Raw genomic sequence first — 57,671 nt, forward strand, 5'->3', positions numbered from 1 at the left:
TCCAGGCCAGGTTATGGGCGTCCTGGATGCCGGTATTCATGCCCTGCGCCCCGGTGGGCGGATGGATGTGCGCGGCATCGCCCGCAACGAACACCCGGCCGACGCCGTACGCGTCGACGATGCGGTGGCTGATCCGGAACACCGAGGACCAGCGCAGGTTTCGTGCGGTCGTGGGTTCGGGTGAGAGCCTGTCGAGCACCGCCTGGATGTGCTGCAGCTCCGGCGAATGACCACCCTCGAACCCGTGTTGCACTTCACCGGAGGCCTGGGTGGATAGGTCCGGGGGTACCAGCATCGACATCCGGTAGCGCCCCCGACCGGGCAACGGGATGCACACCAACAGGTCGTCGATCGTCCCGTCGGTCTGGTGCATCGCCCGGATGGCGTAGCCCGGTGGCTGCGACCAGTCGACCTCGACATCGCCGAGCATGTACTGCTCCTCGAATGCCGCGCCCTCGAAGGTCAGACCGAGGGTCTTGCGGACCACGGAATGGGCGCCGTCGGCGCCGACCAGGTACCGGGTCCGGATCGTCTGCCGCCCGTCCGCGCCGTCCAGGGTGGCGGTGACACCATCGGCGTTCTGCCCGAAGCCGGCCAACCGCACCCCGCGCTCGATCCGAACACCCCGGGTGCCCAGTTCCTCGCGCAGCACGCGCTCCGTGCTGTACTGCGGGAGCCCGATGAAGCCGAACGGCACATCCTCGGGCAGGGTGAAATCGACCTGCCCGCCACGTTCACCGTTGACGTAGATGATCTGACCGCGGAAGTGCACGGCCGCGTCGAGAATCTGTCGCACAATGCCCATGCGCTCGAAGATTTCGAGTGTACGGGGTTGCACACCAACGGCTTTGGCATACTGAGGCGGTTCGGGCAGCGGATCGATGATCCGGACGGCCACGCCGCGCCGGGCGAGCTCGATGGCGGCGGTCAACCCGACCGGGCCGGCGCCCGCGACGAGCACCTCGGTGTCGGTCACCCGAGAAGTATGCCCGAGCGTCACCGGCCGTGAGCATTTTCGCGAGCATGTTCACGCAGGTTGTCCCGCAGTTTGACGATCCCGCGCCGCATCGCCGAGAACTCCTCGGGCGACAACCCGGTCGCGGCCACCAGGTCCATCTCCAGGCCCTGTTCACGCAACGCCCGGCCGGCGTCGGTCAGGCTGATCAGCACCTGGCGCTCATCCTCGGCGGACCGCCGCCGGGTCAGGTATCCCATCGCCTCGAGCCGCTTGAGGATGGGCGTCAGGGTGTTGGACTCCAGGAACAGCTTGTCCCCCAGCCCGCCGACGGTCTGATGATCTTCCTCCCACAGTGCGACGATCGCGAGGTACTGGGTGTAGGTGATACCGATCTCGTCCAGAATCGGCTTGTAGGCCTTGCCGTAGGCCAGGTTGGCCGAGTACACGGCGAAGCACAGGAAATCGGACAGTGGGGGCACGCCAGCCTTCATGAAGCTATTATAGCGCGTCCGATTTAATCGGGAATGAAACAAAAACGGTCGCGGTTCTACCGAGCAGTCGCGCCCGACCACGGGGGCGAATGAGCGCAAGGAGCACGTCATGACCGTTCTGTACACCGCCGAGACCCACACCACCGGTGGCCGCCAAGGCGAGTCCTACAGCTCGGACGGCAACCTGGACATCCAGCTCACCCCGCCCGGCGCTGCCGGTAACGGCACCAACCCCGAACAACTCTTTGCCGCCGGCTGGTCCGCCTGCTTCATCGGCGCCATGGGTGTGGCAGCCGCGGCGCACAAGGTTAAGCTACCCACCGAGACCGCGGTCGATGCACAGGTCGACCTGTTGAACAACGACGGCGCGTTCGGGCTCGCGGCCCGGCTCAACGTCAGTGTGCCCGGTGTCGAACGCGATGTCGCGCAGGCCATTGTCGATGCCGCCCACCAGACCTGCCCCTACTCCAAGGCGACTCGCGGAAACATCGACGTGACCGTCACGCTGGTCTGAGGTGCCCCGCCGGCCTACTCCTTGAGATCCAAGGTGGGAGTGGGCCGGCGGAAGAGCCGCGTCACACCGAGCAGCCAGGCGAAACCCACCGCCAGCCAGATCAATCCGGTGACCAGCGTCATCACCGACAGGCTGGTCCACAGCCAGAGTGTCAGCGCGAACCCGATGAACGGCAGGATCAGATTGCCGATGACCTGCCCACCCGCACGCTCGCGCAGATCGACGAAGTAGTGCTTGATCACCGACAGGTTCACCACCGAGAAGGCCACCAGCGCACCAAAACTGATCAGTGACGCCAGCGTCGCGAGGTCGATCACGACAGCCAGCAGCGACACCGCCGACACCACCAGGATCGCGTAAACAGGTGTCGCGAAGCGTGGCGAGACATGCCCGAACAGCGCCCGCGGAAGGATGCCGTCACGGCCCATCGCGTAGAGAATCCGGGCCACCGACGCCTGCGAGGTGATCGCCGATCCCAGCGCACCGGCCACGTAGGCCGCGGTGAAGAAGGTCGCCAGGAAGTCACCGCCGGCGGCCACCATCACCTCCAGCGAGCCGGAGTCGACATCGGCGAACTCGTTGGAGGGGAACACCAGCTGTCCCAGATAGGACAGCAGGATGAAGATCAAACCGGACGCCACGGTGGCGATCATGATCGCCCTCGGCACGCTGTGCCTGGCGTCTTTGGCTTCCTCTGACAGCGTCGACACGGCATCGAAGCCCAGGAATGACAGGCACAGGATGGCCGCCCCCGCGAAGACCGGACCCAGGCCGCCGGCCGAACCGTCACCGGTGAACGGGGCCGCCAGATCCACGGTGCCACGTCCTGACAACGATGCGACCACCAACACCGCGAAGACCACGATGAAGATGGCCTGGATCGCGATGATGAGGGCATTGGCCCGCGCCACCGAGACGATGCCGACGATGTTGAGCACCGTGACGATCGCGATGGTGACCACGATGATCACCCAGGCCGGCAGGGCGGGAACGGCCGCTTCCAGATAGATGCCGATGACCAGGTAGTTGATCATCGGCAGGAACAGGTAGTCCAACAGCAGCGCCCACCCGGCCAGAAAGCCGGTCGGCGCGCCGAATGTCCGCTGCGTGTAGGTGTATGCCGAGCCTGCCACCGGGAACGCGGTGGCCATCCTGGCGTAGGACCGCGCGGTGAACACCATCGCGACCAGGGTCACCACATAGGCCAGTGGCAGGCGGCCGCCAGTGGTTTCGGTGACGATGCCGTAGGTGGTGAACACGGTGAGCGGCACCATATAGACGAGACCGAAGAGCACCAGGGAGGGCAGGCCGAGAACACGCTTCAACGCACCCTCGGTATCGTTGCCGGACAAGGACATCGGGTTACCCTTCCCTCATGTAGACCTGTTGACCGCGCAGGTAGGTGGCCCGGACGGTGATGGACGGCAGCTCGGCCGCCGCCGTGGCGGTGGGGTCGGCGTCCAGCCACACCAGATCGGCACTGGCCCCGGGAATCAGCCGGCCCCAGTCTGATTCAGCGAACGCCTGATGTGCGACGCCCGCCGTATAGGCGGTCAGCGCGGCCTCGATCGGCAGAATCTCCTGCGGCGTCCAGCCACCGGGGGGCGTGCCGTCCTCGGTCTGTCGCGACACCGCGACCGCAATCCCGTCCAGCGGCGCACCCGAGGACACCGGCCAGTCCGATCCGAAAGCCAATGCAGCCCCGGATTTTTCCAGAGATCGGATGCGGTACTGCTGCTCGGACCGTGCGGCGCCCAGGCGGGGCACGGTCAGCACCGTCATCAACGCATCCAGCTGCGCCCACAGCGGCTGCATGTTCGGGATGACGCCCAATTCTGCGAACCGGCCGAGATCGGCATCGTCGACCAACTGCGCGTGCGCGATGACCGGACGGCGATCGCGGGGGCCGTTGGCGCGGACCACGTGTTCGATGGCATCGAGGGCTTGGCGCACCGCGGCATCCCCGATGGCATGGATGTGGATCTGCAACCCGAGATCATCGACCCGCTGCGCGGCACGGGCCAACCCGTCGCCCTCCCACAGCTGCATGCCGTGACTGTGCAGCCCGGAACAATACGGCTGCAGCAGGGCGCCCGTCTCGTTCTCCACGACTCCGTCGGCGAAGAACTTCACCGTATTGGCCGACAGCAGCGGGGAGCCGGCGGCCCGGACCCGCTCGCGGGCATCGGCGAACCGTGTGACCTGGGTGTCGAAATGCCGGGGGTCGGCGTACAACGCCAGATTGAACCGCATCCGCAGGGCGTCGGCGGCAGCCGCCGCGATGTAGGTGTCGACATCATCGGGCTCGACCCACGCGTCCTGCACCCAGGTCACCCCACGCGCCAGGTAGTAGTCCGCCGCGGTACCGAGCGCGGCGATGCGCACGGACTCATCGCGCGCGGGCATCACCGCGGCGACCAGATCGGTGGCACCCCATTCGCGCAGCGTGCCGAGCACCGAACCGTCTGCGCGGCGCGGGATCTCGCCGAGCACCGGATCGGGGGTCTGCGCGGTGATGCCGGCACGATCCAGGGCCACCGAGTTCACCCAGAAGGTGTGGTAGTCCCAGGCCCGCAGCACCACCGGCCGGTCGGGGACCGCGGCGTCGAGCCAGCGGGCATCGAAGAGTCCGCCCTCGACCAGGCTGCCGTCGTAGGAGGCGCCGACAATCCAGTCCTGGTCCGGGTGGGCATCGGCGTATGTCTTGACCTCGGCGACGATCTCGTCGACCGAACCGCACGAGCGCACCTGGGGCCCCACCGATTCCAGCCCGCCGTAGAGCGGATGGGCGTGCCCGTCGCCGAACGAAGGCATCAGGAATCCGCCGCCGAGGTCGACGCGGTCATCGGCGTGCCCCACGCGGGCCTGTGCACCGACCGCCGCCACCACGCCGTCGGCGACCAACAGCGCATCGGTGGTGCCGGCAGCCGTCCAGATCGTGCCACCGCTGAACAGGGTGCTCACCGTGCCGCCTCCGCCGCCGACGGTTGCTGTTGGGTGATGCAATGGATACCGCCACCGCGGGCGAACAACGGGCGCGCGTCGACCGAGACGATCGTGCGACCCGGATATTGCTCGGCGAGAATGGCCGCAGCATCGGCGTCGCGGCGGTCACCGAAGCTGCAGGCGATCACCGCGCCGTTGACGACCAGGTGATTGATATAGCTGTAGTCGACGTAGCCCTCGTCGTCGGTGAGCACATCCGGGGCAGGCATCTCCACGATCTCGAAACTGTCGGCAAGCAACTCGCGTAACTGCTTGCACACCAGCGTATCCGGATGCTGATCGGCGGTCTGGGTGTGCAGCAGCAGGCGGCCCGGCGCGGTGAACGCGGCCACGATGTCGACGTGGCCGCGAGTACCGAAACGTTCCGAGTCACGGGTCAGTCCACGCGGCAGCCACACCACCTCGGCGGCTCCGATGGTGCGGGCGAGTTCTGCCTCGACGTCCGATCTGCTCAGACCCGGGTTGCGGCCCGGATCCAGCTGCACCGTGTCGGTGACCAGCACGGTGCCGCGCCCATCGACCTGGATTCCGCCACCCTCGTTGACAAGGGGTGAGGACACCAGCGGTACCCCGGCGATCTCGGCGATCAGTGCGCCGACCTTCGCGTCACGATCCCAGCGCGCCCAGTCCTGGCCTCCCCATCCGTTGAACACCCAGTCCACCGCGGCCACCGACCCGTCCGCGGCGTGCACGAACGTCGGGCCGATGTCACGCATCCAGGCATCATTGAGCGGTGCTTCCACGATCTCGATGTCCTGGGACACATAACGTTTGGCGGCGCTGAGCTCCCCGGGATCCACCAGGAGCGTCACCGGCTCGAACTCGGCGATCGCGTGCGCCACCGCCGCCCAGGTGCTGCGTGCCTCGTGCTGTTCGGCGGCGGTCCCGCCGAGTGAGTAACCCGCCGACGGGTAGGCCATCCACACCCGGTCCTGTGCCGCACCCTCGGCGGGCATCAAATAGGAGCTCACTTGACGACCGCCGTCGCCTGGTGACCTTCACCGTACGGACGCTGCGCGTCCACCGCGGCGGTCAGCCCGCCGTAGCTGTCCGGGCGCCTGGTCAGCAGGAACGGGAAGAGCTCCAGCCAGTCCCTGCGCTGATCCAAGTCCAGGTCGGCGACCAGCACCGCCTCCTCGTCCCGCGGTGCCTGCACCAGGACCCGGCCGTACGGGTCGGAGATGAACGACGAACCGTAGAACGACAGCGCCCCCTCGTTGCCGGTGCGGTTGGGGACCACCATGAACAGGCCGCTGCTGATGCCGTTGGCCACGATCACCTGCTGCCACAGCGGCTGGGTGTCCAGGTCGGGGAACACCGGTTCGGACCCGATGGCGGTCGGGTAGACCACGATCTCGGCGCCGCCCAGCGAGTAGGAGCGGGCGACCTCGGGAAACCATTCGTCCCAGCAGGTGGGCATGCCGATGCGCGCGCCCAGGCCCTCGGGGGCGTACACCGGATAGGCATCCCCGGGGGGACCCGGACGGAAGTAGGTGTCCTCGTAGTAGCCCGCCGAGATGGGGATGTGCATCTTGCGGGTACGGCCCACCAGCTCGCCGGACGGCGACACCAGGATCGCGGTGTTGAAGCCCAAACCGTCTGCCGCCGGAGCCTTCTCGTAGAGCGAGGCGTGCACGAAGATTCCGTTGGCACGGGCCGCCTCGGCCGCCAGCGCGAAGGTCGGCCCACCGGTGAGATCCTCGGCACCGGCACCCGGGTTCGGCCCGGCCGGGGTGTCCGCGGGGTAGCGCAGCAGGGTGATCTCGGGCAGGAACACCGCGGTGGCACCCTCACCCGCGGCCCGGTCGATCCCGTCGCGCAGCACCCGGGCCAACTCGGCGGCGTCCGGACGCCAGCGGTGCTGAATCAGACCCACCCGCAGCGGCGGCCGCTGCGAGGCGTGCGAACGGGACAGTGGTGCGGCGGCTCCGGCGATCAGGGTGCGCATGTCCATACTCCTAAAACGAATGCAATTCGTTTATTGTGTGACCCAACCCACGTTTGCGCAAGCGGTACAGGAGAAAAAGCATGGGACGACCGAAGGTGGCAATCCTGTCCTGCGATCTGATTGCCGGGGCCGCAATGGATCTCGTCAACTCAACGGGCGCATTCACCATTCCGGAATTGGCGCGCAGGCTGAAGGTCAGCCCCTCGTCGCTGTACAACCACGTCTCCGGGCGCGAACAGATCGTCGAACTGCTGCGCGAGAAGGCCATGAGCGAGGTACGACTCCCCGACCTCGGCGGCCCGTGGATCGACGTGGTCGCCGAGATCGCGCGGTCCTACTACCGCAGTTATGCGCGCTACCCCCGGCTGATCCCGCTGATGACCGCCTATCCGGTCGGCAGCCGTCAGGCCGTCGCGATGTACGACGCGCTGGCCGTCACGCTCACCCGGGCCGGCTTCACCGCCGAGGACACCCTGCGCATCATCACGCTCATCGACAGCTTCGTCCTCGGCTCCGCCCTCGATGCCGCCGCACCCGCGGAACCATGGGGCAACGCTGCCGACGCCGGGCCGGAGCTGGCCGCCGCGCTGGCAACCGGGACCGCCAGGGCGGATCGCGCCGAGGACGCCTTCGAGTTCGGCCTTGCGGTGCTGCTACGTGGCCTGAGCCGGCTCTGACACTGCCGCTGCGATGCGATCAGCGGTTACGCTCACGGCGTGCCGACAACCTGGTCCCGGCGTAGTTTCCTCTTGGCGCTTGCCGCCGGCTCCGCGGCCGCGGTGACCGCCTGCCGATCGGAACCGCCCGGCGCCATCGCCGAGGACGGCTCCGTCACCGTGGATCACGCCTTCGGTCAGACCAGGGTTCCCGCGCCGCCCACCCGGGTGATCAGCGCGGGCCTGACCGGACAGGATTGTCTGCTTGCCGTGGGTGTGGTCCCGATCGCGGTCACCGAGTGGTTCGGCGGCCAGCCGTTCGCGGTGTGGCCGTGGGCCCTTCCAGCTCTCGGCACCGCGCAGCCCGCGGTGTTGAACCTCGACGGCGGCATCGACGTCGAGGCCATCGCCGCGCTGGACCCGGATCTGATCATCGCCACCAACGCCGGGCTCGATCAGGACACCTACACCCGGTTGTCCGATATCGCGCCGACCATCGCGCAGGCCGGCCAGGACGCGTTCTTCGAGCCGTGGAAGGACCAGGCCACCGCAATCGGGGCGGCGGTGTTCAAGCACGACCAGATGCAGCAGCTCATCGCCGATATCGACGCCCGGTTCACCACGCTGGGCACCGAGACCCCGGCCTTCAAGGGCAAGCGGGCGTTGCTGCTGCAGGGCAGCCTGGACGACGGCGAGCTGGTGACCACCCCGGCGGGCTGGCGCACCGAGTTCCTCACCCAGCTCGGTTTCGAGATACCGGAGGTCGACGCGACGGTGCCGCGCGACCGGATGGCCGAGGTACTGGGCGGTGCGGATGTGCTGATCTGGGCCGCCGACGACGCGGAGACCGCGATACTGGCCGCCGACCCGGTCATCGCCGAGCAGGGCGCGCGCAATGTGTTCACCGGCCGCGACCTGGCGGCCGCCATCGCGTTCTACTCGCCACTGTCGCTACCGCTGGTGGCCGATCAGCTGCCGGCGATGCTGAGCACCGCACTGGCCTGACAAGATGTCCGGGTGAGTAGCCCGACCCAGACCCCGCAGCACCCGTCCTATGCGCAGGTCGGTTCGGCCTACTATCCGATCTTCGTGGCGGTCTTCACCGCACTGGTCATCATCTCCAACGTCACCGCCACCAAGGGCGTCGAGTTCGGACCGATCATCACCGACGGCGGCTTCATCGTCTTCCCGCTGACCTATGTGATCGGCGATGTGCTCTCCGAGGTCTACGGGTTCAAGGCCGCGCGGCGCGCCATCTTCACCGGTTTCGCGATGAATGCTCTTGCCGCCGCCGCATTCTGGGCAACCGTCTACCTGCCCGCCGCCGACTTCTACCCCAACCAGGAACACCTGGAGAACATCGTCGGCGCCTACACGGGCCTGATCATCGCCGGGATGGCCGGGTTCCTGGTCGGACAGACACTGAACGCCTGGTCGCTGGTGCTGATCAAGGAACGCACCAAGGAGAAGCATCTGTGGGCGCGCCTGGTCGGGTCGACGTTCGTCGGGCAGCTGGGTGACACCGTGGTGTTCTGCGCGATCGCCGCCAGCGTCATCGGGATCACCTCGTTCAGCGACTTCCTGATCTACACAGCCCAGGGCTGGTTCTACAAGACCATCGTCGAGGTGGTCCTGCTGCCGGTGACCTACCGGGTGATCGCGGCGGTCAAGCGTCGCGAGCCCACCTATCAACCCGCTGTGTGAGACGCCCTTAAGGCTCCTCTGGCAAAGCTCACAGAGCTATCGATAAACAACTTACCCGGCGGTAGCTTCGGTAGATGAGCGTGACAACGGAAACCAAAGCGCCCGGGACACTGGGCGCCGTTCGTGACTATGGCGATCAGGCGCTGCTGCTCGAGTTCGACAGCACCGCGGACGTATTGGCCTGGACCGACACCGTGACCCGGGCCGGCATGCCGGGCGTTCTCGATATCGTGCCGGCTTCGCGCACCGTCCTGCTGAAACTTGCCGGGCCGCGCTATCTCGCACCGACCCGGCAACGGCTCTCGAAGCTGGCCCCGGAACACACTCCGACCGCCGTCGTCGGGACCGACCGACCCGACGTGGTCATCGAGGTGACCTACGACGGCGCCGACCTCGACACGGTCGCGGAGTTGACCGGCCTGAGCGCCACCGAGGTGATCGCCGCCCACACCGGCAGCCGGTGGCGGGTCGGATTCGGCGGTTTCGCACCGGGATTCGCATACCTCGTCGGCGGGGACCCGCGGCTGCAGGTGCCCCGCCGCGACGAGCCGCGCACCCGGGTGCCGGCCGGATCGGTGGCTCTGGCCGGCGAGTTCAGCGGTGTCTACCCACGCGAGTCCCCCGGCGGTTGGCAGCTGATCGGACGCACCGACGCCGTGCTCTTCGACGTCACCCGGGACAAACCGGCCCTGCTGACGCCGGGTATGACCGTCGCGTTCCGGGAGGTCTGATCCTGATGAGTATCACGCTGGAAGTCCTGCGCACCGGACCGCTGGCGCTTGTCGAAGATCTCGGCCGTCCGGGCATGGCCCACATGGGCGTGACACGTTCCGGGGCGGCCGACCGCCGCGCCCACACGCTGGCCAATCGGCTGGTCGCCAATCCTGGGGAGCGGGCCACCGTCGAGGTGACCTTCGGCGGGTTCTCGGCACGGGTGCACGGCGGCGGAAAAGAAGGCGTCGCCATTGCCGTGACCGGCGCCGACACGGATCCCTCGGTGAACGGTGTTCCCTTCGGCACCAACAGTATTCACTACGCACATGATGGAGAGGTCATCTCGCTGGGCGCCCCGCATTCGGGCTTGCGCAGCTACCTCGCGGTGCGTGGCGGCATCGACGTGGGGCCGGTGCTCGGGTCGCGGAGCTATGACGTGATGTCGAGTATCGGACCGGCGCCGCTGCGCGCCGGCGATGTGCTGCCGGTCGGCGAGCACACCGCCGATTTCCCCGAACTGGACCAGGCCCCGGTCGGCACCATCGAACCCGACATCCTCGAGCTGGCCGTGGTGCCGGGCCCGCGGGACGACTGGTTCGTGGACCCCGACATCCTGATCCGCACCAACTGGCTGGTGACCAACCGCAGCGACCGGGTCGGGATGCGGCTGGTCGGCATGCCGCTGGAATACCGCTGGCCCGACCGGCAGCTGCCCAGCGAGGGCGCCACCCGCGGGGCGATACAGATTCCGCCCAACGGGTTCCCGGTGATCCTGGGGCCGGATCACCCGGTCACCGGCGGATACCCGGTGATCGGTGTGGTGACCGAGGAGGACATCGACAAGCTCGGCCAGACCCGACCCGGTCAGACAGTGCGGTTGCACTGGTCGCGGCCCCGCCGGCCGCTCTGATTTGGTGGTAGAAACGCTGTGTGCGCAGTCACAGCCACAGTCAGGGCGCGGTCCGGGAGGTTCACACCGCCCGGCTGATCCACACCGCCGATCTGGACGCCGAGACGCGCGAAGATGCCCGCCGGATGGTGGTCGACGCCTTCGGGACAGACGACGACGGTGACCCCGGCGCCGCGTTCGGCGATGCCGACTGGGAGCACGCGCTGGGCGGCATGCACGCGTTGATCTGCCGGCACGGCGCCATCATCGCCCACGGCGCGGTGGTGCAGCGCCGGCTCCTCTACCGCGGCAAGGCACTGCGCTGCGGCTACATCGAGGCCGTTGCGGTGCGCGCGGACTGGCGCGGCCAGGGGCTGGCCACCGCCGTCATGGACGCCCTCGAACAGGTGCTGCGCGGCGCCTATCAGCTCGGTGCGCTGAGCGCCTCGGAGGCCGGGCTGGCGCTGTACCTGCCGCGCGGCTGGCAGCAGTGGAACGGCCCGACCTCGGTGCTGGCGCCGACCGGCATCCGCCGCACGCCCGAGGATGACGGCGGCGTGCACGTACTACCGATCAGCGTCGAGCTGGACACCTCCACCGAGCTCACCTGCGACTGGCGCGACGGTGACGTCTGGTAGCTGGGCACCTCACAGCCCGGCGCCGTCGGCGGTGAGCGGAAGTTCACTGCCGGGTTATCGCGAGCAGCGATTGTGCAACATTGCCCTCCTAGCCTGTGACCCCATGCACCACGCGCTCCAGCCCAGTGCGACACCGCCATGCAATCGCCAGGTAACACCCGAGAAACATGCACTGAATACACAGGACAGATGACCGAACCTGATTGGGCGCCGCTCACCGGGTTCCGGGTCGCCGTGACCTCGGCCCGGCGCGCCGAGGAGCTCAGCGCCCTGCTGACCCGGCGCGGCGCGGCCGTGACCAGCGCAGCCGCCATCACCATGGTGCCGCTGCCCGACGACGACGAACTGCGGGTGAACACCGAGGCCCTGATCGCGGCGCCGCCGGACATCGTCATCGCCACCACCGGCATCGGGCTGCGCGGCTGGATCGCCGCGGCCGACGGCTGGGGACTGGCCCACGAACTGACCGCGGCGCTGGGCAACGCCCGCATCGTCTCCCGTGGCCCCAAGGCGACCGGGGCACTGCGCGCCGCCGGGCTGCCCGAGGAGTGGTCCCCGGAGTCGGAGTCCTCCCGCGAGTTACTGCACTACCTGCTGGAGGGCGGGATCGTCGGGATGCGGGTGGCCGTCCAGCTGCACGGCACCAATGACGATTGGGACCCGTTCCCGGAGTTTCTCGACGAACTGCGGGCCGCCGGCGCCGACGTGGTGCCGATCCGGGTGTACCGGTGGAATCCGGCACCCCGCAACGGCCCGTTCGACCAGTTGGTCCTCGGCATCGCCGAACAGCGTTTCGACGCCGTCAGCTTCACCTCCGCGCCGGCCGTCGCGGCCCTGCTGCTGCGCGCCCGCGACCTCGACGTGGAGGACGCCGTCCTCACCGCACTGCGCACCAACGTGCACGCCATGTGCGTCGGTCCGATCACCGCCCGCCCGCTGGTGCGCCTCGGCGTGCCGACCTCGGCGCCGGAGCGGATGCGCCTGGGCGCGTTGGCCCGGCACATCACCGACGAGCTGCCGTTGCTGCAGTCCCGCCGGATGCGGGTCGCCGGACACCTGCTGGAGATTCGCGGCACGTGCGTGATGGTCGACGAGGTGGTCAAGGAGCTGCCACCGGCCGGGATGGCGACCATCAGGGCATTGGCCCACCGCCCTGGCGCGGTGGTGTCGCGCTCCGATCTGCTGAGCGCACTACCGGGCAGCGGGACCGACACCCACGCCGTCGAGACTGCGGTGCTGCGTCTGCGAACAGCACTGGGCGACAAGAACATCGTGTCCACCGTCGTCAAGCGGGGGTACCGGCTGGCCGTCGACGAGTTCCCGGCCGGTGCGGCATGAACCGGCACACGGCCGCCGTGCTGGTGGCACACGGCACCCGTAAACCGGGCGGTGTCGCCATGGTGGAGGAACTCGCCCGGCGCGTCGGCCACCTGCTCGACCGCACGGTGCAGGTCGCGTTCGTCGACGTGCTCGGCCCGACCCCGACCGACGTGCTCTCTGGCCTTCCCCAGCACCAGCCGGCCGTGCTGGTGCCCGCGTTCCTGGCCGGCGGCTTCCACGTCCGCGTCGATGTGCCCGCCCATGTGCAGGCCAGTGCCCACCCGGACGTCACGGTGACCAGACCGTTGGGGCCGTGCGCCGGGACGGTCCGGGTACTCGCCGACCGTCTCTACGAATCAGGTTGGCGCCCTGGCGATTCTGTTGTCTTGGCCGCGGCCGGGACATCGGATCGCAGTGCGCAGTCCGATCTCCGGCAGACCGCGGCGATGCTGTCCGCACTGATCGGCGACCGGGTGGAACTCGGCTACGCCGCCACCGGCGCCCCGACGGTCGCCGACGCGGTCGCGACCGCGCGCGCCCGCAGCGACGGGGCGAGGATCGCGGTGGCGTCCTACCTGCTCGCCGACGGACTGTTCCAGGATCGGCTGCGCGCGTCCGGCGCCGACATCGTGAGCGAGCCGCTGGGCATTCATCCCGGCATGATCCGGCTGATCGCGAGCCGGTTCCGGCGCGCGCACGCGGCGCACCTGCCGCTGGCCGCATGAGCTGAGCTGGCGATTCGGGGACGCCATGTTCCTGGGCTAATATCGCACAAATGGTTTCGCTGGGGGGAGGTGAGCAGCTGCGTGCGCAGCTGCTCGCGATATTGCAGGACGCCGACCGCCCCTTGACGACCTCGGAGCTGCGCGACCATCTGCACGCGCACTGCGCGTCGCAGGTGGTGATAGAGACCGTGTACCGCAATCTGACGGTGCTCCAGCGTCGCGACGAAGTGGAGCGGCGGCCGGGTGCCGGCCGCGACGCCTGCTGGGGCCCGACCGAGGCTACACAGCGATCTGCACGTAACCGTCCGGCGTGATGCGGGTCCGGTAGACCTGCACCGAGGCTTCCGGATCATCCAGGCAGACACCATCATCGAATGCGAATGCCTGCTTCTTGATCGGCGACTGCACGCAGGCGCGGCCGGCGCGGTCCCCGACGAGGCCCCGCGACATCACTGCGGCGCCCGAGAACGGGTCGATATTGCTCACCGCGTGCAGGGCACCGTCATCGAGCCGGAACAGCGCGACCTGCACATCGTCGGGCAGCAGCACCGCGACACCGCGACACGGCAGCAGCCGGTCATAGGCACATGCCAGCGTCCACTCCGAATCACCCTGAGCGTCCATGGTTTTGCGGTCGTCGAGCAGGGTCATGAGGTCTCCTGTACTGGTCGCATCTTCGGCATCCCGATGGGCACCTTGCGGCCGAACGACTCGGTGAACTCGATGGTCGGGTCGGCGACGTCGGGGGCGTTGACGAACGACACGAACCGCGACAGCTTCTCCGGGTCCTCCAGCACGCCCTTCCACTCGCACGCGTAGCCGTCGACGTGGCGCGCCATGGCGGCCTCGAATTCCGCTGCCAGGCCCAGCGAATCGTTGCAGACCACATCACGCAGGTGGTCGATACCGCCTTCGAGCGCGTCCAGCCACGGCGCGGTGCGCTGCAGGCGGTCCGCGGTGCGGATGTAGAACATCAGATAGCGGTCGATGTAACGGATCAGCGTCTCGTCGTCGAGGTCGCCGGCCAGTAACTGGGCGTGCTTGGGGGTCATCCCGCCGTTACCGGATACATAGAGGTTCCAACCGGTTTCGGTGGCGATGACACCGACGTCCTTACCGCGGGCCTCCGCGCACTCGCGTGCACATCCCGATACGCCCATCTTGATCTTGTGCGGTGCACGCAGCCCGCGGTAACGAAGTTCCAGGTTGATCGCCATCTGGACCGAGTCCTGCTGGCCGTACCGGCACCAGTCACTACCCACACAGCTCTTCACGGTGCGCAGCGACTTGCCATAGGCCTGGCCGGATTCCATCCCGCCCTCGACCAGGCGGCGCCAGATCTCGGGCAGTTGATCGACACGGGCACCGAACATGTCGATGCGCTGCCCACCGGTGATCTTGGTGTAGAGGTCGAAATCCCGGGCGATCTCCCCGATCAGGATCAGCTGCTCGGGGGTGATGTCACCGCCGGGCACCCGCGGCACCACCGAGTAGCTGCCGTTCTTCTGGATATTGGCCAGGAAGTGATCATTGGAGTCCTGCAGTGAGGCTTGCTCACCACCGAGCACATGGTCCGAGCTGGTGGAGGCCAGGATCGAGGCGACCGTGGGTTTGCAGATATCGCAACCCTTTCCGGTGCCGAACTTCTCGATCAGGCCGGAGAACGTCCGGATCTCGGTTGCGGTGATGATCTCGAACAGTTCGGCGCGCGACTGGCTGAAGTGCTCACACAGTGATTTCGATTGCTCGACGCCCTCGGACTCCAGCAACTGCTTGAGCAGCGGGACACAGGATCCGCACGAGGTCCCGGCCAATGTGCACTTCTTCAGTCCGGGAACATCGGTGCAGCCGCCGCAGATGGCTTCCTTCAGATCACCTTTGGTGACGTTGTTGCAGGAGCAGATCTGCGCGATATCGGGCAGCGCGCCGACGCCGAGCGCTCCCGCACCGTCCCCATTGCCGACCGGCGCGATGAGCGAGAGCGGATCTCCCGGCAGCTCGCTGGCCACCATCGGGCGCAGCACACCGTAGGCGGACGCGTCGCCGACCAGGATTCCGCCGAGCAGCGTCTTGGCGTCATCGGAAAGCACCAGTTTGGCGTAGGTCTGTTTGACCGGATCGTTGACCACGACGTCAAGGCTGTTGGGGGTGTGTCCCTTGGCGTCACCGAAACTGGCCACATCCACACCGAGCAACTTCAGCTTGGTGGACATGTCGGCCTCACCGAATTCGGCTCCGCCACCGAGCAGCCGGTCGGCGACGACCTCGGCACTGGTGTAGCCCGGGCCCACCAGCCCGTAGCAGCGGCCCTCGATGGCAGCCACCTCGCCGACCGCGTAGATGTCGGGATCGCTTGTCACACAGGTGAGATCGGTCATGACGCCACCGCGCTGGGCGAGCTCCAGGCCGGCCTCGCGGGCCAGTTCGTCGCGGGGACGCACACCGGCGGCGAAGATGACGACACCAGCCTCGATGCTGGTTCCGTCGTTGAGCGTCACCCGCACCGCGTCGCTGGACTGAGACTTGCGCAGCGGCTGGTTCTTCTGCGCGGGCGCGATGGTCTCGGTGCTCACGCCGGTGTGGACCTCGATGCCCAGCCCCCGGATCATCCTGGTCAGCACGGCGCCGCCGGCCTCGTCCAGCTGGGCCGCCATCAGATGCGGGGACATCTCCAGCACATGGGTGTCCAGGCCGAAGGTGCGCAGGGCGTTGGCGGCTTCCAGGCCGAGCAGGCCGCCACCGATCACGACCCCGACCGGCGTCTTGGTCGCCAGTGCCGCCTGCGCGCCGTCCCGGATGGCATCCAGGTCGTCGAGGGTGCGGTACACGTGGCACTGCGGCAGATCGCGCCCCGGAACCGGCGGCACGAAGGCGTACGACCCGGTGGCCAGCACCAGGGCGTCGTACTCCAGGCAGCTGCCGTCGGCCAGCGTGATGGTCTTGGCGGCCCGGTCGATTCCCCGGGCCGCCAAGCCCAGATGCAGGACGACACCGTTGTCGCCTGCATAGTCATTTCCGGGAAGCGCCAGCCGGGCGCGTTCCCAGTGCTCGGTGTAGCCGGTCAGACCCACCCGGTCATAGGCCGCGTCGGCTTCCTCGGACAACACCGTGACCCGCCAGGCGCCGTCGGTGTCACGGGCCCGCAACGCCTCGACGAAGCGGTGCCCGACCATGCCGTGTCCGACGACGACCACATGCTTAGGGGCCACCTGCTTGGCTGATTGCATACCGCGACGGTAGGGAGCCGATATTGCCGCAATGTCGCCTCGTGTGAATCGGCCGTCACGGTGTCCTCACATACCGGCGCGGCGTCCTGTGAGTGCTTCGCCGAGAGCGAACACCCTGTTGGAACTTAAGCGTGGTCGACTCAAGTTCTAAGGGTATCGGACCGGCGCAGGGCTGGTCACCGTACGCAAGGAGCTAGACATGACCAACACCGCCGTGCGCACCCGACCCACCTCTCCGGTCGATTTCTGGCTGCGCGACTTCTTCGGCACCCCCGCCCCGGTCGCGGCGGAATTCAATCCAGCGGCCGAGGTGGTCCGCGACGGCGACGACGCCGTCGTCCGCCTGGAGCTGCCCGGCGTCGACGTCGAGCAGGATGTGACCGTCGAACTCGACCGTGGTCAGCTGGTCATCCGCGGGGAGCGCCGCGATGAACACAGCGAGGGTCGCACCCTCTCGGAGGTCCACTACGGCACGTTCCGTCGCTCGTTCAAGGTGCCCGCTCAGGTGTCCGGCGAGGCGGTATCGGCGTCCTACGATGCCGGGGTGCTCACCGTCCGGGTCGCCGGGGTCTACGCCGGCACCGAACCGCAGCGCATCGCCATCACCACCAAGGCATAGGCCCGAAAGGACCCCGGTCGAACCCGACACCCTCAACGGGGGTGCCATGCAACGAGGCCCCGCGCGATGCCGCGGGGCCTCGTCGTCGGGGAGTTCGACCGGACCGAAAATCATTCGAACGGCGTACTGCCCCGGTGGATGTCCTCGGCTAGCGTTGCACTGCTGCGCAATAGCTGAATAGGAAGTCAGACCGCCGATGCCCCACCGGGATACCCCTTACGCACGTCAGATCGGCAGAGTCGGGGCACTCGCGGTCGCCCTCGGAGTCGGCTTCGCGATCGGCTCGCCGATCGCCTGGGCGAAACCGGAACCCAACGAAGCATCGGCGTCCTCCGACGGCGCCGGTTCAGCTACCCCCGATGCGGCCGAGAGCGCTTCCGGCACCCCCACATCCGGCACCAAAGACGACCCGAACCCAGCGGCCGACCCGGCCGAACCCAAGGCGATCCCGCAAACCGCGGAAACCGAAACCGGGTTGTCCGAGCCGACCTCCATGTCGAGCAGCACGCGGGCCGGTAAACGGGGCATCCGGACCGCGGCCGAGCCGAAGGTCCGGGCGGCCCTCGCCGAAGAGGACACCGAGGCCGAACCGGAGCCGCCAGCCATCGAAGTCCAGGATCGGCCACCGACCAGAGTCGAGCCCGCCGCGCCGGCCCTCGCCCCGGTAGCGACGCTGCCGGAACCCGAACTGAAGGCTGCCGAGGCGGACCTGGTCGCCACCGACACCGCCGCGATCATGGCCTCCCCGCTGTCGGCACTCGACACCGGACAGACGAACCCCGTCGAGGATCCGATGATCTGGGTGCTCGCCGCAGCGGCACGCCGTGAGGTCGGCGCCAACGCCGGCGGAGCGAATCTGGCCCCGATCATCGGCACCCCGGTCATCGGCACCCCCGACCCGACCAGCGGAGCCGTGACCGGGCTCCTGGTCGCCACCGACCCGGAGAACAAGAAACTCACCTACACGGTGACCTCCGCACCGGCGGGGCTGATCTTCAACACCAAGACCGCGGCGTTCAGCTACACCCCGACCGCGGCCCAGCGCGTCCAGGCCGCCCTGACACCGCAAGCCGACACGGTGGCCCTGGCCGTCACCGTGTCCGACGGCACCAATACGGTGCCGGCCACGATCAACGTCCCGATCGCTGCGGCACCGGTGTTCAATCTCGGCCAGGTCGAGGTGGGGTCCGGCGCCAGCGGGGTCGCGGTGACTGACACCCGCGCGTACGTGACCAATCGCAACGACGGCACCGTCACCGTGATCAACACCCTCGATCGCACCGTGGTGGCCACCATCGCGGTCGGGTCGCTGCCGATGAATGTCGCCGTCACCCCGGACGGCAGCAAGGTGTACGTCTCGAATTCCGGCTCCGACACGGTCTCGGTGATCGACTCGGCGACCAACACCGTCGTCGCCACCGTCGCGGTGGGTGATCATCCGTACGGAATCACCCTGAGCCCCAACGGAAAAACTCTATACGTCGCCAACGCGAACGACGGCACCGTCACCAAGATCGACACCGTGACCAACAAGGTCTCCGGCACGGTACGCAACGCCGGTGAAATTCCCTACAACATCGTCGTCAGCCCCGACGGCAAGAAGGTGTTCGTGGTCAACTCCGCCGCGGACTACGTGACGGTGTTCACCGCATCGGGGTCAACGGCCACCCGGATACCGGTGGAGACCGGCCGGTTGTCCTACGCGGTCGCGGTCAGTCCCGACGGTACCCGGCTATACGTCGCCGGATTCAGCGACGGCAAGGTGACGGTATTCGACACCGCCAGATACGCGGTGATCGACACCTTCACGGTCAACGGCAAGCCGACCGGTATCTCCTTCAACAAGGACGGATCGCTGCTACTGGTCACCACCAACGACGGCAACGTCCAGGTGCGCGACACCACGACGAGCACCGTCCTGACCACCCTGACGATCAGTCCCGCCGCGATGGGCACCGAGGGCTCGATGCCGCATATCGCCGTCAGCCCAGACGGCATGCAGGCCTACATCACCGATTCGAATTCAGCTCTGCTGCGGGTGGTCTCACTGGTGCCGGCCAATGCGAAACCCACTGCCAGCATCGGCGCACTGAGTGCTCCCGATTCCGTGACCGGTACGGTGCGCGGCAGTGTCGGCGCCGCTGACGCCGACCACGACACCTTGCGGCTCACCGCAAGCACCCCGGCCAAGGGCAGGGTCGTCCTGACCGCCGACGGCAGCTTCGCCTACACCCCGACCGCCGCCGCCCGCCACGCCGCATCCGTTCCGGGCGCAGACACCACGGACAGCTTCGCCATCACGGTCTCCGATGGACGCCGCGGCGTGACGACGGTATGGGTGACCGTGAACATCCTGCCGGCGAACTCCGTTCCCTCCGCGAAACTCACTACAGGTAAACCGAACTCGTCGACCGGTCTGGTCACCGGCACGGTGAAAGGCACCGACAGCGACAAAGACGCGTTGTCCTACAGCGTCACGTCCGGCACGGACAAGGGCACCGTGAGCGTCGACGCCAGGGGCAAGTTCACCTTCACTCCCACCGCGGCAGCCCGCCACGCCGCCGCAGCAACGGCCGCAACGTCGGCGGACCGTGAGACCACCCTCACCATCACGGTGTCCGACGGACACGGCGGTGAGGTCGAGGTGCCAGTGAAAGTCGCCATCGGCCCCGCCAACCAAAAGCCCACTGCGGTCACGACTTCTGCGCAACCCGCGCACGCGGTCACCGGCGTGGTGACCGGTGCGCTCACCGCCACCGATGCCGACGGTGACGGTCTGACCTTCAGCGCGCCGGTCACCACCAAGAAGGGATCGGTACTCGTCAACGCCGACGGCACCTTCACCTACACCCCGAGTGCGGCCGCACTCGCCGCGGCACAGGCGCCGAAGGCGAGCCTGGCCACCAAGACCGACAGTTTCAAGGTGACCGTCGCCGACAGTCACGGCGGCGCCACCACCGCGATCGTATCGGTGCGGATGGTGCCCAACCGCGCGCCGGTGATCAATGCGCCCGCCGTCGGAAATCCGAACGGCGCCGGCGTGCTGACCGGCCGGATCACCGCCACCGACCCGGACGGCGACAAGCTGACCTACTCCGGCAGCACCACCACCGCCAAGGGCACCGTCACGGTGAGGACCGACGGCACCTTCACCTACACACCGACGGCCACCGCACGTTTGAACGCGGCGACGGCCAGCGGCCCCGTCACCGACACGTTCATGGTGTCCGTCAGCGATGCGTTCGGCGGCAGCGCGACCGTCGCGGTGACCACCACGGTAGATCCGGCCAAGACCATCCTCGCCGGCTCCGTGACCGTCGGCAACGGAGCCAGCACCGTGGCCCTCAAACCCGACGGCACCCGCGCGTACGTCGCGAACTACCACGACGGCACCATCACGGTGGTCAACACCGCGACGAACAAGACGGTGGGCTCGGCCATCAAAATCGGTGCCCTGCCCCAAGCCCTCGCGGTCAGCGCCGACGGAACACGTCTGTACGTCGCCGGTATCGACACCGCCTCCAACACAGGCAAGGTCACCGTCATCAACACCGTGACCAACAAGGTGTTCGGACCCGCGGTCACCATCGGCAGCTATCCCACCGGCATCGTCGTCAGCCCAGACGGATCCCGGATCTACGTGACCGACGGCCCCAGCAACACCGTCACGGTCGTCGACACCGCGACGCGCACCATGCTCGGCACAGCCATCACCGTCGGTTCCTTCCCGACCGGTATCGCACTGTCCCCGAACGGCACTCGCGCCTACGTCAGCAACGGCGGCAGCAACACCGTTACCGTCATCGATACCCGATCCGGGGCGGTGGTCGGTACACCGATCGCCGTCGGCACATTGCCGTCCGCCATCGCCGTCAACGCGACCGGCACGCGTGCTTACGTGACGAACGCCAGCTCGAAAACGGTGACGGTGATCGACACCCTGACCAACGCCGTGGTCGGCAGCCCAATCACCGTGAACATCAATCCGTTGTCGATCACCGTCACTCCGGACGGAGCCTTCCTGCACATCGGCGGCAACGACGGCTCGCTCGTCACCGTCAGCACCGCAACCGGTCTGATCATCGGAACTCCGCTGCAGGCCGGATCGTCCTTGCTGTCACATTCCGTAAGTCCGGATGGCACAAAGATATACGCGCCCGACGGATTGAGTTCCCTGACGGTGATTGCACTGTCCTCCACGGTCGGCGCACCCGTCGCACCCACCGCGCCCCCGCCCGGCACGACCGGAACAAATGGAGCGGTCACGGGCACACTCGGGGTGACCGATACCGGCAAGCTGACCTTCACGGTGGCGCAGAAGCCGGCACTCGGCACGGTCACCGTCAAGGCGGACGGGACCTACGTATACACACCCACGGCGGCGGCCCGCCGGTACGCGGCCACCGCCCCGGTCACCGACACCTTCACCGTGAACGCCACCAATACCCGCGGCGTCACCACGTCGTCGACCGTGACGGTGAACGTGGCTCCGGCCGCCCAGGCCCCCGTTCCGCCGACGCTGGAAGCCACGGTCTCGGGTTACTCCACACCCTATGACGTACATAACCCGTACTACACGATCACCAACCCGAGCAGCTATTACGCCTACACGCTCAACGCCAACCGGACGCTATCCGGTTCCTCCTATCTGTCACTGTCAGTACTCGACACCAGATACAACACGTTGGTCGGCACACCATTGCAGATCAGCTTCGACGTCGGCGGCGCCGCACTGATCCCCAACGGCCGCTACCTGTACATCTCGGACAACAACGACGCCGTGCGGGTGGTCGATACTGCGAACAACTCGGTGGTCGCCACCATCCCGGTCGCCCTCGGACCGCGCGATGTGGTCGCCAGCCCGGACAGCACCCGGGTCTATGTGGCCCACTACTACGGCTACGGTGGATATGAACTCAAGAGCGTCTCGGTGCTGGACGCCAATGCCAAAACCGTTATCGGATCCCCGATTCCAGTGTCCATCGTGCCCCGCCAACTCGTCGTCAGCCCGGACAGCCGACGACTGTACGTCCTCGACGGGCTGAGCGGGTACGTGTCCGTCATCGACACCTTCTCGCGCACGGTCACCGGCACGATCTCGGTGGGCGCCTTCGACGAGGTCCAGATCAGCTCGGACGGCTCGCGGATGTATCTGGGCAGCATCACGAGTACCAAGGTGCAGGTGCTGGATACCACCGCGACCGTTCCGTCCGTGCTGGCCCCGATCTCCGTGCCCGGCAACAACTACGCCGCCGAGATGGCCTTGAGCCCGGACGGCCGGCGGCTGTACGTCGCCATGGCCACCGGACGTCTGAGCGTCATCGATACCGCCACCAGAACCGTTGTCGCCAATGCAGATTACGGCGGCAATCCGACCCTGATGACCATCACCCCCGACGGCAGCCGGATCTTCGTCGTCAGCACCGTGGTCGACGCCAAGGGCAGCCATTCGTTGCTCTCCACCTACGATGCCGGATCAAACACGTTGATCAGGGCGTCGATAGACGTCGGCTTCCTGCCCACCAGCATGACGCTGAGCACCGACGGCAGCCGACTGTACGTCGCCGACCCGGCCACCAACAACCTCTACGTCATCGACACCGGCAAGCCCGGGATCGCCGCGCAGGCACCGGCGTCGACCGCCGACCTGTATGCCGAACTGCGCCGCCTCACCGACTGGCCCTGGAGCAAGACCGGGGTGGCGACGCAGGTCGTCAACAGCAATGTCGACCAGAAGTCGAAGCTGATCGTCTATCTGGGCGGCACCCACTTCGACCCCACCGGAGACCGCTATTGGACGCGCAACATCGCGCAGTACATCGGTCTGACCGACAGCAAGGTCGTCGCTGAGATCAAGGACAAACTGGCCAACCTGCCGCCGGACACCGAGGTGATGTTGGTCGGCTACAGCCAGGGCGGCTTGGACGCGCAGAATCTGGCGGCCGACTGGGCGACGAAGGGGTTGGCAGGCAAGGTCACCACTGTGGTTGCCTTCGGCTCGCCGATCAATACGGCTCCGACACCCAATCCGAACGCCTATCACTCGATCTTCATCCGGGCCCATGGTGATCCGGTACCCGAGTTCGACGCCTTCAACGAGTATTTGCATCGCATTGCCCATGACGCCCTCGGGCATATCTACCTCACCGATGCCGACACCGGCAAGGGAGGTGCCGACCTCCATGCCGATCCGCAGACCTATATCAACATCGGAAAGAAGTTCGATTCGGCGTCGGTCAACACCCCGTGGTTCCTGTTGATCAAGTCCGACCTCGCCAAGTTCCGCGGAACACTCGTCCTCTAGACCGGCCGAAGTACCGCCCCCACGCAGCCATCATCTCCAGGGGGTGACCAGCGCGGTGATGTGCTCGGTCAGCGCGGCCTGCAGGAACGGCCCGAAGCTGATCCGGCCGACGCCCAGCGGGCCGAACCGTGCCGGGTCGTCCTGGCCGGGCAACGCGATGGCGTTGATCGGCAGCGGAAGTTCCTCGGCCAGCCGTCGATAGGTGTCGTCATCGTGGCGACCGACGGGGTAGAGGCTGTCCGCCCCGGCCGCAGCGGCCAGCTTCAGCTTGTGCACCGCCCGGTCGAACCGGTCGGACTCGTCGCCCACCTGGCGTAGGAACAGATCGGTGCGCGCGTTGATGACCACGTGGACGCCGGCCGCGTCGGCGGCCTTGCGGAGCTCACCCACCAGTGCGGCGTGATCCTCGTCGGAGCGGATACGGCCGCCCTCGGAGTGCACGGTGTCCTCGATGTTGAGCCCGACCGCCCCGGCCGACAGCAGTCCGCCGATCAGCCGGGAAGCCGACTCGCCGTATCCGGACTCGATGTCGACCGAGATCGGCACGTCGACCGCCGCGGTGATCTGCGCGACCCGGGTCATCAGATCGTCGTAGCTCATCCCCTCGCCGTCAGGCTTGCCCACCGAGTCGGCCACCGGGTGACTCCCCACCGTCAGCGCGGCAAAACCGGCGTCTACCACCACTTTCGCAGACCAGGCGTCCCATACCGTGGGCAGCACCACCGGGTCTCCCGGACGGTGCAGGGCGAGTAGCGCGGCGGCCTTGCGCTGAAGATCTTCGTTGGACATCGGGATCCCTTTCCTGGGTGATTTCCTGACCGAGACGTGATCTGTCTCACTCTCAACTCCGGTGTTGTGGCTAACATCGAATGCGTAATGTGATCCCTGACACCCTTCAGCCCAAGGAGGTCACCTTGTCCACCACGACCGAACTTGCCGAACTGCACGAACTGATCGGCAACCTTCGCCGCTGCGTCACATCGCTGCGGGCCCGCTACGGCGACTCCCCGGCGATGCGCCGCATCGTCAACGACGCCGAACGCATGCTCAACGATATCGACCGGCTGGACATCGATGCCGCGGAACTGGAGACGCGTGGAGCCCCCGCGCACTCCCGCCCCACCGAGAAGGTCTCCATCCCCGACACCGACTACACCAGAGACTTCTGGCAGGGAGTCGATGACGAGGGTCTCGGCGGCAGCCGCTAGACCGCCCGGGGTTCACCACCCCGACACAACAGAAGAAGAGGGAACCACGTGAGCGCACCGACCTCGAATCCTCAAGGCACCGGCGTCTTCTCACCCACCAGAGCGCGGATCAAGCAGCGCACACTACGTACCGATGCGTGGTGGAAATCGCCGCTTATCACCGACCTCGGCTTCGCCGCGTTCGTCATCTACGCGACGGTGCGCGCGTTCCTGCAGAACAACTACTGGGTCGCCGACTACCACTATCTGACGCCGTTCTACTCCCCGTGCGTCGTGAAGTGGAACGCGGCGACCCAGTCCGGTTGCATCCCGGAAGCCAGCCACTTCGGGCAATACCTGCCCGATGTGTGGTGGCTGCCCTACGCGGCGTTCTCGCTGCCGTTCCTGTTGTTGTTCCGGCTGACCTGCTACTACTACCGCGGCGCCTACTACCGGACGGTCTGGCAGTCCCCGACGGCCTGTGCGGTGGCCGAACCGCACGCCAAGTACACCGGCGAGACCCGCTTCCCGCTGATCATCCAGAACACCCATCGGTACTTCTTCTACATCGCGGCCGTCATCTCCGTGATCAACACCTACGACGCCATCCTGGCGTTCCGTTCGCCGACCGGCTTCGGGTTCGGCCTGGGCAACATCGTCCTGCTCGTCAACGTCGTGATGCTCTGGGTGTACACCTTGTCCTGCCACTCCTGCCGGCACGTCGCGGGCGGCCGCCTCAAACACTTCTCCAAGCACCCGGTCCGGTACTGGATGTGGACCCAGATCAGCAAGCTGAACACCCGGCACAAGCTGTACGCCTGGATCACCCTGGGCACCTTGATGTTCACTGACTTCTACATCATGGCTCTGGCCGCGGGCTGGTTCAGCGACCTGAGATTCATTGGCTGACAATTTGTTTGACGAAATAGTGAGGATTTCTTGATGGGTGACCTGGAACGGCACACCTACGACGTCGTCGTGATCGGTGCCGGCGGGGCCGGACTGCGCGCGGTGATCGAGGCCCGCGAACGCGGCCTGCGGGTGGCGGTGGTGACCAAATCGCTGTTCGGCAAGGCGCACACCGTGATGGCCGAGGGGGGCTGCGCGGCGGCCATGCGCAATGTCAACACCAAGGACAGCTGGCAGGTGCACTTCGGTGACACCATGCGCGGCGGCAAGTTCCTGAACAACTGGCGGATGGCCGAACTACACGCCCAGGAGGCTCCCGACCGGGTATGGGAGCTGGAAACCTATGGGGCGCTGTTCGACCGCACCAAGGACGGCCGCATCAGCCAGCGCAACTTCGGCGGGCACACCTACCCACGATTGGCGCACGTCGGTGACCGCACCGGCCTGGAGATCATCCGCACCCTGCAACAGAAGATCGTGTCCCTGCAGCAGGAGGACAAGCGCGAGCTCGGCGACTACGAGGCCCGCATCAAGGTGTTCCACGAATGCTCGATCACCGAGCTGATCCTGGACAACGGGGCCGTCGCGGGCGCATTCGGCTACTGGCGCGAGACCGGGGAGTTCATCCTGTTCGAGGCGCCGGCCGTGGTGCTCGCCACCGGTGGCATCGGCAAATCGTTCAAGGTGTCGTCGAACTCGTGGGAGTACACCGGTGACGGCCACGCCCTGGCGCTGCGCGCAGGGTCGGGCCTGATCAACATGGAGTTCATCCAGTTCCATCCCACCGGGATGGTCTGGCCGCTGTCGGTGAAGGGCATCCTGGTCACCGAGGGCGTGCGCGGCGATGGCGGAGTGCTGAAGAACTCCGAGGGCAAGCGGTTCATGTTCGACTACATCCCCGACGTGTTCAAGGGCCAGTACGCCGAGTCCGAGGAAGAGGCCGATCAGTGGCTCAAGGACAACGACTCCGCGCGCCGCACCCCTGACCTGCTGCCCCGCGACGAGGTGGCCCGTGCCATCAACGAAGAGGTCAAGGCCGGCCGCGGATCCCCGCACGGCGGCGTCTACCTCGACATCGCCTCCCGGATGCCGGCCGAGGAGATCAAGCGGCGGTTGCCCTCGATGTATCACCAGTTCATCGAGCTGGCCGAGGTCGATATCACCAAGGACGAGATGGAGGTCGGTCCGACCTGCCACTACGTGATGGGCGGTATCGAGGTCGACCCCGACAGCGGCGGGGCGGCCACCCCGGGCCTGTTCGCCGCCGGGGAATGCTCGGGCGGCATGCACGGCTCCAACCGGCTCGGCGGCAACTCGCTGTCCGACCTGCTGGTGTTCGGCCGCCGCGCCGGGCTCGGCGCCGCCGACTATGTGCGGGGGCTCGCGGAACGCCCCGCGGTCACCCAGGACGCGCTCACGGCGGCCACCCAGCTGGCGCTGGATCCGTTCACCCCCAAGGCCAACGCGGAGAACCCGTACACGTTGCACGCCGAGCTGCAGCAGTCGATGAACGACCTGGCCGGGATCATCCGCAAGGAGGGTGAGCTGCAGGAGGCGCTGGTCAAGATCGATGAGCTCAAGGCCCGCTACGCCAACGTCGTCGTCGAGGGCGGCCGCGTCTTCAACCCGGGTTGGCACCTGGCCATCGACATGCGCAACATGCTGCTGGTCAGCGAGTGTGTGGCCAAGGCCGCGCTGGCGCGCACCGAGAGCCGCGGCGGGCACACCCGCGACGATTTCCCGCAGATGGATTCGCACTGGCGCAACAAGCTGCTGGTCTGCCGGGCGGTCCCGGGCGACACCCAGGTGGTCCCGGACATCACCGTCGAGGCCGAACAGCAGCCGGTGATGCGCCCCGATCTGCTGGCCACCTTCGAGCTCTCCGAGCTGGAGAAGTACTACACCGACGATCAACTGGCCGAGCACCCCGAGCGGAAGGGCTGACACATGGCTGCTTACGACGCAAATCTGCGGGTCTGGCGCGGCGATACCGAAGGCGGTGACCTGCAGGACTACACCGTCGAGGTCAATGACGGCGAAGTGGTGCTCGACATCATCCACCGGCTGCAGGCCACCCAGGCCGGTGATCTGGCGGTGCGCTGGAACTGCAAGGCCGGCAAGTGCGGCTCCTGCTCGGCGGAGATCAACGGCCGCCCCCGGCTGATGTGTATGACACGGATGTCCACGTTCGACGAGAACGAGACGGTCACCATCACGCCGCTGCGAACCTTCCCGGTGATGCGCGATCTGGTGACCGACGTGTCCTTCAACTATGAGAAGGCACGCCAGATCCCGTCGTTCACCCCACCCAAGGACCTGCAGCCGGGCGAGTACCGGATGCAGCAGGAGGATGTGAACCGCAGCCAGGAGTTCCGCAAGTGCATCGAGTGCTTCCTGTGCCAGAACGTGTGCCACGTGGTGCGTGACCACGAGGAGAACAAGGCGAACTTCGCGGGCCCGCGCTTCCACATGCGGATCGCCGAGCTGGACATGCACCCGCTGGACACCGTGGACCGCAAGGACATGGCCCAGGAGGAACACGGGCTGGGCTACTGCAACATCACCAAATGCTGCACCGAGGTCTGCCCGGAGCACATCAAGATCACCGACAACGCGCTGATCCCGATGAAAGAGCGGGTTGCCGACCGCAAGTACGACCCGATCGTGTGGCTGGGTAACAAGCTTTTCCGACGCTAGGGGCGTTGACTTCTGCGCCCATGGCGCAGAAGTACGAGTAACTCGCGCCCAGAGCGCAGAGTCAATGCCTGTGCGTGGCGCGGGATCGCGCGTACGGTTGTGACAGCGGCCAATCAACCCTGAAGAGGCACAGCATGTCACAACGAGAAACGATCAGCGTCAACGATATTCGCACCGCGATCCGGGAGCTCACGGCCCGTGCGGAACTGGCTCGCAAAGAGGGCAGACCAGCGGACGCCGCCGAACTGGAGCAGCGGATCGCGAGATACCGCGACGAGCTGGGGTCACGGCCGTAGGCGCACGCCGATCTCGCAGTGGGGTAGCAGCTGCGCCGAGAAGTGCAGCTCAGCCCCCCAGTTTGCGGAACGTGCTGCGGTGAAACACGATCGGTGGCACATCGTGCACGACGATCTCGCTGACCTCTAGCACCACGATGGTGTGATCGCCCGCGGGAACTTCCTGGGTGATCTTGCTTTCCAGCCACACGCTGGTGCCGTGCACGAACACCGCGCCGCTGTCGCGGGACTGGGTCTGCAGACCGGCGAAACGGTCACCGGTCTTCGCGGCGAGGGTGCGTGCCGCGGCGTCGTGCGCTTCGCCCAGGACACTGATCCCCAACGAGGGCAGATTCTTGAGCTTGGGCCACGTCTCCGATGAGTTCTGTACGCAGAACGACACCAGCGGCGGGTCCAGCGACACCGGCACGAAGGTGCTGGCCGCCAGACCGACCCGGACGCCGTCCACCTCGGCCGCGATGGCGATGACTCCGGTGGGGAAATGCCCGAATGCCTCGCGCAGCGAAGCCGGGCTCAGTTCTGTGTCGCTCATAACACTTCCATCTTCACATGTAATGGTGGGCAGTGGCGACGTCGGGGGGCGCGCGTACCCGACTCTTCCACGTACTGCGGCCGTGTGCCGGGTAGATCCGGATCTGCGGGCAGCACGGTTTGCACAGAGGCCACCCGTCCATCGTGCCCCCAGAAGGGCGGGGCGGCCATGCTCGCGCTCGGCCTGAACACAACCTTGAGTAGCCTGACCCCCATGCCCAACGCGTCCATCCTCACCGTGCTGCGGGACCGCGCTGGCGATACACCCGATGAGCTCGCCTTCACCTACACCGACTACGACCGGGATCCCGACGGCATCGTCGAAACCCTGACCTGGGCGCAGCTGTACCGGCGCACGCTGAACATGGCCGAGCAGGCCGGCCAGTACGGCGCACCGGGTGATCGAGCGCTGATCATCGCACCCCAGGGACTGCCCTACATCGTGGCATTCCTGGGCGCCATGCAGGCCGGGTTCATCGCCGTTCCGCTGTCGGCACCGGTCCCCGGCTCCCACGACGAACGCATCAGCGCCGTGGTGGCCGACACCTCGCCGGCGGTGGTGCTCACCACGGCGGCGCTGTTCGACGTCGCCGCCCGATACGTGGACGACGGTGCCGCCATGACCGCGGTGATCTCGGTGGACACCCTCGACCTGGACACGCCGGAACCGGTCCCGGCCGAGGTGTCCGAAGGCCCGGACATCGCCTATCTGCAATACACCTCGGGGTCGACCCGGGCGCCGGCCGGCGTGATGATCAGCCACCGCAACCTGGTCGCGAACTTCGACCAGCTGATGCCCGACTACCTGCGGCGGTACGGCGGGGTGTTCCCCGAGGGCGGCGCGCTGGTGTCGTGGCTGCCGTTCTACCACGATATGGGCCTGATGCTGGGGGTCGCGGCACCCATCCTGGCCGGGACACCCGCCGACCTGATGAGTCCGCTGGCGTTTCTCACCCACCCGCCGCGCTGGCTGCAGACCATGGCCCGGCACCGCGTGGTGGTCTCCGGCGGACCTAACTTCGCCCTCGATCTCGCCGCCCGGCGCACCAGCGACGAGGACCTCGCCGGGCTCGACCTGAGCGTCATCGACAGCATCATCTGCGGCGCTGAACGGGTGCAGCCGCCCACCGTCGCACGATTCCTCGACCGGTTCGCCCCGTTCGGTTTCCGGCCCGAGGCGCTCATGCCGTCCTACGGCCTGGCCGAGGCGACGGTCTTCGTGGCCAGCGGCGGCCTCGGACGCGTTCCCGAGGTGGTCGAATTCGCCGTCGACGAGCTCACCCAGGGCACCGCGATACGCCGGCCGGGCGGCACGCCGCTGGTCCGCTACGGGGTGGCCCAGTCGCCGCTGCTGTTGATCGTCGACGCAGAGACCGGCCGGCCGTGCCCGGACGGTACCGTCGGCGAAATCTGGACGCACGGCGAGAACGTGTCGGCCGGCTACTGGCGCAAACCCGACCTGACCGGTACCGGCTTCGGCGCCACACTCGTCGACAGGCCCGCGGATCTTCCGTCGACCGACTGGCTGCGCACCGGGGACCGCGGATTCATCTCCGACGGGGACCTCTTCATCGTCGGGCGGATCAAGGACATGCTGATCGTGCGCGGTCGCAACCACTACTCCGAGGACATCGAGGAGACGGTGCGCGGGATCACCCGCGGACGGGTGGCCGCGATCGCCGTTTCCGACGAGCACGACGAAAAGCTGGTGACCATCATCGAGTTCAAGAAGCGCGATGAAACCCAGGAACTGGCAGAGGTGAAAAGCGAGGTGACCGCCGCGATCTCGCGGGCGCACGGACTGCAGGTCGCCGATATCGTGCTGGTGGAACCCGGGACGATCCCCACCACCACCAGCGGAAAGATCCGTCGCTCGGCGTGTGTCGAACAACATCGCCAAGGGCAATTCGTGAGACTGGACGGGTAGCCGGCGCCCACGATGTGGATCACGCTGCTGGTCATGGCTGTCGCCGTCAGCCTTGAACCGTTCCGCATCGGGATGTCGGTGCTGATGCTCAACCGTCCGCGCCCGCTGCTGCAACTCGGCGCCTTCCTGTGCGGCGGCTTCCTGATGGGGCTGACGGTCGGCGCGGCGGTGCTGTTTCTGCTCGAATCACGGCTGGAATCAGCACATTTCACGCTGCCTCGGGTTCAGATCGCCATCGGCGCACTGGCCCTGCTGACCGCCGCGGTACTGGCCGTCACCAAGGGGCGCCCCCGCACACCGCCGGCCTGGCTGCGCCGACTGCTCGACGGCCAGTCGCTGTGGGTCGCGGGGTCGGCCGGGCTGGGTATCGCATTGCCCTCGGTCGACTACCTGGCTGCGCTGGCCGTCATCGGCACCGCCGACGTGAGCTCCGCGACCCGGCTGGCAGCGCTGCTGATCTTCAACGTGGTGGCCTTCGCCCTCGTCGAAATCCCGCTCCTGGCATATCTTGTCGCACCCGAGCGCACCCGCGCGCGGCTCGCCGCGCTCAACGACTGGTTACACGCGCGCGGCCGCCGCGGGGTGGCCGCGCTGGTCGCGGTGGTCGGCGTGGTACTGCTCGCGGTGGGGCTCGCCGGCCTGTAGCCGCTATCTGGGCGGGTTGTTCAGCACGTACTGCAGACCGGCCATCAGCTGCGATACCGGATCCGCACCGCCGCCGAACGCGGCCTGGGTGGCCGGCGCGGTGACCTCGGCGGGGTCGTAACCGTTCACCGGGTCGACCGTGATGGGGGCGGTCAGCGGGTCGTCGTTACGCGTATACCCGGCATCCACATAGGGTTTGAGCACCGCGTCGAGATCGTTGAGGGTCTTCTTGTCCACACCCAGATACTTGAACGGCAGCACCAGCGGCAGGTGCTCCTCGGGGATCATGTACGTCGTGGTGCGCGCACCCCGGGAGTTGACGGTGGTCCGGATGTTCTGCGGCGGAACCATCTTCGGGTTGGTGAACGCGACGGCGGTGTGCCCGGTTGCCAGGCCGACGATCGCGTTGGCGACCGAGATCCAGTTGTCCGAGCGTTGCGGCCAGTCCGCGATGCTGTCGTAGGCGGAGACGAACAGATGGGTGTCGTACTGGCTCTCCACCGGCGCGGGCATCCGGTAGTCCAGCGACGGCACGACGCTGCCCACCGGGAACGTCTGGCTCAGGAAGCTCTCGCCGAACGCGTGCTTGCCGACCGGATTGCCGTACGTCGCGAAGCTGAGCTGATCCGGTGGCGGGGCGGTCGGATCGTTGGCCAGCCGCGCCTTCACGTCATCGAGCACCGAGGCGCCTTCGGACAGCCCGATGGCCATGCCCGGGCCGCCCGCCTTGATCGCCGCCAGCAGGTTCGGCCCGCCGACGTCGATCGACTCGCCGTAGCTGGGGCCGTCGATCCCCAGGCCCGGGAAATTGTCGTCGAGACGTCCGATCCCCGGGAACAGCCGTTCCAGCGTGTGTCCCTGAACCTGTCCGGCCGGGTAGTCGACGATCTGCCGGTTCAGATCCGGGAACCACTCCGCGCCGGTGCGCATGATGTATTCGTCGTACGGGATGCCGAGCACGTGTGCACCGCCGAGCGCATAGCCGCGGCCCTCGATGGTGCGTGCGGCGCCGGGACCTGCCGGGCCCGGCACGGCCGGGCCGGGCGGCGGCTCGTCGGCGGTGGCGATACCCGCACCCAGCGGGCCGGTGACGCCGATGGTCAGCAGGGCGGTGGCCGCCGCGAATAGCTTCTTCATGCCCTACTGCTCCCCCGCGCTGTGAGTCGAGACGGCCACCAGTTCGCCTTTCCGACCAGCGTAACCATGGCAGGCACGGTGACCGTCCGGACCAGGAAGGTGTCCAGCAAGATGCCGATGCCGATGACGAACCCGCCTTGCACCACCGTACCGATGCTGGAGAACAGCAGGCCCCACATCGAGGCGGCGAAGATCAGACCCGCCGCCGTGATGACCCCGCCGGTCGAACTCAGCGTCCGGATGATGCCGAATCGGCCCAGCGGGGCCTCATCACGCATGCGCGACACCAGCAGCAGGTTGTAGTCGGCGCCGACCGCGACGAGCACCACGAAGGCCAGGGGCGGGACCGACCAGTGCAACTGCTGGTCGAGCAGGACCTGGAACACCAGGACACCGATACCGAGTGCGGCGAAGTACGAGATCACCACCGAACCCACCAGGTACAGCGGGGCGATCACGGCTCGTAGCAGCAGCATCAGGATCAGCAGCACCACGATGATCGTCACGATGACGATGAACCGGATGTCGTTCTCGTAGTAGTCGCGGGTGTCGGCCAGTGCCACCGGATAGCCACCCATCGACACCGAGGCATCCGAGAGTTCGGTGTTCGGCAGCGCACTGCGGGCGGCGTCCTCGATGGCGCTCACCTGGTCCATGGCGGCCGGACCGAAGGGATCGAGCTTGGTGAACACCAGATACCGCGCCGAGTGCCCGTCGGGTGAGACATAGGCCTTGGTGGCCGCCTTGAAATCGTCGAGGGCCAGGATCTCGGGCGGGATGTTGAATCCGGCCATGGCCGGCGAGCCCGCGTTCTCGGCCATGGTCAGCAGGAAGGCCGCGGCCTGATCGAGCCCGGTGCGCATCACCTTGATCTGCTCGACGATCTGATCCACCCCGTCGGCCACCTGGCGGCTGCCGCTGGCGGAGCGTTCGGCGCCCTGCTGAAGCTGGGCCAGCGTCGCCTCGGCACCGGCCGGACTGTCCAATCCCATGGCCTGCATCGCCTTGGTGAGCCGGGTGAACGCGGTGCCCACCTGTTGCAGCGCGGCGTTGAGGGATTGGCGGTCCTGCAACGACTCCAGCTGTCCGGCCAGGTCCTCGATCTCGGCGAGGGTGCCGTCATTGCGGGCCGCGGCGAGCCGGGACAGGTGGATCCGGGTCTGACTGCAGGAGGGGTCCAGATCGCAGACCACGTTGCCGTGCAGGGCCGCGAGCACCGGGGGCACCCAGGCGAACATGTCCCTGGTCGCCATCAGGTTCACACCCATGGAGTTGCCGAGCCGGTTGATGGCGGCCACCAGTTTGGCCGCGACGTCGACGTTGCGGACGAGTTTGTCGCCGCCGTACTGACCGCGCAGTGCCGCGAACGCGTCGACCATCTGCTGCAGGCTGCCCGCGATATCGGTGACCTGACCGCGCACATCGCGCAGGCTGCCGGCCAGCGTGTTGGCGCCCGAGGACAACCGGTTCATATCGGCGGTGCCGTCGCTGATCATCTTCGCGCCGTCGGCGAGCCGGGTGCCGACGATGCCGGCCTGATAGGTGGCCCGGAACTCGGGCGGCACCGAGCCCAGCGGCCGGGTGATACCGCTGACCATCTGGATATCGGGCAGTTGGGCGATGCGTTCGGCCAACTGTTCCAGGTCCGCCAGCGCCTCGGGATTACGCAGATCCTTCGCCGATCGGATCAGCACGTAGGACGGGATGGACTGGTTGATGTCGAAGTGCTTCTCCAGCGCCGCGTAACCCAGCGAGCTGGGTTCGGAGTCCGCGACGGCCTTGCGGTCGTCGTAGTTGAACGTCGCGAAACCGGCGAGACCCGCCAGCAGGAACAGCACCAGCAGGCTGCCCACCAGATGCGCCCATGGCCGGCGCACGATCCGCACACCGGAACGGCGCCACAGCCGGGAGGTGACCTCCTTGCGGGGATTGATCCATCCGCGCGGCCCGACCACCGACAGCAGCGCGGGCAGCAGTGTCATCGCCGCCAGGTACGCGACCCCGACACCGACCGCCGAGGACACCCCGACGGTGGAGAACACGCCCATCTTGGCGAAGCTGATCCCGACGAAGGTCACCCCGACGGTCGCCGCCGAGGCGGTGATCACCTTGCCCACTGAGCCCAGTGCCTTACGGACCGCGTCATGCGGGTCCTCGCCCGTGCGCACGTAATCGTGATAGCGGCTGATCAGGAAGACCGCATAGTCGGTCCCGGCCCCGAAGATGATCGCGCTGAGCAGGATCATCGCCTGATTGGAGACGCCCAGACCGGTGAGCTCCGACAGCGCGGCCACCAAGGACTGCGCAATGACCAACGACATGCCGATACCGGCCAAGGGCAGCAGCATGGTCACCGGGTTGCGGTAGACCACCAGCAACACCAGCAGCACCAGCACCGCGATGGCGATCTCGATCGGCAGGCGGTCGTTCTCGCCCGCGACGGTGAGGTCGGCGACGGTGGCGGCCGGGCCGGCCAGGTGCACCTCCAGCGGTCCGCCGGCGGTGGTCCGCTCGATGAGCTCGGAGACCTGGTTGAACGCGGTGTAGGACTGCGGTGTGCCCAGCGCGCCGGCCAGACCGACCGGCAGCACCCAGGACTTGTTGTCCGCACTCGTCAGGGTCGAGCGCAGCGCCGGTGTACCGATGAACTCCTGCAACATGACGACATTGCGTTGGTCGTCGCGCAGCGCGTCCACCAGCTTGGCGTAGGCGGCCTCGTGTTCGGGGCCCAGCCCGTCCTCGTCGGTGAGCACGACCAGCAGCAGATCGTCGGTGCCGGGTTCGGAGAACGCCTCCTCCATCTGGCGGGCCGCGACGCTGGACGGCGCGTCGTCGGGCAGCATCGACAACGGGTGCTTCTGGGCCATCTCGTTGAGGCTGGGCACCGTCAGCGGCAGTGCCACCGCCAGCGCGATCCAGATCCCGATCACGGCCAGCGGCCACCGCACCACCAAGTCGGCTAACCGACGCACGACATACCCCCTGGCCGTTCCGACCGGGAGACATCCGCCGGCACAGCCCGCCACTCAGGCAAAACGGCCCCAGTCCCCGCTGTCGGCGACCTGCTCGATCACGGATTTCATGGTGGCGATATAACGGGCGACCGATTTGTGGGCCACCTCGTTGTCCGGGAACATCACCGCCATTGCTGTGCCCGCCTCGTAGCGGAATACATAGATGGTGAGCTGATAGGAGAATCGACCGTCGGAGTAAATACCGATGTTGTTCGAGTAGCCCATCTCGGCTGCGGCCAGGACCGCATTCAACGGCGCGGCGCCGCCGTGCAGAAAATTGGAGACCGGAAAGTTGGGCCCGGGCTTTTCCAGCCACGGCGCCAATTCCAGAACGCGGTAATAGGGAACCCGGGCCAGATTGAGCCCGGAGTCGAATGACGTCTGCGCCGACCAGGCGGCCTCGGCGAATGTGGTGGCGGCGATCGGCACGGTGATCGGCACCAAACCGGTGAACCAGCCCTGGGTCATGAAATTGTCCGAGGTGCGGCGAGTATCCCGCGGTGTCAGGCCGTAATAGGTTGTCGCACCGGTCAACTCGTGCTCGACCATGGCGGTGCAGGCGTACAGACCGCCGACGAATCGGGTACCGGCCGCCGTGCACGCCGCCTCGAACCGCGCCGTCTGGTCCGCATCGAGCAGCATTTCCCCGACCATGTCGGCGACGGTCGGTTCCAGGGGGTCGCCGAGCGGTAGCGGAAATTCGGGCATGCTGCCGTTGTTGTTCTCGGCAAACTCGATCCAGGCCTGGACCTCCGGGGACTCCAACGTCAATTCCGCCGTGGACGCGCGCTCCTGAAGACAGAAATCATCGAATCGGCCGGCGTCGGGCAATGGCATCGGTTCGCCGGTGGACAGCAGCGAGGTGTACATGCCGTGCGCTTCGAGCATCGTGATGCCGATCAGTGCCGCATCCCCGTGCACATGGTCGATGGCGGCATAGAAATCGAAATGATCTTCGCTCTGCACGATCCCGAACGAAAAGCAGCCCCATTCCATCGGGGTCGGGATGTCGACAATGTGTTTACGCGCATCCTCGGACGTGATCTCGCCGTGGTTGACGGGTTCGAATTCGATATCGTCCGGGTCGACGATGCTGCGCCGGACGATGTCACCGGAACCGGAGTATTCGAACCAGCTGCGGTAGGTGTCATGGCGGCGCAGGTAGTGGTTGAGCGCGTGGTTCATCGCCGAGATATCGCAGGTACCGGGCACCTCGCAGGTGGCGATGATCTGCCGCGAATAGTCCAGGCCCTTGGCGGCCTGCTCGTAGACACCGCGAATGTGCTGACCCTGCATGTAGCTGACCGGGACGGCACTGACCGGGGCCTGCCGGGCCTTCGCCATGGCCGCGCTGGTGGGGTGCCAGGAGGTCACCACACCGGGGGCCGGCGTCCAGTCGTCGATGGTGCCGATCGTGATCTTCCCGATTTGCAAGCTGTCCCTCCCGGGTCTGAACGGCGGCGGTCCGGCAACACCGACGGCGACTTCACGATAGCGGCTGCCCGGCATAGCGGGCGCCGGGCCACATCGGGCTCAGCGGCAGATATGAAACCGCGTGCGGTAGCAACCTACATGCAATACTGACCGGCGAGTAAGGTACCGGCCGTTGCTGTCGGCAGATTGCGGGCCGTGGCCGTTCACCAGACGTTCCTGGCCAGTGCGCGGCCTTCATCGATGGCACCGAAAATCTCATCATCGGCAGTTCATCGGATCGACGCGGGGGAGTTCAGCTCATGGCAGCAACCCAACATGCCCAGTCAGCTGCGGAAGGCGCGGGCCACGAGGCCGACGCCGAGCCGACCCGTTTCGCCATCATCGGCTATGCCGCACGACTTCCCGGTGCCGCCGACGCCGACGAGTACTGGGATGTGTTGCGTGACGGCCGCGACGCCGTCTCCGAGATCCCGCAGGACCGGTGGGACGTCGAGGAGTTCTTCAACCAGGATGCCGGTGCTCCCGGCAAGATCGTCACCCGGCGGGCCGGTTTCGTCGACGACGCCACCGGGTTCGACGCGCCGTTCTTCGGCGTGTCCGCGCGCGAGGCCCGGCTGATGGACCCCCAGCACCGGCTGCTGCTGGAAACGTCCTGGCGCGCCGTCGAGCATTCCGGCACCGCGCCAACCGCTTTGGCCAACACCCAGACCGGCGTCTTCGTCGGGCTGTCCACCCACGACTACCTGGGCATGGCGTCCTCGGAGTTGACCTACCCGGAGATCGAGGCCTACCTGGCCATCGGCACCTCGGGTGCCGCCGGCGCCGGCCGGATCAGCTACCGGCTGGGACTGCACGGGCCGGCGGTCACCGTCGACACCGCGTGCAGCTCGTCGCTGGTCGCCATCCATCAGGCCTGCCAGGCGCTGCAGCTCGGGGAATGCGACCTGGCCCTGGCCGGCGGCGCCAATGTGCTGCTGAGCCCGGCCACCATGATCACCTTCTCGCAGTCCCGGATGCTCTCCCCGGACGGGAAATGCAAGACGTTCGACGCCGCGGCCGACGGCTACGTCCGCGGTGAGGGCTGTGGTGTCGTCGTCATCAAGCGCCTCGACGACGCCATCCGCGACGGTGACCGGATCCGGGCGGTCATCCGCGGCAGCGCGGTCAACCAGGACGGCGCGTCGGGTGGCCTGACGGTGCCCAATGGCGTGGCACAGCAGCGGGTCATCACCGAGGCGCTGGAACGGGCCGGTCTGACCGCCGGCGATATCGACTACCTGGAGGCACACGGCACCGGAACCTCGCTGGGCGATCCGATCGAGGTCCAGGCCGCCGCCGCGGTCCTCGGGAAGGGCCGCGCGGCGGACAAGCCGCTGCTCATCGGGTCGGCGAAGACCAATATCGGCCATCTGGAAGCCGCTGCCGGCGTCGCCGGGGTGCTCAAGGTCGTCCTTGCCCTGGAGCACCAGGAACTGCCCAAACACCTGAACTTCCGCAATCCCTCACCGCATATCCCGTGGGATCGCATCCCGGTCCGGGTGGTCGACGAGTCCGCCGCCTGGGAGCGCAGCGAGCGTCCCCGCGTCGCGGGCGTCAGCTCGTTCGGCTTTTCCGGCACGAACGCGCACGTCATCCTGGAGGAGGCACCGACGGTGGCGCCGGCCGCCGCCGAGGACGTCGCCGACACCCGGCGCTTCATGGTGCTGCCGCTGTCCGCACGCACCCCCGCCGCGCTGATCAAAACCGCCGAGCACTACCGCAGCTGGCTGACCGATCACCCGGACGCCGAGTTGGCCGACGTGTGCCTGACCGCCGGTGACGGGCGCGCCCATCTCGAGCACCGGGCCGCACTGGTGGTGAACTCGACCGAATCCGCGCGTGAGCTGCTCGGCGCGCTCGCCGACGACCGCCCGGCTCCCGGCCTGGTCCGCGGGCACTGCGCCGACGCCCCCAAGACGGCCTGGCTGTTCCCCGGACAGGGCAGCCAGTACGCCGGGATGGCCCGGGAACTGTTCGAGACCGAGCCGGTGTTCGCCGAAACCGTCAGGCGGTGCGCCGACGCCGTCGCCGGCATTCTCGAGCAGCCGCTGCTGGAGGTCATCTACGACTCGGTCGACGGCGAGGAGACGCTGCGCCAGACCCGCCACACCCAGCCGGCGATCTTCGCGGTGGAGATGGGCCTGGCCCGGCTCTGGGAGTCCTGGGGCTACGAACCGGATGTGGTCGTCGGCCACAGCGTCGGCCAGTACTCGGCGGCCTGTGTCGCCGGGGTGTTCAGCCTCCAGGACGGTGCGCGCCTGCTGGCCGAGCGGGGCCGACTGTTCGGCGACTTGCCCGCCGGCGGGCGGATGGCCGCGATCTTCGCCGCCGCCGACCGCGTCGAACGGCTCACCGACGAATACCCCAGCCTGTCGGTGGCGGCCTACAACGGCGCCAACACGGTGCTCTCCGGCCCCGGTGCGGACCTGGAGCGGGCGGTGGCCGGACTGACCGCCGACGGCGTGCGCTGCGACTGGCTGGACACCAGCCACGCCTTCCACTCCGCGCTGCTGGACCCGGCCCTGGACGCCTTCGAGGCCTTTGCCGACCAATTCGACTTCGCGGCACCACAGCGGATCCTGGTGTGCAACCGGACCGGTGCGGCCCTGGGCCGCACCGCCAAACTGGACGGCGCCTACTGGCGCCGGCACGCACGCCAGCCCGTCGAGTTCGCCAAGAGCGTGGCCACCCTGGCCGATCTCGGCTGCACGATGCTGCTGGAGGTCGGCCCGCAGCCGGTGCTGACCGCCGCCGCCATGCGCGCCTGGCCCGACCCGGCCAACGCTCCGCGCGCCGTTGCGTCGATGCGGCGCAACGGTTCTGATCACCGCCACATCGCCGAGGCGGTGGCCAACACCTACGTGGCCGGACACCTGCCCGACTTCGCCGCGCTGCTGGCACGCCCCGCGCGCAAGCTGGACCTGCCCACCTACCCGTTCGAGCACCGGCAGTACTGGTTCCGCGACAAGCAGACGCAGCCGGCCAAGAACGACGCCGTCCGCACCGATGCCGTCCGGTTTCTCGAGGACGGCCGCATCGAGGAACTCGCGGCCCTGCTCGACACCTCGGGTACCAGCCTGACCACCGCTGATGTTCTCAACAAGCTTGCCGCCCAACACAATCGGCAGCGCGACGCCCAGTCCATCGCGGACGCGCGCTACGAGATCCGCTGGCTGGTGTCGGCACCGGCATCCGCCGCACCCACGGGTGAGGGCTGCGCCTGGCTGGTCATCGGCGATGACGCCGACACCGTCGCACCGGTTCTCGACGCGCTGACCGCGCAGGGCCACCGGCACCGGACGCTGCGCCTGCCGGCATCCGACGCCGACGAGCAACGCCTTTCCGCCGATCTGCGCGCCGCGGTGGAAGACGAACCGACACTGCGCATCCTGCATGTCGCGGCCCTGGAAAAGGAGATCGCTCCCTCGATGCGGTCACTGCTGCGGATGCAGCACCGGGTCCTGGACGGCACCCAGCGGCTGTTCCGCGCCGCCGCGGCGGCCGATCTGCGCGCCCCGATCTGGGTCGTCACCCACGGTGCGCAACGGGTGCTCGACACCGACCCGGTGGCACCCGAGCAGAGCAGTCTGTGGGGCTTCTGCCGCGCGGCTGCCCTGGAATACCCCCAGATCTGGGGCGGCCTGGCCGACGTTTCCGGGATCGCCGAGGAGTGGTCGCGGCTGATCACCCAGATCGTCGGCGCCGCACCGGGTGAGGACCAGATCGCACTGCGCGGCCAGGTCGTCCATGTGCCCCGGCTCAGCAGGCGCACCGGGCAGCCGAACCCCACGACCCTCGAACTGCGCTCCGACGCCACGTATCTGGTCACCGGCGGCCTGGGCTCACTCGGACTGGAGATCGCGGGCTACCTGGCCGCGCACGGCGCCCGCCACCTGGTACTGACCAGCCGTCGGGCCCCAGGCAGCGCTGCGGAGCAACGCATGGACGCGCTGCGCCAGCAGTACGGCTGCGAGGTTCGGGCCGTCGCCTCCGATATCGCCAACCCGCACGATATCGCGCATCTGATGGCCACCATCGCCGCCGAACTGCCACCGCTGGCCGGCATCGTGCATGCCGCCGGCGAGAACAGCACCACCGCGTTGAGCACCCTGGATCCCGCGGAACTGGATCGGGTGTTCTCCGGAAAGGTCTGGGGTGCCTGGTATCTCAGTGAGGCCATCACCGATCTGAAACTGGACTTCTTCCTGTCCACATCGTCGATCTCGTCGGTGTGGGGTAGCTACGGCCAGACCGCCTACAGCGCGGCCAACGCGTTCCTGGACGGGCTGACCTGGCGGTTGCGCGAACAGGGCGTACCGGCCTGCAGCGTCAACTTCGGGCCGTGGTCGGCGGGAATGGCCGACGGCGAAGCCCGCACCCAGCTGGACCGGCGCGGTGTGCGCACACTCTCCCCGGCCGACGCGCTGGCCGGAATGGCCGACGTCATGGTCGGCGCAGCGACGGGGACACCGTCGGCGGTGGTCGCCAAGATGGACTGGTCCCGCTTCCTGCCCATCTATCTGCAGGCCGGGCCGCGCTCCCTGCTGGCCGAGGTGGCCGGCGAGGTGCCCGAATCGAGCTCTGCGACCGCAGGTCCGGCCGGCACGACCCGGCTGGTCGAGCGGCTCACCTCGGCTCCGGTCCAGCAGCGCAAGAAGCTCGTGCTGGAGGAACTGCGCGACGCCGTCGCCGAGGTCACCCAGATCGACGCCGCCGAGATCCGGGAAGAGACGGGGCTTTTCGACCTCGGACTGGATTCGCTGATGGCCGTCGAACTGCGCCGTCGGCTGGAGCAGTCCGTCGGCGCCGAACTGCCCGCGACCTTGGCGATGGACCATCCGCGGCTGACCGATATGGCCGACTACCTGCTCGGCGACGTGCTCAAGCTCAACGAGCGGGGCGCCAAGAAGACCGCCGCGGCGCCGGTGTCCCTGGCGACCAGCGCCGCCGACGAACCCATCGCGATCATCGCGGTGGCCTGCCGCTTCCCCGGCTCACCCGACCCGGACGCCTACTGGGATCTGCTGGCCGGCGGTGTGGATGCCATCCGGGAGATCCCGGAGGACCGTTTCGACATCGACGAGTTCTACGACCCGGATCAGCAGATGCCGGGCAAGATCTACACCCGCAGCGGCGGATACCTGGACAGCGTCGACGGATTCGATCCGGAGTTCTTCGGCATCTCCCCGCGCGAAGCGGTGTGGATCGACCCGCAGCAGCGCCTCATGCTCGAACTGTCCTGGGAAGGCCTGGAGCGGGCCGGCTATTCCGCTGCGTCCCTGCGCGGCAGTCGCACCGGGGTATTCGTCGGTGTCGGCGCCAATGAGTACTCACACCTGCTGTCCAACGATTCGCTGGACAACCTGCAGCCCCACTTCATCACCGGCAACGCCCTCAACGCGATCGCCGGCCGGGTCTCCTTCACCCTCGGACTCGAGGGCCCCGCGATGGCGGTGGACACCGCGTGCAGCTCCTCGCTGGTCGCCGTGCATCAGGCCAGCCAGGCGCTGCATTCCGGGGACTGCGATATGGCCATCGCCGGTGGGGTGAACGTCTTGTTGAGCCCGGCCTCGGTGGTCGCGGCCTCACGGGCCCGGATGCTCTCACCGGACGGCCGGTGCAAGACGTTCGACGCCGCGGCCGACGGCTACGTGCGCAGCGAGGGCTGCGGCGTGCTGGTGCTCAAGCGGCTGTCCGACGCCCAGCGCGACGGTGACCGGATCAGCGCGGTCATCCGCGCCAGCGCGGTCAATCAGGACGGCGCCTCCAGCGGTCTGACGGTGCCCAACGGCGGTGCACAGCAACGGCTCATCAGCTCTGCGCTGGCCCGGGCGGGCCTGGCCGGCGATGACGTCGACTACCTGGAAGCGCACGGCACCGGCACCCCGCTGGGCGATCCGATCGAGGTGCAGGCGGCCGCCGCCGTGTACGGCGCGGGCCGCGACCCGGGCCGTCCGTTGCTGATCGGTACCGCGAAAACCAATGTGGGCCATCTGGAGTCGGCGGCCGGGGTGGCCGGCCTGGTCAAGGTCGTGCTGTCACTGCAGCACGACCTGCTGCCGCAGACCCTGCACTTCCACAATCCCTCACCGCACATCCCATGGGACAGCCTGCCGGTCCAGGTGGTCGACAAGCCCACGCCGTGGCTTGCCAACGGCCGTCCGCGACGGGCCGGCGTCAGCGCCTTCGGGTTCACCGGCACCAACGCGCACGTGCTCATCGAAGAGGCGCCGCAACCGATCTCGGATCCGGCTGCCGATGACACCCCGGCCGAACCCGCCGACGCGGCGACGGCCCCGCGGGAACCGCTGAGCGTGTTGCCGCTGTCCGCGCGCTCCGCGCAGGGCCTGACGGCGTTGGCGCAGCGGTACTCGTCCTGGCTGGACGACCACCCGGATGCCTCGGTCGCCGATGTGGCGTTCACCGCGGGGGCGGGGCGCTCACACTTCGAGCACCGGGCGGCCGTGGTCGCCAACACCGTTCCCGAGGCCAAGATGCTGCTCGACGATCTGGTGGCCAACCGGCTACGTCCCGGGGTGGTGCGCGGCGAGTGCACCGATCCCCCGACCACAGCCTGGTTCTTCCCCGGGCAGGGCAGCCAGTACCCGGGGATGGCGCGCGAACTGTTCGACTCCGAGCCGGTGTTCGCCGAGACGGTGCGCCAGTGCGCACAAGCCGTCGACGGCATGCTGCCCCGCCCGCTGCTCGACGCGATCTTCGACCCCGGCCGCGAGGCCACCGAGACGCTGCGACACACCTCGTTCGCCCAGCCGGCGATCTTCGCCGTCGAGATGGGCCTGGCCCGGCTGTGGCAATCCTGGGGAATCGAACCCGATGTGGTGTTGGGGCACAGTGTCGGCCAGTACGCGGCGGCCTGCGTGGCCGGTGTGTTCAGCCTCCAGGACGGTGCGCGGCTGATCGCCGAACGGGGCCGGCTCTTCGGCAGCCTGCCCGCCGGCGGCCGCATGGTCGCGGTGTTCGCCGACCCCGAGTACGTCGAGAGCGCCGCCGAGGCGTTCGGCCGGGTGTCGGTCGGCGCCTACAACGGTCGCAACACCGTGCTGTCCGGGCCGGGCGAGGATCTCGAACAGATCGTCGCCAACTGCAGCTCGGACGGCGCGCGGTGCACCTGGCTGGAGACCAGCCACGCCTTCCACTCCGAACTGCTGGACCCGGTGCTCGACGAATTCGAGTCCTTCGCCGGACAATTCGAGTACGCCGTGCCGGCCCGGCCGCTGGTCTGCAACCGGACCGGGGCGGTGCTGACGGCCGAGACGCCGATCAACGCGCAGTACTGGCGGCGGCATTCGCGTCAGCCGGTGCAGTTCACCGAGAGCGTGCGCACGGTGGCGGGGCTGGGATGTTCGGTGTTGATGGAGATCGGCCCGCAGCCGATCCTGACCGCCGCGGCGCTGCAGAGCTGGCCCGAGTCCTCGGCCACCCCGCGGACCATCGTGTCGCTGCGCAAGGGCGCCAACGCACAGCGTCAGATCACCGAAGCACTGGCCACCGCCTATATCTGCGGGCACCGACCGGATTTCGCCGCCAAACATCACGGGGCACAGCATCGGCTCGAGCTGCCCACCTATCCGTTCCAGCGCCGCCGCTTCTGGCCCAAGACGTCGGTCGTCGGCATGGGCTCCGGGGGTGGGGTCTCGACATCGAGCATCCTGGGCAGCGCCAAGGACCTGGCCTCCGGTGACACGATCTACAGCAACGTGCTGTCGGTGAAGACCCAGCCGTGGCTGGCACATCACGTCATCTACGGCACCGTCGTGGTACCGGGCGCCACGTATGCGGCGATGGCGCTGGCCGCCGCACAGGCACCTGCGCACGTCAAGGACGTGTACTTCTACGAGCCGATCATCCTGCCCGACAAGGCGTCCCGTGAGGTGCAGTTGACACTGCATCCGCAGGACGACGGTTGGAAGTTCCAGGTGCACAGCCGCCCCTACGGTGTTCGCGAGGCCGAGTGGTCGTTGAATGCGGACGGCACGCTGGGCTCCGGCACGGATCCCGCGACACCGGCGCAGGAGGCGCCGGCGCTGCACCCCGACGAGGCGATCGAGCACATGAACCGCACTCGCCCGCAGGAACTCTTCGAGATCTTCCACGATCTGGAACTGGCCTGGGGACCGACCTGGTCGACGTCGTTGAAGTCGCTGTGGGTCGGTGACGGTGAGGCGATCGGCGATGTGTCCGTCGGTGACGAGCTCGCCGAGCATCTGGGCAGCGAGCCGATCCACCCCGTCCTGCTCGATCTGTGTACCGGTGTCGCCTTCCCGGCCTTCCCGGCGGCGCTGGCCGCCGAGCAGGGCATACACGACCTGTTCCTGCCGCTGCGGTACGGACGGGTGCAACTGCTGGAGAAGATGCCTAATCGGTTCTACTGCCGGGCGCGCTGGCACGAGGGCCCGCTGAACAGCGAAACCCTGGTCTTCGACATCGATTTCGTACACCGCGACGGCAGGCTGCTGGGCGGGATCGAGGAGTTCACCGTGAAGCGCGCACCGCGGGAGGCGCTGCTGCGCGGGCTCGGCGGTGACTCGACCCGATTGCTGTACACCGTGGGCTGGCACGAGGCTGCCGCACCCGGAACCCTCGACGCCGAGGACTCCACCACCAAGACCGCACATGGCACCTGGCTGGTCGCCGGGCTCGACAGCCTGGCCGAGGCCGTGCCCGGCGCGGTCACCGTCGCCGAACCGGCGAATCCGGATGCCTGGAAACGGGCCTTCGCCGACGCCGCCGAGCGGGGCACCCCGGTCAGCGGAATCGTCTACCGCAGTGCGGGCCGCCCCGGACTCGACGGTCCCACCGCGGACCTCGCGAACCGGTTGGAGGCCGAGGTGGCCGCCCTGCTCGGCGCCACCCAGACCGCGCTGGCCGGCCAGACGAGCGGCCTGTCCGGCGGGCTGTGGATCATCACCGAGGGCGCGGTGGCCACCGAGCCCGGTGAGCCGGTGGACCCGGCGCAGGCCGCGCTGTGGGGATTCGGGCGCACCCTGATCGCCGAGCAACCGACACTGCGCTGCCGACTGCTCGACGCCGACGGCTCCGACGAGTCGCTGAGCTGGCTTGCCGGCGCACTCGGCACACCGGTCGCCGAACCCGAAATGGCCGTGCGACAGGGACGTTTCCTGGTGTCGCGGCTGCTGCACTGGGCGCGCACCGGTCACCTGCCGATGCCCCGGTCGGATGATTACGCGCTGGCGCCGACCGAGCGCGGTGCCATCGACAACCTGCGACTGACCGAGGTGGAGGTGACGCCGCCGGAGGCCAACGAGGTGCAGGTGCGGATCGAGGCCGCCGGCCTGAACTTCCGCGATGTGCTCAATGTGCTGGGCCTGTATCCGGGCGATCCCGGCCCAATCGGCGGCGACCTCTGCGGTGTCGTCACCGAAATCGGTTCCGAGGTCAGTGGCTTCCAGGTCGGCCAGCGGGTCTTCGGGTCCATGCAGGGTGCGTTTGCCAGCCGGCTCAATGTGCCCGCACCGCTGCTGGCCGGTGTCCCCGACGGCATCAGCGCGGTGGACGCCGCGACCATTCCCGCCGCGGCGCTGACGGTCCGGCTCGCCTTCGACTGGGCGCAGCTGCGCCCAGGCGACAAGGTGCTCATCCACGCCGCCAGCGGCGGTGTGGGTCTGGCCGCGGTACAGATGGCGCGCCAGCACGGCGCGACCGTCTTCGCCACGGCCAGCACCTACAAACGCGCGACGCTGCGCGCGATGGGTGTCGAGTACGTGTACGACTCGCGGACCACCGATTTCGCCGATCAGATTCTCGCCGACACCGACGGCGCGGGTGTGGACGTGGTACTCAACAGCCTGACCAATGAGGGCTTCATCGAAGCCACCGTGCGGGCGACCGCCCAGGGTGGCCGGTTCGCCGAGATCGCCAAGCGCGATATCTGGACCGCCGCGCAGATGGCCGCGGTACGCCCCGATATCGACTATGAGATCGTCGCGCTGGACGTGACGATGATGAGCGATCCGGACCACATCCAGCGTCTGATGTCCGAGGTGTCCGACGGGCTGGCCGAGGGCGTGTGGGCACCGGTGCCCGCCGAGGTTTATCCGTTGACGGAGGCCAGGACGGCGTTCCGCCGCATGCAGCAGGCCCGCCACATCGGCAAGATCGTCGTGCAGATGCCGAAACCTCTTCAGCCACACGGTGATCGGAGCTATCTAGTCACCGGCGGCCTGGGTGCGCTCGGCCTGCACACGGCCGCCTATCTGGCCCAGCTCGGCGCCGGGGACATCGTGCTGACCAGCCGCCGGGCACCCGATGCCGAGACGCAGCAGGCCATCGACGCCATCACCGAGCGCTACCACTGCCGGGTCCACGTGTTCTCCGCCGATATCGGCAACGCGTCCGAGGTGGCCACGCTGCTGGAGAAGATCCGTGCGGATCTACCTCCGCTGGCCGGTGTGGCACACCTGGCGGGTGTTCTCGATGACGCCCTGCTGCCGCAGCAGAGCCTGCAGCGATTCCAGGCAGCGTTGGGGCCCAAGGCATATGGCGCGCACTACCTGCATCAACTGACCATGTCCGATGATCTCGACTTCTTCATCGTCTATTCGTCGGCTTCGGCGGTGCTGGGCTCGCCCTCACAGGCCAACTACGCCACCGCCAACGCCATGCTCGACGGGCTCGTCGCACAGCGCCGGGCTCAGGGACTGCCGGCGACCGCGGTCAACTTCGGCCCATGGGGCAGCGGCGGGATGGCCAGCTCGCAGGCCGCGCTGGCCAACCTCAGCGCCCAGGGCATGATGCCGCTGGAGCCGTCGGCGGCGCTGGCAGCTCTCGGCGAGGCGGTCCGGCACGGAACCGCGCAGGCGACCGTGCTGAAGGCGAATTGGCAACGGACGGCGAAGATGTTGGGCGGTATCCGTCCGCCACTGCTGGATCAGGTGCTGCCCAGCGGCGACGCAGCGGCCGGCGGGGACAGCGAGTTGCTGCGGCAACTGCAGGAACTGCCGGTGGCGGCGCGAGCCGGTTTCATCACCGAGTTCCTGCAGCGCGAGGTGCAGGGCTTCCTGCGGCTGGCGCAGCCGCCGGCGGCAACCAGCCGGTTCCTGGACCTGGGCACCGACTCGCTGATGGCGGTCGAACTGCGCAACAGGTTGTTCGGACAGTTCGGTGGCAAGTTCGATATCAGCCCGACCGCGGTGTTCGACTACCCGACCATCGGTGAGCTTGCCGAGCACCTGGTGTCGCAGTTGCCCGATGCGGAATCGCCTGCGGCCGAGCCCGAGTCACCTGCGGAGCAGGCGAACTAGGAACCCCTCGCCGAGATTCACATCAGGGACGTAGCACACGCCGGATCGGTCCCTGGTGTGAATCTCGTTGGGAGTGCTGGGCCTAGGCCCAGCGCGTCGCTTCCACCTCGGGAGGCAACGCCGAGCGCAGCGGCACATCGAGCCCGTCGTAGATCCCGGCGGGCTGGGTGGCCAGCCAGTCGATGGCACCGAGCAGTCGGTTGGCGGCGGTGGTGTTCCCGCCGTCGGCCCGGGTGCCGCCGGGTACGTCGGCGCGGGTGGTGATGGTCAGCTGCGGGTCACCGTCGACGATCACGCGATGATCACCGACGCCCTCGTCGGGCTGCGGCCAGTCCGGGGCGCAGCCGGGGTGGATACGGGTGATGTGCTCGATGATCACCCGTTGCCGCCCGCCGGACCAGCCGATCACCTTGAGGAAGAACGCGCCCTGGGTGCCCTTCTCGAACGGTCCCATCACCGTGTCGACGGTCTCCTCCAGCGGTAGCCGCTCGACCTCCTCGGTGATCTCCTCGATCTCGATGCCCAGGCCGCGCCCGATCAGCCGGACGTTGCCGCCCCACACCATGGTGGGGATGGACGGCAACAACATCATCGGCGTCTCGGCCATCGACGCACCGAACCCACACGACACCTTCACCGCGAACGGTTGGTTGTAGGTCGAGTAGTCGAAGATCTCCTGGCAGGTGATCGTCTTGATGCGGGTGCACAGGCTGGCTGCCGTCACCGCCAGCGCGTCATTGCCCCAGCCGGGGTCGACGCCGGACACCAACAGGCTCGCGCCGCCGGCGCGGGCGGCGGCGGTGAGCCGCTGCACCCACTCCGGGGGCGCCGAACGCGGATCGTAGAGCGAGTACAGCGATGGGGTGACCACGTGGCAACCGGCCCGCAGGGCGCGTTCGATATCGGTGATCGCCTCGTCGGGCCGGATGTCCCCGGAGGCCATGTAGGCAACGGCGTCGCCGGCGGTGAGGGCGGCGTCCACCGCGGCGGGATCGCTCACCGCGAGCACCCCGGTGTCGGTGTCCAGTCCGGCGAAGGTGGCGGCGTCCCGGCCGGTTTTCTCGGCCGAGGACGTGATCAGCCCGCTCAGGCTCAGACCCGGGAACCCCACCGTCGACCGGATGGCGGTCGCACCCATATTGCCGGTTCCCCATACCACCACACGCCTCATCCGCCTCACTCTAGAGGGCGCGGCGGCGTCAGCGTGGCAAGCATCACATCGCGACGAAAAGCTCAGCTCAGCGCCCATTTAGCGGGCCGGTACAACGCCCAATCAACCACCGGGTTGGTACGCCGGCGACAATTTGCTCCCAACCACTTTGCGCGGGGGTTACTCGGCGGTATAGTTCACGGCAGTTACTGGTGGGTAACTTAGTGCAGTCCAGCCGCAAGTACCCAACCGCCACACGTACCACCTGCTTCAGACCCAATCTCATTGAGGAGACACTGTGAGTCACTACAAGAGCAACGTCCGCGACCAGGTATTCGCCTTGTTCGATGTGCTCGGTCTCGACAAGGCGCTCGGCGCCGGCAGCTTTGCCGATCTGGATGCCGACACCGCCCGCGAGATGATCAACGAGATGGCGCGTCTGGCCGAGGGGCCGATCGCCGAGTCGTTCGCCGACGGCGACCGCAACCCGCCGGTCTTCGACCCGGCCACCCACACCGTCAAACTGCCCGAGTCCTTCAAGAAGTCGGTCAACGCGACCATCGAAGGTGGCTGGAACAAGGTCGCCCTCGACGAGGAGCTCGGCGGCATGCCCGCCCCCAAGGCGCTGCTGTGGGCCATCAACGAGCACATCCTCGGCGCCAATCCCGCCGTCTGGATGTACGCCGGCGGCGCCGGATTCGCGCAGATCTTCGCGCACAACGGCACCGATGAGCAGAAGAAGTGGGCGGCCATCGCCGCGGAGAACAACTGGGGCGCCACCATGGTGCTGACCGAGCCGGACGCCGGCTCCGACGTCGGCGCCGGGCGCACCAAGGCGGTCCAGCAGCCCGACGGCACCTGGCACATCGACGGCGTGAAGCGCTTCATCACCTCCGCCGACGCCGACGATCTCTTCCCGAACATCGCCCACCTGGTACTGGCCCGCCCCGAGGGCGCCGGCCCCGGCACCAAGGGTCTGTCGCTGTTCTTCGTGCCGAAGTTCCACTTCGACAAGGAGACCGGTGAGCTCGGCGAGCGCAACGGCGTCTTCGTCACCAACGTCGAGCACAAGATGGGCCTGAAGGTCTCGGCCACCTGTGAGCTGACCTTCGGCCAGCACGGTGTCCCGGCCGTCGGCTGGCTCGTCGGCGAGGTGCACAACGGCATCGCGCAGATGTTCGATGTCATCGAACAGGCCCGGATGATGGTGGGCACCAAGGCCATCGCCACCTTGTCGACCGGCTACCTGAACGCCCTGGAGTACGCCAAGGAGCGCGTGCAGGGTGCCGATCTGACCCAGATGACCGACAAGACCGCGCCGCGCGTGACCATCACCCACCACCCCGATGTGCGTCGCTCGCTGATGACCCAGAAGGCCTACGCCGAGGGCATGCGCGCGCTGTACATGTACACCGCGACCTTCCAGGACGCCGAGGTGGCCAAGGCGCTGCACGATGTGGACGCCGACCTGGCGGTGCGGGTCAACGACCTGCTGCTGCCGGTGGTCAAGGGCTTCGGCTCCGAAACCGCCTATGCCAAGCTCACCGAGAGCCTGCAGACCCTGGGTGGTTCGGGCTTCCTGCAGGACTACCCGATCGAGCAGTACATCCGCGACGCCAAGATCGACTCGCTCTACGAGGGCACCACCGCGATCCAGGCGCAGGACTTCTTCTTCCGCAAGATCATCCGCGACAAGGGCCAGGCGCTGGCCTACCTCTCCGGCGAGATCGACACCTTCGTGAAGAACGCGACCGGTAACGGCCGCCTGAAGGCCGAGCGCGCACTGCTGGCGACCGCCCTGGAAGATGTGCAGGGCATGGCCGCCACCCTGACCGGCTACCTGATGGCCTCGCAGGAGGATCCCGCCGCCATCTACAAGGTGGGCCTGGGTTCGGTGCGTTTCCTCATGAGCGTCGGCGATCTGGTCATCGGCTGGCTGCTGCAGCGTGAAGCCGCCGTGGCGATCGAGAAGCTCGACGCCGGTGCCACCGGTGCGGACAAGGCGTTCTACGAGGGCAAGATCGGCGCCGCGTCGTTCTTCGCCAAGAACTTCCTGCCGCTGCTGACCAGCACCCGCACAGTGGTCGAAGCGATCGACAACGAAGTGATGGAGCTCGACGAAGCAGCGTTCTGAGTTCCTGAGTTCTCAAAGACCAAGGACCCCCGGCGATCCCGGGGGTCCTTGCGTTTCCTCCCCCGCCGTTCTGCTCACAGCAGCACCGCGGGCGCGACGGGCATCCGTTGCGGCACAGTCGAGCCATGACCGAGAAACCACCACTGTTCGGCCGGAAGCTACGCGAAGACCTGTACCGCAAGCGGGTGCTGGTGCTCGACGGCGCACTCGACGATGACAACGGCACCGTCCTCGTCGCGCAACTGCTCACGCTCGCCGCCGATTCCGATGACGATATCGCCCTGTGGATTCACTCCCCCGGCGGTTCCGTGCCCGCCATGCTCGCGATCCGCGATGTGATGCGACTCATCCCGGCCGACGTGTGCACCGTGGCGCTCGGACTCGCCTGCAGCGCAGGGCAATTCCTGCTCTCGGCCGGCACCCCGGGTAAGCGTCTGGCGCTGCCGCACGCACGCATCCTGATGCACCAGGGCTCGGCGGGCATCGCCGGTTCGGCGGTCGAGGTCGAAGTGCAGGCCGACGATCTGCGGCACACCCGCGACACCGTGCTGGGGATCATCGCCGCCGACACCGGCCAGCACGTCGAGCGCATCTTCACCGACTCGCTGCACGATCGCTGGTTCACCGCCGAGCAGGCACGCGACTACGGATTCATCGACCACATCGTCGGCGACTTCACCCAGGTGGCGCCGAATCGCAAGCAGCAGTTGGGAATACACGCATGACCAGCTATACGATCCCCAATGTCATCGCTCGCAGCGCGTCGGGTGAGCGCATCATGGACGTCTACTCGCATCTGCTCACCGAACGCATCGTCTATCTGGGCACCGCCATCGATGCCGGTGTCGCCAATGTGCTCATCGCCCAGTTGTTGCATCTGGAGGCCGACAACCCGGAGCAGGAGATCGGGCTGTACATCAACTCCGAGGGCGGCGATCTGTCGGCGATGCTCGCCGTCTACGACACCATGCGCTTCATCAAGGCACCGGTGGCCACGACGTGCATCGGCCAGGCGGTGGCCACCGGGGCAGTATTGCTGGCCGCCGGCGAGCCGGGTCGGCGTGCGGTCCTGCCGCATTCCCGGGTGGTGTTGCATCAGCCGGCGGCGCAGGGCCGGGGCACCATCCCGGATCTGATCCTGCAGGCCGACGAGGTGGTCCGGACCCGAAACCAGCTGGAGGCCATCCTGGCCCGGCACACCGGGCGCAGCGTCGAGCAGTTGCGGCACGACACCGACCGGGACCGGGTGTTCGACGCCGACGGCGCGGTGGACTACGGGCTGGCCGACCGGGTGCTGGATCAGCGGGCTTAGGCGGCCAGCAGGGTGGGGCCGCCGGCTCTGGTCTGCTGGCGCCGGGTCAGATCCGCCGAGATGCCGCCGAGCAGCCGCCCGAGGTCGATGTTCAGCGCACCGCACACCGCCGCGATCATCTCGCTCGACGGTTCCTTGCGGCCGCGCTCGATCTCGGAGAGGTACTGCGGCGACACCCCGGCACGAGCCGCGACGTCGACCAGCCGGGCGCCGCGGCGCCGGCGGGTGTCGCGCAACCGGCGGCCGAGTACCTCACGCCAGAGCGGTTCGGGCTCGCGCGCGGGCCGGCGGTCCGGGTGGATAGCGATGATGTCGCCCATCCCAGCATCTTGGCCGCTCGCGCCCGGCTGTCCTCGGTTGTTCGCCAGCGGCAGAAAAAGGGCGGGTTCGGGAGGACGGTCTTTCGACCTTGAGGGCGTCCTCACATACCTTTCGGTATCTCGCGCGGCCGGAGTTTCACCTCGTTCCGGCTCTTTGGATCTGTCACTCCCGAACCCGTCGTGCGGTCGACTGTACGCCTGTGACGACAATCACACCAGGCCTAATTTCCGGGGGTGTCCAGCGCCCGCAACAACGCCCGCGTACGGTCTCTGACCTCGGGCGATCGGTCGTAGACCACGCCGACGTACTCGTCGACGCCGGCGGCGCGCAGGCCCTCGATCCTGGAGGTCACCGTCTCCTCGTCACCGATGAGAACGGCGTCGGCGGGCCCGGCGTAGCCCTCCCGGTCGAGCATGGCCCGGTAGGACGGCAGCTGACCGTACATCGCGAACTGCTCGGCGGCCTGCGCCCGCGCGCCGTCCACGTCATCGGTCACACTGACCGGCAGCGCGGCCACCACCCGGACGGGGCGGCCGTGGGCGGCGGCCCGCAGCCCCGGGCCCACGTGCTCGGCGAGGGTCTTCGGCCCGGTCATCCAGGTCACCGTGCCCGCGGTACGCCGGCCGGCGATCTTGAGCAGCTGCGGGCCCAACGCCGCGACGTAGACCGGGGGCTGCGGCGCACCGGCGATCTGCAACGCGCCACGCGTGGTGTAGATCTCGCCCGGCGCATCGGCCGCCTCGCCCGCAAGCAGCGGCAAGAGTCCGTCCAGGTACTCGTTGAGCCGCCGTACCGACCGATCCCAGGGAATGCCCCACATGCCCTCGGTGACCGCTGCATGGGTCATCCCCAGCCCGAGGATGAATCGGCCGCCCGCGATCAGGTTCAGGGTCAGCGCGCGCTGCGCCAACTGCATCGGATGCTGGTTCTGGATCGGCACCACGCCGGTGCCGACCTCGATGGTGTCGACCTCGCGCATGGCCACCGCGAGCACGGTCAGCAGGTCCGGCTCGTACGGCATCTGGGTCATCCAGACCCGGCGGAAACCCTCATCACGCAGCTTGGCGAATTCCGACACGACACCGTCGATGAGGGTCGTGCCGCCCGATCCGGACAATGATCCGAGGATGCTGATCTGCATGCCTCCCATGATGCCCGCCGCGCGATGAACGAAACGGAGACCCGGCTGGGGAATTTCGGCCCGAACTGGTTCTCGTCGGTGATGGGGACAGGGATCCTCGTCGTCGCCGGGGCGACGCTGCCGGTACAGCCGCCCGGTCTGCGGGTGTTCACCGAGATTGTCTGGGTGTGCGCGGCCGCACTGCTGGTGGCGCTCGTCGTCGCGGTCAGCGTGCAGTGGTTCCGCCACCCGACCGTCGCCCGCGGGCATGCGCGCAATCCCCAGATGGCGCATTTCTACGGCGCCGCGCCCATGGCCCTACTGACCGTGGGGACGGGCACCATGCTGGTGGGCAAGGACCTGATCGGCGAGAGCCTGGCCGTCGACGTCAACTGGGTGCTGTGGTCGGCGGGCACCATCGGCGGGCTGTACACCGCGGTGTCCATCCCGTATCTGATGTTCACTCAGCTCAACGTGGGGCCCGACGCCGCGTTCGGCGGGTGGTTGATGCCGGTGGTGCCGCCGATGGTGTCGGCCGCGGGCGGGGCGATGCTGATCCCGCATATGGCACCGGGCACCGGGCGGACCACGATGTTCTACGGCTGCCTGGCGATGTTCGGGTTGTCGCTGATCGCCGCGCTCATCATCATCACGATGATCTGGAGCCGGCTGGCGCTGTACGGCACCTCCGGCACGGCGCGGGTGCCGACGTTGTGGATCGTGCTCGGCCCGTTGGGCCAGTCGGTGACGGTGGCGGGCCTGCTGGCGACGCAGGCGCATCTGGCAGTCGCCCCGGAACTCGCCGCCGGGATGGGGATCTTCTCGATCCTGTTCGGGGTGCCGGTGTGGGGATTCTCGGTGTTGTGGATCGCGCTGGCGACCGCGCTGACAGTCCGCACGCTGCGACGCGGGATGCCGTTCGCGCTGACCTGGTGGAGCCTGACGTTCCCGGTGGGCACATTCGTCACCGGCACCACCCAGCTCGCCCTGCACACCGGCCTGCCGGCGTTCAAGGTGGCCGCCGTGGCTGCCTACGCCGGCCTGTTGTGTACCTGGGCGTTGGTCGCGGTCCGCACGGCACGCGGCAGTGTGGCGGGCAGCCTGTTCGCACCGCCCGGCTCCGGACCGGTCACCGCGTCCAAGGACCCGTGACGCACGGCGGGAAAAGAAAGAGCCCCGTGTTGCCGTCGGGTCGGGGGGTCAGACGGCAACACGGAGCTATCCCATGTATCGACGGTGCTCCGGCGAGCGTTACAGCTCGGCGGAAACTTTTTTTCGCACACTTCTGAGCCGGGCCGAAACAGCATTCCAGCAGGAAAAACGCGAGTGGGCCCCGTCCGGAATGCTGTTTCGGCGGTCGGGCCTAGGCCTCCAGGATGGCCGTCACGCCCTGCCCACCCGCGGCGCAGACCGAGATGAGGCCGCGCACCGGCTTGCCGGTCTCCTTCTTCTTCTCGGCCAGCTGCTTGGCCAACTGCGCGACGATGCGCCCGCCGGTGGCGGCGAACGGGTGCCCGGCGGCCAGCGAGGATCCGTTGACGTTGAGCTTGCTGCGGTCGATGGCGCCCAGCGGCGCGTCCAGCCCGAGCCGGCCCTTGCAGTAGTCCGGTGACTCCCAGGCCGCCAGGGTGGCCAGCACCACCGAGGCGAACGCCTCGTGGATCTCGTAGAAGTCGAAATCCTGCAGCGTCAGACCGTTGCGGGCGAGCAGTCGCGGCACCGCGTAGGTCGGGGCCATCAGCAGCCCGTCGGGACCGTTGACGTAGTCGACCGCGGCGGTCTCGCCGTCGACGAAGTAGGCCAGCACCGGGACGTCGTGTTCGGCGGCCCACTCCTCGGATGCCAGCAGCGCCACCGACGCGCCATCGGTCAGCGGCGTGGAGTTGCCCGCGGTCATCGTCGCGTCACCATTGCGGACGCCGAAGACGGGTTTGAGTTTGGCCAGCTTTTCCGCCGACGAGTCGGCGCGCAGATTGTTGTCGCGGTAGACGCCGAGGAACGGGGTGACCAGGTCGTCGAAGAAACCGCGGTCATAGGCGGCCGCCATGTTGCGGTGGCTGGCCGCGGCCAGTTCGTCCTGGTCGACCCGCTTGATGCCCATTTCCTTGGCGGTGATGGCCGCATGTTCGCCCATCGACAGTCCGGTGCGGGGCTCGCCGTTGGTGGGGATCTCGACACCGAGGGCGGCAGGCAACTTGCCGACGAGCTTGAGCCGGTCGAGGTTGGACTTGGCCCGACGCACGCTCAGCAGCACACCGCGCAGATCGTCACCGAAGGCGATCGGCGCATCGGAGGTGGTGTCCACGCCGCCGGCGGCGGCCACCCGGTACCGGCCGCGGGCGATACCGTCGGCGGCGACGATCGCCGCCTGCAGACCGGTGCCGCAGGCCTGCTGCAGGTCGAAGGCCGGGGTGTACGGCGACAGCGAGCTGCCCAGCACACACTCGCGCATCAGATTGAAGTCGCGGCTGTGCTTGAGCACCGCACCGCCGATGACCGCGTCGAGCTTCTCGCCGCGCAGACCGAACCGGTCGGCGAGACCGTCGAGGACGGCGGTGAACATGTCCTGGTTGGAGGCGTTCGCGTAGGCGCCGTCGGAGCGGACGAAAGGGATCCGGTTTCCACCGAGCACGGCGACGCGGCGGTCATTGGTTTGTGAAGGCATGACCCAAGGTTACCCGCAAACCTTACTCTGGAGTAAGTTAGTCCCCATGGCTTCCGACGTGTTCTCCCAAGTCGTCAATTCCGGGCCCGGATCGTTCCTGGCCAAACAACTCGGCGTCCCGCAGCCCGAAGAGCTGCGCCGCTATCGCCCCGGCCAGC

General features: G+C 67.8%; 42 protein-coding genes (2 of these 42 running past the window's edge). 25 read left to right on the top strand and 17 right to left on the bottom strand.

Annotation, left to right across the window (positions count from 1 at the left end):
• Both A7U43_RS00830 and A7U43_RS00835 read right to left on the bottom strand, forming a co-directional pair.
• A protein-coding gene (locus A7U43_RS00830) for an FAD-dependent monooxygenase (protein ID WP_067989995.1) crosses the window boundary here: on the bottom strand, positions 1-976 show its 5' portion. The gene continues 599 nt to the left of window position 1, outside the view; only the first 976 of its 1,575 coding nucleotides appear in the window; its start codon is at positions 974-976; the stop codon falls past the left edge of the window.
• Positions 977-996: 20 nt separating this feature from the next.
• Positions 997-1,449, bottom strand: coding sequence for a MarR family winged helix-turn-helix transcriptional regulator (locus A7U43_RS00835; protein WP_067989999.1), 453 nt, complete (start codon positions 1,447-1,449; stop codon positions 997-999).
• Positions 1,450-1,558: 109 nt separating this feature from the next.
• Here A7U43_RS00835 and A7U43_RS00840 point away from each other — a divergent pair, with 109 nt between their 5' ends.
• Complete coding sequence (locus A7U43_RS00840; RefSeq protein WP_067990002.1) at positions 1,559-1,963, top strand: organic hydroperoxide resistance protein; 405 nt, start codon at positions 1,559-1,561, stop codon at positions 1,961-1,963.
• Between the two features lie 14 nt (positions 1,964-1,977).
• On the opposite strand, the gene A7U43_RS00845 is transcribed toward A7U43_RS00840, so the two are convergent.
• Genes A7U43_RS00845 through A7U43_RS00860 form a run of 4 tightly spaced genes read right to left on the bottom strand, consistent with a single transcriptional unit; the run spans position 1,978 to position 6,917 of the window.
• Positions 1,978-3,321, bottom strand: a complete 1,344-nt coding sequence (locus A7U43_RS00845) for an APC family permease (RefSeq protein ID WP_067990005.1) — start codon at positions 3,319-3,321, stop codon at positions 1,978-1,980.
• A gap of 4 nt (positions 3,322-3,325) precedes the next feature.
• Positions 3,326-4,927, bottom strand: a complete 1,602-nt coding sequence (locus tag A7U43_RS00850) for an amidohydrolase (RefSeq protein WP_067990008.1) — start codon at positions 4,925-4,927, stop codon at positions 3,326-3,328.
• The gene (locus tag A7U43_RS00855; protein WP_197500010.1) at positions 4,924-5,925 is read right to left on the bottom strand and encodes an agmatine deiminase family protein; all 1,002 of its coding nucleotides are present in this window, start codon (positions 5,923-5,925) and stop codon (positions 4,924-4,926) included. The genes A7U43_RS00850 and A7U43_RS00855 overlap by 4 nt, the downstream gene beginning before the upstream one ends.
• 11 nt (positions 5,926-5,936) lie before the next feature.
• Positions 5,937-6,917: a nitrilase-related carbon-nitrogen hydrolase gene (locus tag A7U43_RS00860; RefSeq protein WP_068001653.1), complete on the bottom strand. Its 981-nt coding sequence runs from the start codon at positions 6,915-6,917 to the stop codon at positions 5,937-5,939.
• 80 nt (positions 6,918-6,997) lie between these two features.
• Between A7U43_RS00860 and A7U43_RS00865 the strand changes: the two genes are divergently transcribed.
• From A7U43_RS00865 to A7U43_RS00905, 9 genes are all read left to right on the top strand, one after another.
• Positions 6,998-7,594 (top strand): TetR/AcrR family transcriptional regulator C-terminal domain-containing protein, encoded by a 597-nt coding sequence (locus A7U43_RS00865; protein WP_067990014.1) that lies wholly within the window; start codon positions 6,998-7,000, stop codon positions 7,592-7,594.
• A gap of 39 nt (positions 7,595-7,633) precedes the next feature.
• Positions 7,634-8,578, top strand: a complete 945-nt coding sequence (locus A7U43_RS00870; RefSeq protein WP_067990017.1) for an ABC transporter substrate-binding protein — start codon at positions 7,634-7,636, stop codon at positions 8,576-8,578.
• A gap of 12 nt (positions 8,579-8,590) precedes the next feature.
• On the top strand, positions 8,591-9,277 hold the full coding sequence (locus tag A7U43_RS00875; protein ID WP_067990020.1) for a queuosine precursor transporter: 687 nt from the start codon (positions 8,591-8,593) through the stop codon (positions 9,275-9,277).
• Between the two features lie 74 nt (positions 9,278-9,351).
• On the top strand, positions 9,352-10,008 hold the full coding sequence (locus tag A7U43_RS00880; protein ID WP_067990022.1) for a 5-oxoprolinase subunit B family protein: 657 nt from the start codon (positions 9,352-9,354) through the stop codon (positions 10,006-10,008).
• Between the two features lie 5 nt (positions 10,009-10,013).
• Complete coding sequence (locus tag A7U43_RS00885; RefSeq protein WP_067990023.1) at positions 10,014-10,901, top strand: 5-oxoprolinase/urea amidolyase family protein; 888 nt, start codon at positions 10,014-10,016, stop codon at positions 10,899-10,901.
• 20 nt (positions 10,902-10,921) lie between these two features.
• Positions 10,922-11,518: a GNAT family N-acetyltransferase gene (locus tag A7U43_RS00890; protein ID WP_067990025.1), complete on the top strand. Its 597-nt coding sequence runs from the start codon at positions 10,922-10,924 to the stop codon at positions 11,516-11,518.
• Positions 11,519-11,707: 189 nt separating this feature from the next.
• Positions 11,708-12,856, top strand: a complete 1,149-nt coding sequence (locus A7U43_RS00895) for a uroporphyrinogen-III synthase (RefSeq protein WP_067990028.1) — start codon at positions 11,708-11,710, stop codon at positions 12,854-12,856.
• Entirely contained in the window at positions 12,853-13,563 is a 711-nt protein-coding gene (locus A7U43_RS00900; protein ID WP_067990031.1) for a sirohydrochlorin chelatase, read from the top strand. Before A7U43_RS00895 ends, A7U43_RS00900 begins: the two co-directional genes overlap by 4 nt.
• A gap of 50 nt (positions 13,564-13,613) precedes the next feature.
• A complete protein-coding gene (locus A7U43_RS00905) occupies positions 13,614-13,877 on the top strand; it encodes a helix-turn-helix domain-containing protein (RefSeq protein ID WP_067990034.1) in 264 nt (87 codons plus the stop codon).
• Here the strand turns inward: A7U43_RS00905 and nirD are convergent.
• Together nirD and nirB are read right to left on the bottom strand one after the other, a co-directional pair.
• Positions 13,843-14,214, bottom strand: coding sequence for a nitrite reductase small subunit NirD (gene nirD / locus A7U43_RS00910; protein ID WP_067990037.1), 372 nt, complete (start codon positions 14,212-14,214; stop codon positions 13,843-13,845). The two genes, A7U43_RS00905 and nirD, sit on opposite strands and share 35 nt — an antisense overlap.
• Positions 14,211-16,790, bottom strand: a complete 2,580-nt coding sequence (gene nirB, locus A7U43_RS00915) for a nitrite reductase large subunit NirB (protein WP_067990040.1) — start codon at positions 16,788-16,790, stop codon at positions 14,211-14,213. The genes nirD and nirB overlap by 4 nt, the downstream gene beginning before the upstream one ends.
• Before the next feature lie 199 nt (positions 16,791-16,989).
• Between nirB and A7U43_RS00920 the strand changes: the two genes are divergently transcribed.
• On the top strand, positions 16,990-17,409 hold the full coding sequence (locus tag A7U43_RS00920; protein ID WP_067990044.1) for an Hsp20/alpha crystallin family protein: 420 nt from the start codon (positions 16,990-16,992) through the stop codon (positions 17,407-17,409).
• 196 nt (positions 17,410-17,605) lie between these two features.
• Positions 17,606-23,713 (top strand): Ig-like domain-containing protein, encoded by a 6,108-nt coding sequence (locus tag A7U43_RS00925; RefSeq protein WP_067990046.1) that lies wholly within the window; start codon positions 17,606-17,608, stop codon positions 23,711-23,713.
• Between the two features lie 30 nt (positions 23,714-23,743).
• Here A7U43_RS00925 and A7U43_RS00930 read toward each other — a convergent pair whose 3' ends face one another.
• Positions 23,744-24,502, bottom strand: coding sequence for an isocitrate lyase/PEP mutase family protein (locus tag A7U43_RS00930; protein ID WP_067990049.1), 759 nt, complete (start codon positions 24,500-24,502; stop codon positions 23,744-23,746).
• Between the two features lie 125 nt (positions 24,503-24,627).
• Between A7U43_RS00930 and A7U43_RS00935 the strand changes: the two genes are divergently transcribed.
• From A7U43_RS00935 to A7U43_RS29970, 5 genes are all read left to right on the top strand, one after another.
• Positions 24,628-24,921: a hypothetical protein gene (locus tag A7U43_RS00935; RefSeq protein WP_068001656.1), complete on the top strand. Its 294-nt coding sequence runs from the start codon at positions 24,628-24,630 to the stop codon at positions 24,919-24,921.
• Between the two features lie 48 nt (positions 24,922-24,969).
• The gene (locus tag A7U43_RS00940) at positions 24,970-25,809 is read left to right on the top strand and encodes a hypothetical protein (RefSeq protein WP_067990051.1); all 840 of its coding nucleotides are present in this window, start codon (positions 24,970-24,972) and stop codon (positions 25,807-25,809) included.
• A 33-nt stretch (positions 25,810-25,842) separates the two neighbouring features.
• Positions 25,843-27,753: a fumarate reductase/succinate dehydrogenase flavoprotein subunit gene (locus A7U43_RS00945; RefSeq protein ID WP_067990055.1), complete on the top strand. Its 1,911-nt coding sequence runs from the start codon at positions 25,843-25,845 to the stop codon at positions 27,751-27,753.
• A gap of 3 nt (positions 27,754-27,756) precedes the next feature.
• A complete protein-coding gene (locus tag A7U43_RS00950; protein ID WP_067990059.1) occupies positions 27,757-28,506 on the top strand; it encodes a succinate dehydrogenase/fumarate reductase iron-sulfur subunit in 750 nt (249 codons plus the stop codon).
• A 134-nt stretch (positions 28,507-28,640) separates the two neighbouring features.
• A complete protein-coding gene (locus A7U43_RS29970) occupies positions 28,641-28,802 on the top strand; it encodes a hypothetical protein (protein ID WP_197499937.1) in 162 nt (53 codons plus the stop codon).
• A 49-nt stretch (positions 28,803-28,851) separates the two neighbouring features.
• Here the strand turns inward: A7U43_RS29970 and A7U43_RS00955 are convergent, their stop codons facing one another.
• The gene (locus tag A7U43_RS00955) at positions 28,852-29,334 is read right to left on the bottom strand and encodes a flavin reductase family protein (protein WP_067990061.1); all 483 of its coding nucleotides are present in this window, start codon (positions 29,332-29,334) and stop codon (positions 28,852-28,854) included.
• Positions 29,335-29,547: 213 nt separating this feature from the next.
• Between A7U43_RS00955 and A7U43_RS00960 the strand changes: the two genes are divergently transcribed.
• Both A7U43_RS00960 and A7U43_RS00965 read left to right on the top strand, forming a co-directional pair.
• Positions 29,548-31,260: an AMP-binding protein gene (locus A7U43_RS00960; RefSeq protein ID WP_067990064.1), complete on the top strand. Its 1,713-nt coding sequence runs from the start codon at positions 29,548-29,550 to the stop codon at positions 31,258-31,260.
• Positions 31,261-31,272: 12 nt separating this feature from the next.
• Positions 31,273-31,905 carry a GAP family protein gene (locus A7U43_RS00965; protein ID WP_067990067.1) on the top strand — a complete coding sequence of 211 codons (633 nt, stop codon included), beginning with the start codon at positions 31,273-31,275 and terminating at the stop codon, positions 31,903-31,905.
• 3 nt (positions 31,906-31,908) lie between these two features.
• On the opposite strand, the gene pe is transcribed toward A7U43_RS00965, so the two are convergent.
• Genes pe through A7U43_RS00980 form a run of 3 tightly spaced genes read right to left on the bottom strand, consistent with a single transcriptional unit; the run spans position 31,909 to position 37,490 of the window.
• Entirely contained in the window at positions 31,909-33,042 is a 1,134-nt protein-coding gene (gene pe, locus A7U43_RS00970; protein ID WP_067990070.1) for an acyltransferase PE, read from the bottom strand.
• On the bottom strand, positions 33,039-36,014 hold the full coding sequence (locus A7U43_RS00975) for an MMPL/RND family transporter (RefSeq protein ID WP_067990073.1): 2,976 nt from the start codon (positions 36,012-36,014) through the stop codon (positions 33,039-33,041). The genes pe and A7U43_RS00975 overlap by 4 nt, the downstream gene beginning before the upstream one ends.
• Before the next feature lie 54 nt (positions 36,015-36,068).
• Positions 36,069-37,490 (bottom strand): condensation domain-containing protein, encoded by a 1,422-nt coding sequence (locus A7U43_RS00980; RefSeq protein ID WP_068001660.1) that lies wholly within the window; start codon positions 37,488-37,490, stop codon positions 36,069-36,071.
• Positions 37,491-37,789: 299 nt separating this feature from the next.
• Between A7U43_RS00980 and A7U43_RS00985 the strand changes: the two genes are divergently transcribed.
• Positions 37,790-48,811: a type I polyketide synthase gene (locus A7U43_RS00985; protein WP_082901975.1), complete on the top strand. Its 11,022-nt coding sequence runs from the start codon at positions 37,790-37,792 to the stop codon at positions 48,809-48,811.
• A gap of 82 nt (positions 48,812-48,893) precedes the next feature.
• Here A7U43_RS00985 and A7U43_RS00990 read toward each other — a convergent pair whose 3' ends face one another.
• Entirely contained in the window at positions 48,894-49,949 is a 1,056-nt protein-coding gene (locus tag A7U43_RS00990; RefSeq protein ID WP_197500011.1) for an NAD(P)H-dependent amine dehydrogenase family protein, read from the bottom strand.
• Between the two features lie 310 nt (positions 49,950-50,259).
• Between A7U43_RS00990 and A7U43_RS00995 the strand changes: the two genes are divergently transcribed.
• From A7U43_RS00995 to A7U43_RS01005, 3 genes are all read left to right on the top strand, one after another.
• Complete coding sequence (locus tag A7U43_RS00995; RefSeq protein WP_067990078.1) at positions 50,260-52,095, top strand: acyl-CoA dehydrogenase; 1,836 nt, start codon at positions 50,260-50,262, stop codon at positions 52,093-52,095.
• A 125-nt stretch (positions 52,096-52,220) separates the two neighbouring features.
• A complete protein-coding gene (locus A7U43_RS01000; protein ID WP_067990081.1) occupies positions 52,221-52,820 on the top strand; it encodes a ClpP family protease in 600 nt (199 codons plus the stop codon).
• Complete coding sequence (locus A7U43_RS01005) at positions 52,817-53,407, top strand: ClpP family protease (RefSeq protein ID WP_067990084.1); 591 nt, start codon at positions 52,817-52,819, stop codon at positions 53,405-53,407. The genes A7U43_RS01000 and A7U43_RS01005 overlap by 4 nt, the downstream gene beginning before the upstream one ends.
• Here A7U43_RS01005 and A7U43_RS01010 read toward each other — a convergent pair.
• Entirely contained in the window at positions 53,404-53,727 is a 324-nt protein-coding gene (locus A7U43_RS01010; RefSeq protein ID WP_067990090.1) for a helix-turn-helix domain-containing protein, read from the bottom strand. The genes A7U43_RS01005 and A7U43_RS01010 overlap by 4 nt on opposite strands.
• Positions 53,728-53,948: 221 nt before the next feature.
• Positions 53,949-54,869, bottom strand: a complete 921-nt coding sequence (locus A7U43_RS01015) for a TIGR03564 family F420-dependent LLM class oxidoreductase (RefSeq protein ID WP_067990095.1) — start codon at positions 54,867-54,869, stop codon at positions 53,949-53,951.
• A gap of 24 nt (positions 54,870-54,893) precedes the next feature.
• Here A7U43_RS01015 and A7U43_RS01020 point away from each other — a divergent pair, with 24 nt between their 5' ends.
• Positions 54,894-56,000, top strand: coding sequence for a TDT family transporter (locus A7U43_RS01020; RefSeq protein WP_067990099.1), 1,107 nt, complete (start codon positions 54,894-54,896; stop codon positions 55,998-56,000).
• 211 nt (positions 56,001-56,211) lie between these two features.
• Here the strand turns inward: A7U43_RS01020 and A7U43_RS01025 are convergent, their stop codons facing one another.
• The gene (locus A7U43_RS01025; RefSeq protein WP_067990102.1) at positions 56,212-57,513 is read right to left on the bottom strand and encodes an acetyl-CoA C-acetyltransferase; all 1,302 of its coding nucleotides are present in this window, start codon (positions 57,511-57,513) and stop codon (positions 56,212-56,214) included.
• Between the two features lie 46 nt (positions 57,514-57,559).
• Between A7U43_RS01025 and A7U43_RS01030 the strand changes: the two genes are divergently transcribed.
• Positions 57,560-57,671, top strand: the 5' portion of a protein-coding gene (locus tag A7U43_RS01030) for a 3-oxoacyl-ACP reductase (protein ID WP_067990105.1). Its footprint extends 1,241 nt past the window's final position; 112 of the gene's 1,353 nt are visible here — the first part of the coding sequence; it begins with the start codon at positions 57,560-57,562; its stop codon lies off the right edge, out of view.

The sequence above is a fragment of the Mycobacterium adipatum genome (assembly GCF_001644575.1).
Classification (GTDB): Bacteria; Actinomycetota; Actinomycetes; order Mycobacteriales; family Mycobacteriaceae; genus Mycobacterium; species Mycobacterium adipatum.

Bases quoted from the DNA above. Each gene is read 5' to 3' on its own strand.
- nirD (WP_067990037.1), bottom strand. From the start codon at position 14,214: ATGACCCTGCTCGACGACCGCAAAACCATGGACGCTCAGGGTGATTCG.
- A7U43_RS00835 (WP_067989999.1), bottom strand. From the start codon at position 1,449: ATGAAGGCTGGCGTGCCCCCACTGTCCGATTTCCTGTGCTTCGCCGTG.
- A7U43_RS00985 (WP_082901975.1), top strand. From the start codon at position 37,790: ATGGCAGCAACCCAACATGCCCAGTCAGCTGCGGAAGGCGCGGGCCAC.
- A7U43_RS00880 (WP_067990022.1), top strand. From the start codon at position 9,352: ATGAGCGTGACAACGGAAACCAAAGCGCCCGGGACACTGGGCGCCGTT.
- A7U43_RS29970 (WP_197499937.1), top strand. From the start codon at position 28,641: ATGTCACAACGAGAAACGATCAGCGTCAACGATATTCGCACCGCGATC.
- A7U43_RS00925 (WP_067990046.1), top strand. From the start codon at position 17,606: ATGCCCCACCGGGATACCCCTTACGCACGTCAGATCGGCAGAGTCGGG.
- A7U43_RS00990 (WP_197500011.1), bottom strand. From the start codon at position 49,949: ATGGGTGCGACCGCCATCCGGTCGACGGTGGGGTTCCCGGGTCTGAGC.
- A7U43_RS00885 (WP_067990023.1), top strand. From the start codon at position 10,014: ATGAGTATCACGCTGGAAGTCCTGCGCACCGGACCGCTGGCGCTTGTC.
- A7U43_RS00860 (WP_068001653.1), bottom strand. From the start codon at position 6,917: ATGCGCACCCTGATCGCCGGAGCCGCCGCACCACTGTCCCGTTCGCAC.
- A7U43_RS00945 (WP_067990055.1), top strand. From the start codon at position 25,843: ATGGGTGACCTGGAACGGCACACCTACGACGTCGTCGTGATCGGTGCC.
- nirB (WP_067990040.1), bottom strand. From the start codon at position 16,790: ATGCAATCAGCCAAGCAGGTGGCCCCTAAGCATGTGGTCGTCGTCGGA.
- A7U43_RS00845 (WP_067990005.1), bottom strand. From the start codon at position 3,321: ATGTCCTTGTCCGGCAACGATACCGAGGGTGCGTTGAAGCGTGTTCTC.
- pe (WP_067990070.1), bottom strand. From the start codon at position 33,042: ATGAAGAAGCTATTCGCGGCGGCCACCGCCCTGCTGACCATCGGCGTC.
- A7U43_RS00840 (WP_067990002.1), top strand. From the start codon at position 1,559: ATGACCGTTCTGTACACCGCCGAGACCCACACCACCGGTGGCCGCCAA.
- A7U43_RS01010 (WP_067990090.1), bottom strand. From the start codon at position 53,727: ATGGGCGACATCATCGCTATCCACCCGGACCGCCGGCCCGCGCGCGAG.
- A7U43_RS00905 (WP_067990034.1), top strand. From the start codon at position 13,614: ATGGTTTCGCTGGGGGGAGGTGAGCAGCTGCGTGCGCAGCTGCTCGCG.
- A7U43_RS00950 (WP_067990059.1), top strand. From the start codon at position 27,757: ATGGCTGCTTACGACGCAAATCTGCGGGTCTGGCGCGGCGATACCGAA.
- A7U43_RS00965 (WP_067990067.1), top strand. From the start codon at position 31,273: ATGTGGATCACGCTGCTGGTCATGGCTGTCGCCGTCAGCCTTGAACCG.
- A7U43_RS01025 (WP_067990102.1), bottom strand. From the start codon at position 57,513: ATGCCTTCACAAACCAATGACCGCCGCGTCGCCGTGCTCGGTGGAAAC.
- A7U43_RS01020 (WP_067990099.1), top strand. From the start codon at position 54,894: ATGAACGAAACGGAGACCCGGCTGGGGAATTTCGGCCCGAACTGGTTC.
- A7U43_RS00900 (WP_067990031.1), top strand. From the start codon at position 12,853: ATGAACCGGCACACGGCCGCCGTGCTGGTGGCACACGGCACCCGTAAA.
- A7U43_RS00955 (WP_067990061.1), bottom strand. From the start codon at position 29,334: ATGAGCGACACAGAACTGAGCCCGGCTTCGCTGCGCGAGGCATTCGGG.
- A7U43_RS00855 (WP_197500010.1), bottom strand. From the start codon at position 5,925: ATGCCCGCCGAGGGTGCGGCACAGGACCGGGTGTGGATGGCCTACCCG.
- A7U43_RS00930 (WP_067990049.1), bottom strand. From the start codon at position 24,502: ATGTCCAACGAAGATCTTCAGCGCAAGGCCGCCGCGCTACTCGCCCTG.
- A7U43_RS01015 (WP_067990095.1), bottom strand. From the start codon at position 54,869: ATGCAGATCAGCATCCTCGGATCATTGTCCGGATCGGGCGGCACGACC.
- A7U43_RS00865 (WP_067990014.1), top strand. From the start codon at position 6,998: ATGGGACGACCGAAGGTGGCAATCCTGTCCTGCGATCTGATTGCCGGG.
- A7U43_RS01000 (WP_067990081.1), top strand. From the start codon at position 52,221: ATGACCGAGAAACCACCACTGTTCGGCCGGAAGCTACGCGAAGACCTG.
- A7U43_RS00920 (WP_067990044.1), top strand. From the start codon at position 16,990: ATGACCAACACCGCCGTGCGCACCCGACCCACCTCTCCGGTCGATTTC.
- A7U43_RS00960 (WP_067990064.1), top strand. From the start codon at position 29,548: ATGCCCAACGCGTCCATCCTCACCGTGCTGCGGGACCGCGCTGGCGAT.
- A7U43_RS01005 (WP_067990084.1), top strand. From the start codon at position 52,817: ATGACCAGCTATACGATCCCCAATGTCATCGCTCGCAGCGCGTCGGGT.
- A7U43_RS00895 (WP_067990028.1), top strand. From the start codon at position 11,708: ATGACCGAACCTGATTGGGCGCCGCTCACCGGGTTCCGGGTCGCCGTG.